This is a genomic window from Rhizobium sp. P1_C7 (genome assembly GCF_056406295.1).
In genome coordinates, this window is record NZ_JBFUAL010000001.1 from 279680 (window position 1) to 334147 (window position 54468).

Here is a 54468-nt window from a genome sequence, read left to right on the forward strand (position 1 = left end):
CCGTACAGCAGCACATACATCAGTCCCGTGTGGACGATGCCCATGGTGGAAAGAATCGACCACGTCCTGCCGTCAGTCGGCAGGCTCGAAAAATCCGTTATCGGCAACAGCATTAGGGCGCCTGTCGAAACCTGGATCAATGCGATCAAGTGCGGCGGCGTTCCTTTGAGGTGTTTCGCGGCAAGAGCCGCCAGCGCGTAGAAGAAGGCGGCGCCCAGCGCCATGGCGATGCCGATAGCGTAGCCGCCTGCCGGTCCCCCGGTTTGCGGCTTGGCCTCGACGATCGCCGCCATGCCGGCAAAGGCGAGCATCATCCAGAACAGCTTCGCTACAGTGATCCTTTCCTGCAGGAACAGCGCGCCGAGTACCAGCAACATGAAGGGCTGCGTGTTGTAGACCGTCGTCGCAATCGAGATCGAGGCCTGGCTATAGGAGGCGAAGAGCAGCAGCCAGTTGAAAACGATGGCAACGCCTCCGAATACGGCGATCACGAACGCCTTCAGGCTCATCACCCCGGGTCGCAGGAAGCCCATCAGGGCGCAAACGGCGAGAAGGCTGAGCGCGCCGAACAGGCAGCGCCAGAAGACGACGCCGCTCACCGGCTGGCCCGACACCACGACGAACCAGCCGATCGTTCCGGAAATCAGCATCGCTGCCGTCATTTGCACTGTGCCGCTGCGGACATCGCTCTGCATCGCCCTTCTCCATTTCGCAAGGGATGGAGAATATTGCGGTCGCCACCGACATTATATAGAATAAGGGAGAGTGTTCAGATTGATTGCCTAATATCGTGAGGATAAATGCCGATCAATCCTAATAATGAAATCGACGACATGGACCAGCGCATCCTTGAGGCGATGGCCGGTGATGCGCGCATGTCTTTGAAGGAACTGGCGCAAGCGGCCGGTCTGTCGTCGCCGAGCGCTGCCGAGCGTCTGCGCCGGCTGGAGGAGCGCGGTGTCATCAAGGCCTTCACGATTGACATCGATCCCGCCGCCATCGGCTACCCGCTGCAGGCGATCGTTCGGGTTCGGCCGCTGCCCGGGCAGCTCCACGTCGTCCAGCGGATCATCGAGGAGACGCCCGAGTTCGTCGAATGCGACAAGGTTACCGGCGACGATTGCTTCGTCGCGCGCCTCGTGGTTCGCTCGATGGCTCAGCTCGACGGCATCCTGGACAAGGTCGCGGAAAAGGCGGAAACGAGTACGTCGATGGTTAAGGCCTCGCCGGTCAAGCGCCGTCTGCCGCCCCTGGCTTAGAAGTCGGCCATCGGCGAAAGAATGGCCGGGACATCAAGCGCTACCGGAAAACCAGCTTTGATAATGAATCGCGTCTCGCTGTCCAGCACCTGCGGCTCGCCGGTCCAGGCGAGCTCGTCTGGACGGTGCACATCTACGACATCAGGTCGAACGCCCGGTCCGCCGAGGAAGGCGGCGAGCGGGGATAGTCTTCGCCACGACATCCAGCCGGATGAGCCGGTCCGCACCGTTTCATCTTCCAGGCGACGCCGCCTTTTCGTCCCCGAGCCAGCCTAGCCGAACGTCAGCCGTCCGAAACCGGCATGCGGCTCTTGAGCGTCCCTTGCAGAAACGCGAGATCGACCGGCTCCCATGGATCGAGAGATCGCGCCGACGCCGGCTTGTCGCTGTAGAGCACGATCGCCTCGAAGCCCTCGCCGTTGCACCGTTCGATAAGCCTTCTGCGTAACATCACGATACATTCCGCGCCCGCGCCAGACCGGCGCCGGATTGGAATGCCGCGGCGCGAACTATCCGCCCGTTGATCATCAGCGGCATGGCAAACGCGGCAAGATTGGCAACCAGGGTGGCGTCCGCGTCGAACCAGCCGAACGGCATGCCGAACGTATCCTCAGCGAACGCTGTCCATGCAGCCCCGTCCACAAAACAGTCCTGCCGGAAGGTCAGTCCGGAATAGTCGATCGTCTTGGGCATCACACCCCGGTAGAGCCGAAGCCGCCGGCTCCGCGCGCCGTGGCACTTGCTTGCGTGATTTCGCTCACCCGGGCCTGGATCACAGGCGCGATCACCATCTGGGCGATCCGCATCCCGCGGGGGATCTCGAACGGCTCCTCACCTAGGTTGACGAGCAGCACCTTCACCTCGCCGCGATAATCGCTGTCGATCGTGCCCGGCGTGTTCAGGCAGGTGATGCCATGCTTGAAGGCGAGACCGGATCGCGGACGGATCTGTCCCTCGAACCCGTCAGGGATTTCGAAGATAAAACCGGTCGGCACCAGTGTGCGCTTGCCGGGTGAAAGAACCATCGGCGCGCCGCCTTCGACGGCAGCGCGCAGGTCCATGGCGGCAGCCCCGTTGGTTTCATAGGCGGGAAGCTCCAGGCCTTCGCCATGCGCCAGGCGGATGAGATTGAGCGTCGGACGAGTATCGGTGTGAATGGTCATCCGCCATTACTTTGCGCCCAGGGAGCCAAGGTCAATTGCAATGGCGGCCTAAAATCGCTAGATACGCGGCAATTCCACAGGATTCACATCATGGCTGAAAGTCTCGCCGAGGCGGTTTCCCGCCGCCGCACATTCGCTATTATCGCACACCCGGACGCCGGTAAGACCACGCTCACCGAAAAGCTGCTGCTGTTCGGCGGCGCCATTCAGCTCGCCGGCGAAGTCAAGGCGAAAAAGGACCGGATCCAGACCCGCTCGGACTGGATGAAGATCGAGCGCGAGCGCGGCATCTCGGTCGTCACCTCGGTCATGACCTTCGAATATGAAGGCAACGTCTTTAACATTCTCGATACGCCGGGCCACGAGGACTTCGCGGACGACACCTATCGCACGCTGACGGCGGTCGATGCTGCGGTCATGGTCATCGACGCTGCCAAGGGTATCGAGCCGCGGACGCTGAAGCTCTTCGAAGTCTGCCGCATGCGTGATATTCCGATCATCACCTTCATCAACAAGATGGACCGTGAAAGCCGCGATCCCTTCGAGATCCTGGATGAGGTCGAGGAAAAGCTGGCTCTCGACACCGCTCCAATCACCTGGCCGATCGGCCGCTCCAAGACCTTCTGCGGATCCTACCATCTGGCCGACAACACCGTTCGCGGCTCCGATACCGAGGTAAGGCCCACCAAGGTCAACGGGCCGCAGAGCGTCGCCGACCGCCTGCCGGAAAACGAGCGAACCGCTTTCGTGGAGGAGACGGAACTGGCCATCGAGGCCTGCCGCCCCTTCGACCGCGAGGCCTTCCTCGAAGGCCACCTGACCCCCGTGTTCTTTGGCTCGGCGCTTCGCAATTTCGGTGTGCGCGATCTCATTAATGCGCTCGGCGAGTTTGCGCCGCCGCCGCGCGACCAGATCGCCGATGTAAGAACCGTCCATGCGACCGATGACAAGATGACGGCCTTCGTCTTCAAGATCCAGGCCAACATGGACCCGAACCACCGCGACCGTATCGCTTTTGCCCGCATCTGCTCCGGCAAGCTGGAGCGTGGCATGAAGGCGCGCCTCGCGCGCACCGGCAAGCAGCTCGGCCTGACTGCGCCGCAGTTCTTCTTCGCCTCGCAGCGCCAGCTTGCCGACACCGCCTATGCCGGCGATGTTGTCGGCATCCCCAACCATGGCACGCTGCGCATCGGCGACACGCTGACCGAAGGCGAGGCGCTGGTGTTCCAGGGCGTGCCGAACTTTTCGCCGGAAATTCTTCGCCGCGTTCGTCTCGAAGATGCAATGAAGGCAAAGAAGCTCAAGGAAGCCCTGCAGCAGATGGCCGAGGAAGGCGTCGTGCAGCTGTTCTCGCCGGAAGACGGTTCGCCGGCTATCGTTGGCGTGGTCGGCGCCCTGCAGCTCGATGTTCTGAAAGAACGGCTGCAGGCGGAATATGGCCTGCCGGTCTCCTTTGAAATGTCACGCTTCTCCGTCTGCCGCTGGATTTCGGCCGATCAGCCAGCTGATCTCGACAAGTTTCTGACCGTCAAGCGCGGCGATATCGCCCGGGATCTCGATGGCGATCCGGTTTTCCTGGCGCAGGACAGCTTCTCTCTGCGCTACGAGTCCGAGCGCCATCCGGCGATCAAGATGGTTGCAATTAAGGAATATCACGTCGCCAAGGCGGCGTGATATTCCATCGAATATACCGCCATGCCATAGTGCCTGCCATCAAAGGGAGCGCATCATGGTTCGTGAAAATGAAATCCGCAAAAACGAACTCGTCGTCGACGCACCCGTACCGACAGACGCGGCATTGGTCTTCATCGGGCGCATCTCGACGCCTTGGACCTCGCGCATGGAGACACCGCGCCAGGGCCGGCATGACGGCCCGATGTGCCGGATTGAAATATTCGAGCCCTGGGTGGCGGCCCTGCAGGGCGTGGATGCATTCGAGCGGCTGGAGGTCCTCTACTGGCTTGATCGCTCGCGGCGCGATCTGGTACTGCAAAGTCCGGCCCACAGCGGCAAGGTACACGGGACTTTTTCCTTGCGCTCACCGGTTCGCCCGAACCCGATCGGCACGTCCATCGTCAAGCTTGAGGCGGTGGAAGGCCCGGTCCTGCTTGTTCGCGGGTTGGATTGCCTTGACGGCACGCCGCTGCTGGATCTGAAGCCGGATCGCACACTCTTCAAGCCGATTGCGCCGCCCCAGCCTGGCGATTTCCAGACCGGTGACGACAGCGCGACGCATTATTGCCAGAAGGCCTGAGGGTTAGTCGACGGCGACTATCACGTCCGATGCCTTGACGACGGCTTAGGCATCGCAACCGACGGCGAGGCCGAGGTCATCGACCGCTTCGTTGGTGATCGACGCCGTCACGATCGAGCCGCCGCTGATATCAATGCGGACATGCACGGTGGTCGCGCCCTTCGTGACCTCGACCACTTTGCCCTTCAGCCGGTTGCGCGCGCTGATTTTTATGAGACACCTCATCGTTGCGATAAACAACGGTCGCGGCTCATCGCCACAGCCGCACTCTCACTCTCACTCTTACTCGCCGCGCGGATAGCGCTGGTTCTCTTCCAGCACGTTGAGATCCATGTGGTTGCGCATGTAGCGTTCGGACGCCTTCTGCAGCGGTTGGTAATCCCAGGGAAAATAGGCACCGTTACGCAGTGCTTCGTAGACCACCCAGCGCCGGGCCTGGCTTTCGCGAACAGCGCCGTCGAAACCTGCGAGGTTCCAACGCTCGGCGGCCTGTTGCGCGAGCTTCGCCAGCGTGTCGCTATAGACGGGATCGCTGGCCAGGTTGGTGAGCTCCTTCGGATCGGCCTTGAGATCGAAGAGCATCGGCGGGTCTTGGTCGCAAAGCGTAAGCTTGAAGCAACCATCGCGCAGGCAGACGAGCGGCGCTTCGGAGCCCTCGGCGGCATATTCCATCGGAACCGGTCCACGGCCGCCCGTTCCCTTCGCCAGCGGCGCAAGATCCTCACCGTCAGTCCACGGCGCAAGCTTTGCAATGTCGATTCCGGCAAGCGCGGCCAGCGTCGGCGTCACGTCGAGCGTCGACACCGGTTGGTCGACGAGCTCGGGGTTCCAGCCGGGTGCTGCAATCATCAGCGGCACGCGGGACGAGCCGTCGAAGAAGCACATCTTGAACCACAGCCCGCGTTCGCCGAGCATGTCGCCGTGGTCCGAAACGAACAGGATGATCGTGTCCTCGGTCATGCGGCCGCGTTCGAGCACGTCGAGAATCTCTCCGACCTTCTCATCGATATAGGAGATATTGGCGAAATAGCCGCGACGCGCCCGGCGAACCTGCTCCGGCGTGATCTCGAAGGCATCGTAGTCGCAGGCCTTCAGCAGACGCTGCGAATGCGGGTCCTGTTCGTCAAACGGGATGGCGCCGACCTCCGGATCGAGGGCCGGGCAATCCTCATACAGATCCCAGAACTTCCGGCGGGCAACATAGGGGTCGTGCGGGTGCGTGAAGCTCACGGTCAGGCACCACGGCCGGTCGTCCTGGCGGCGGGAGAGATCATAGAGCTTGCGGGTTGCGTTGTAGGCGACCTCGTCGTCATATTCCATCTGGTTGGTGATCTCGGCAACGCCGGCACCCGTCACCGAGCCGAGATTGTGATACCACCAGTCGATGCGCTCGCCTGGCTTGGTGTAATCGGGCGTCCAGCCGAAATCGGCCGGATAGATGTCCGTGGTCAACCGCTCCTCGAAGCCATGAAGCTGATCGGGTCCCACGAAATGCATCTTGCCGGAGAGGGCCGCGTGGTAGCCGGCGGCGCGCAGATGGTGAGCGAAGGTCGGAGTATCGGAGGCGAACTCGGCGGCATTGTCGTAGACGCGCGTCCGGCTGGGCAACTGTCCGGACATGAAGGAAGCCCGCGCCGGCGCGCAGAGCGGGCTTGCCGTGTAGGCGTTGGCAAAGCGTACGGAGCGCTTCGCCAACGCCTTCAGGTGCGGCGCGTGAAGAAATTCGGCCGGGCCATCCGGGAAGAGCGTCCCGTTGAACTGGTCGACCATGAGGATGAGGATATTCGGGCGCGCCATGCGTAAATTGTCCTTGAAGTATCAGAGGCCGAGAGAGGCCTTAACTGCGTCCGCTGCGGGCTTGCCGTCAAGCGTGGTGACGCCTGAAAGCCAAGGGCCAACAGCGTTCGGATTGGCCTTCAGCCATGCCGTTGCTGCAGTCTTCGGATCCTCGCCGTCGAGGATTGATCCCATCAGGGCGTTTTCCATGCCGATCTCGAACTTTAGGTTCTTCATCAACGCTGCCGCATTCGGGCATTTTTCCGGCCAGCCGGTGCGCGCCAGCGTGTAGACTTCCGCACCGCCGTAGTCAGGACCGAAATAGGCGTCGCCGCCCGAAAGATACTCGATCGAGAATTTCTCGTTCATCGGATGCGGCGCCCAGGCGAGGAAAACGACGGCGCCCTTGTCCTTGGAGGCGCGGTCAACCTGCGCCAGCATCGCCTGCTCGCCGGATTCGACCAGCTCCCAGTCCTTGAGGCCGAAGTCGTTGGCGTCGATCATCTTCTGGATGCTGGAATTGGCGGGCGCCCCTGGCTCGATGCCGTAGATCTTGTGGTCGAATTCGTCGGCATGCTTCTGCAGGTCTGCGAAGTCCTTGACGCCCTTCTTTGCGACATAGGCGGGCACCGCGAGCGTGAATTTCGCGCCTTGGAGGTTCTTGTTCATCACCTCGATTGCCTTGGCCGCGGTCAGGTCATCGACGAACGCCTTCTGCGCCGGCATCCAGTTGCCGAGGAAGACGTCGATCTCGCCGTTCTTCATCGACTGGTAGCCGATCGGCACGGAGAGCGTCTTCACGTCAGGCTCGTAGCCGAGGGCCGAGAGGAGGACGCTGGTGACGCCGTTGGTGGCGGTGATGTCGGTCCAGCCCGGATCGGACATGTGGATCACCTTGCACGAGGCTTCGTCGGCAGCCGATGCCGTTACCATCGTAAGCGTGCTGAGTACAACGCTGGCCGCAAGGCGGCGGACTACAGAAATTCCTGTCATCGCATTTCCCCTTTTTGCTATTTTATGGATTTATTGAACAAACTATCCTTCGCCCTGTGAAGGATGCTTTTTTCGATGGTTCCCAAAAGGATTTTTTATGGCAGAGCGTCGTGTCGATCTAGGGTGGATGCGCATTTTTGCCGAAATCGGCAGAGCGGGGAGCCTCTCATCGGCGGCCGGTCTGATGGGCATGACCCAGCCCGCCGTCAGCTACCAGATCCGCAGGCTAGAGGAGCAGCTGGGCGTCAGCCTGCTCAAGCGGCAGCATCGCGGCGTCGAACTGACGTCCGAAGGCCAGCGGCTGTTCGATATCGTCGCAAGAAGCGTCGGTGAGATCGATCAGCTTGCACGAAGGTTGAGAAGCGAAGTGGAGCGGCCATCGATCAGGCTGCACACCGACTATGCATTCGCCTCGCTTTGGCTCATCCCGCGCATGCATGCCTTTCGGCTGATCTATCCCGACATGGACATCCAGATTGTAGCAACGCAGCGGATGGAGCGCGGGCTCTCGAACGAGGACGACGTCGCCGTCGTGTTCGGCACTCGGGCCGAGTTCGGACAGCGGGCCAGGCTGTTGCTGCCAGAGAAGGTTGCGCCAGTCTGCAGCCTGCGGTTTCTTGATCGCAACGGCCCCTTCCACACGCCGGCCGACATGGCGAGGGGTCGGCTCATCCATCTCGATACCGCAGCACCTTCCCCATGGTTCGACTGGCGAAGCTATTTTGCCCGGCTCGGTGTCGGACGCGAGGCTTACGCCGGGCAGGGCGATCTCAGCTTCAACACCTACTCGCTGGTCATCCAGGCTGCGCTCGGCGAGCAGGGACTGGCACTCGGCTGGATGGGCCTCGTCGATTCACTCCTGGCATCCGATATTCTGACGGTTGCGGGTCCAGCGATAGAGGCGCCCGATCGCGGCTATTGGCTGGTGCAGCCGAAAACACGCACCCCGCAGAGCGATCAGCTCGCCGCCTGGCTGGTGGCCGAGGCAGATATCGTGTAAGGCCTGACTTCAGGCTGCCAAATCGCCGAGGAAGTCGTCGCACCAGCGTGACACGTCGTGCTCCAGCAGATAGTCCATCATCCGCTTCCAGCGTTCCCGTCGCTCTTCGAGCGGCATGTTCAGGGCGCGGGCCAGCGCGTTGGACGTGCCGACTATATCATAGGGGTTGACGAGCAGCGCACCTTTCAGTTCGCGCGCAGCTCCCGCAAAGCGTGATAGCACCAGCACACCCGGGTCGTCCGGATCCTGGGCGGCGATATATTCTTTCGCCACGAGATTCATGCCGTCGCGGAGCGGCGTGACGAGGCCGACCTTGGCGAGGCGGTAGAGACCGGCCAGGATCGGCCGGCTGAGCGAGCGGTTGATATAGCGGATCGGCACCCAGTCCACCGTCCCGAGCGCACCGTTGACCCGCCCGGCCTGTTCGGCGACGGTCCGTTGCATCTTCTCGTATTCGGGTACTTCGGAGCGCGACTTCGGCGTCACCTGCAGATAGGTCACCTGGCGCTGATGCGCCGGATTGCTCAGCACGAAATGTTCGAAGGCATCGATGCGCTGGGTGAGGCCCTTGGAATAGTCCAGGCGGTCCACACCGATGATCAGGGCTCGGCCCTCGACGCTCTGGGCTGCCTTGCGGACCATGCTGTGGCTGACAGCCTTGCGCGCGAATTGCGCGAAAGCCGTCGTCTCGATGCCGATGCCGTAGGCGCCGCCTTTGAAAACCTTGTCGCCCGAGGTGAAGCGGCCGTCCCCGATGGCGTCCCCCATCTCTTCGCGGCGCAGGCAGCCGGCAAAGTTCTCCAGGTCGTGGTCGGTCTGGAAGCCGACGAGGTCATATGCGGCAAGCCCGCGCATGATCTCTTCGTGAACAGGCATGGCGGCGAGCACATCGGCGGGTGGCCAAGGGATGTGATGGAAGAAGCCGATGCGGTTCTTAATGCCCATCTGCCGAAGCTCGGCGGCCAGCGGTATCAGATGATAGTCATGGATCCAGATCGTGTCGTCGGGTTTCAGCAGCGGCGCCAGCCGATGCGCGAAGAAGCGGTTGACGCGGAAATAGCCCGCCATCTCCTGACGCCCGTATTCCGCAAGATCGAGCCGGTAGTGGCAGATCGGCCAGAGCACGCGGTTGGCGAAGCCGAAGTAATATTCGTCGACGTCCTTGTCGGTAAGATCGGTCAGGGCAAAGGTGATCTTGCCGTCCTCCTGCAGGGACAGCGGCCCCGGCTCGGTGTCGCCGCTGGATTTCCCCGACCAGCCCATCCAGATGCCGCCACGCTGCTGCAGGGCAGCTTGCAGCGCCACGGCAAGTCCGCCGGCGGAAGCTGCAGCGCCCCCCTTTTCGGGAACGGGGACACGGTTGGAAACGACGACTAGACGGCTCACGTGGGATTCCTTTCAACGGCGAGGGCAGCGGAGGCGGTACCGTTCTTCAAACGGCGATCTGTGCGATCAGTTCACGCAACGTGCCGGAGGAGTGCAATGTCAGTGATGCCGCAGTGCCGACCAGCGGCGCGCCAACACGGATCGAATGCCCGTTGCGGCGATTGGCGACATGAAACATCGCCTCGTCGGTAATGTCGTCGCCGATGGCGATCGGGCGCCTGCCGGCAAACGGAGGCTGGGACAGGAATATGTCGATGGCGCGCCCTTTGTCGGCGCGCGCCGGCCTGATTTCCAGAACCATCTTGCCGCGCTGCAGCGTCCAATTTTCTCCGGCCTTTGCGAGAACCGCCTCCATCAGCGGTTCGAGCTCGACCTGTCTTTTCGGTGCTAGGCGATAGTGGGCTGCGACGGCCGCCCCCTTGTCTTCTATCAGGACACCGCCAAGGTCCGCCGTCGCTGCGCGCAGATCGGCTTTCAGTTGCTCGAACTGAGGCGTCGTCTCGGCCTTGGCAATGTTGCCGTCCGGCCGACGCAGCTCGGCGCCGTGAAGCCCGGCGGTCGGAAAGCGGTATGGTGCAAACAGCTCATCCGCGTAGGCAAGAGCCCGCCCCGTGACCAGCGCAAGCGCGCCGCCGAGCCTTTGCGCCAGCGCGTCGAGTTGAGATGGAAGCCGCTCCGGCACAACGATCTCATCAGGCGTGTCTGCGAGGTCGAGCAGAGTTCCGTCGATGTCCAGAAACAGAGCGTAGTCGTCGGACGATGATGAGAGCGTTCGAAACAAAAATTCCTGCCCGGAAGCCTGGTGCGGTCTCTGGGCACTTAAAGGTAGTTTTTGGTATGACATGGAGGACTAACTATGGCGGCAATCGCGCGCGACAACCCCAAAAGCCTGTCAGACATCCATGGCGCCGTGCTGGATGCAGGGCTTGCGCCGCTCAATCTGCCGGTGAAGTGCCATGTGCGGCGTAGAATGCCTTGGCATCTGCCGTGAATGCAGCACGCTGATCGGCCCGCGTATAGAACATATGACCGCCGCGATAGACGTTCAGCGCAACTCGTCCGCCGGCAAGCGATGTGGGCAGGTGATCGACGACATAGCGGCTGACGCCATATGGCGTGACGAGGTCACTGTAGCCATGGGCGATCAGCAGGCGGAACGAAGGGTTGGATGCGAGTTGCTGCCTGAGGTCGTCGGTAATGCTAGCCTGCAGGCGCGAGCCGCCGCCGCGCCCGCCCCACTCCCACTTGCGGTTCACGTCGCTGTCGAGCAGTCCATAGGTCATCTCGGTTTTGAAGCCCAGTTCGTTTCGGGCGTAGCTGGCAAACGCGCCGCCATAGGCACGGGTAAAACCGTCGAGTATGGCGTCGTCTCCACGGGAATCGTTGGATTCGGGGTAGGGATCCGGTGTTGTGAACGCCGCATCATAAGGGCTCGCTACAAGGCCGTCGTGCTTGCCCAGTTGCTTGGTGTAAACACTTCCGAGAAAGCCCCGGTTCTTTTCCACCATGTCCTCGGCAATGCCGGTCATGGAGGCGATTTTGGCATAGAATGCCTTCGCCGCGTCGCCCGTCGGCGGTGCGCCCGCCAGCATCGTCAGATAGTCACCGAGCGCGAAGCGTTCCGCCTCGTGTTGGCGCGTCTCGTCGAAAACATTGCGCCGATCCATTTCGGCGGCGGCCAACGACGGGAATTCCAGTGCCGCACCCAGTGCGAACTGGTCAGCGCCAAACATCAGCTGACCTTCGATCAACGGCGAAAGCATGACCGTGCCGGAAACGATGATGCCTTGGCTCTCCTTCAGCGCGTTTGCAACCTTTGCCGCGCGGAACCCGCCGTAGCTTTCACCGAGCAGGTATTTCGGCGAGGAGGCGCGATCGTTGTGTGCCACGTAGAGCGCGATCGCCTTGGCGATGCTTTCGGCGTCGGAATTGACATTGTAGTACTTGGAGGCGTCGTCTGCCTTGACGGTCCGGCTCCAGCCGGTTCCGATAGGATCGATCAGCACTAGATCGGTGAAATCGAGCCAGCTGTTCGGGTTCTCGACCAGCTTCGCCCCCGCGCCGTCATCGCCCCTTTCTCCGAAATCCATAATCTTCGGCCCGACGAGGCCAAGGTGCAGAAAGGCAGACGCAGCACCCGGTCCGCCGTTGAAGGCAAAGGTCAGCGGCCGGTCTGCGCCGCCATCCTTCTTGACATAGGCGGTGTAGAAAATGGCAGCTGTCTGCGCGCCGTCCTGGCCGAAAAGATTGAGGGTTCCTGCTGTTGCCGTATAGGCAAGCTTCCGTCGGCCGATTGTCATCTCGTGCTGCGTGACGGAATCGGATGGCAGCAGCCTCAAAACCCCTTCGCGGCTGTCGCCGGGTACGGATCCGCTTCCCTCGGCATTCGATAGGGTCGGTGCCAATGCTGCAAGCAGCGCGGCGAGCAGGACAGCGGATCGAAAGCGCACGAGTATTCCTCCGGCAGATGCAGTCGTTTCATTCAGACTAGCATCGGCGCCGGGAAGACTGGATCAACAGATGGTGATGACGGCGGTCAGTCGATCTTCTCGACAGTGCGCGCATCGACGTGAAGGGCGCGGCCGGCGTTCCATCCGTTGATGGCCGCCCCCGTCCCGAGCGCGACGAACAAGACGGCACACCAGGAAAAACTCCCGGTCCAGCCGCGGATCAGCCCGACGATCAGCGGTCCGACAGCGGCAAGCAGATAGCCGACGCATTGTGCCATACCGGAGAGGTGCGCCGCCACATGTGGGTCGCGAGAGCGCAATACGATGGTGGTCATCGCAACCGCAATCAGGCCGCCCTGGCCTATACCCTGGAGGACCGCCCATATCCATACGGTCGACAGGGGCGCGAAAAGCAGCCCGAGAAGCGCCACGACGGCCACCCCGCAGAGCGACGCGTTGATAAGCCGCTGATCCTTGCCCCTGACGGCGATCTGCGGCGCAACGAGGCAGGCGGTGGCCTGCACCATGACGGATACCGAAACGATGGCCCCGGCCGTAACGCCGTCCAGACCGCGATCGCGCAGGATGGGAACAAGCCAGCCGAAGACGCAATAGGCGAGCGCCGATTGCAGTCCCATGAAGAGCGTCACCTGCCACGCAAGTCGGTCGCGCCAAAGTCCTTCGACAGAAAAGCCGCTGCGCTTGACCTCCGACTTCATCGACAGCACCTGGGGCAACCAGATCAGCGCGACGATCAGGGCAGGTAGCGCCCATATTGCGAGCGCTCCTGCCATCGACCCGCCGAGCGCCTTTTCGAGCGGAAGCGTGAAGCCCGCGGCACTCGCGGCCCCGGCGCAAAGCGCCATGGTGTAGCAGCCGGTCATCAGCGCGGCGCGATCGGCAAAGTCGCGCTTGACCAGTCCGGGCAGCAGCACGTTGCCGACGGCGATACAGGCGCCGGCAAGCGCGGTGCCGAGAAACAGCAGCGGAACGGATGACATTCCCCTTAGTGCCGTGCCGAGTGCCAGAAGGAAAAGCACTCCGAGCAGCGTGCGTTCGGAGCCGATGCGCTGCGCGAGCCGCGGCGCCAAAGGGGAAAACGCGCCGAGGCAGACGACCGGCAATGTCGTGAGGAGACTGGCGCCAAGAGCCGAAAGCCCAAGCTCGCTCCGGATTTCCGGAAGCAGCGCCGATGCGCTGGAGAAAACCGGGCGCAGATTGAAGGCGATCAGAACCAGGCTTGCCCCAAGCAGCAAGCGCGCCGCCCGGCTTTTGCCGGAAGGCGGCTGCGGCTGCGGTACGCTGTCGGCTTCGGCATCGATCAGCTGTTCGTCCGCGAGGTCGTAGGCGCGAGCGGGGTCTTGCAAAGGCGAGGTCATGAAAGGATCGTCCGGTCCAGGGCGTTGATGACGGGGGCCATGAAACGGCGTACCGCCGCGTCCGCTTCTTCCGGATCGCCCGTGGCGATCGCCTCGATAATATTGGCATGCGCCTGCATATCGGGTTCAGGAATATCCTCCCCCAGCGTCGCCTCGATGGTCTCGGCAATCGAGGCCGAGAAGAAGGCGTAGATTTCGATCATCGCACGGTTGCCGGAGGCGGCAATGACCGCCTGGTGAAAGGCGAGGTCTTGTGTGACGAAGGCCGCCTTGTCGACGCCCTCGAAATTGCCGCGCTGTGCAAGCAGCATGCGCAGCGTCGCGACGGTCTGGGGCGTTTGCCGCACAGCCGCCAGCCGTGCTGCCTCGACATCCAGTGCGCAACGCGCTTCGAACAGGTCGCGCAGACCGGCCCGCCGCGCCATTGTCAGCGGAAGTGCAGAATCGGTGGTCGACAGGACGTATGTTCCGGAGCCCTGCCGGGTCTCCAGAAGGCCTTGCGAGGCGAGCACGCGAACCGCCTCGCGGATGGTTCCCCGGCTGACGGACAACATCGAGGAAAGAGTCGCCTCATTGGGCAGCTTGTCGCCGACGGCCCAGCGCTTCGAGAATATCTCGCCGCGTATCGCCGTGATTGCCGTGTCCGCAAGATTGGTCTTCGTGAGTGGTTGCATGATACTCATTAAGTCATCAGATGACTTAATGAGTAATTGGGCGGACACCTATTGTCAATCTCGGCCGGGAAACGGAAAAGGGCCGCACGAAGCGACCCTTTCCATGAGTTTTGGCCTGTAATTTGGCCGGACCGCTTTGGCGATCCAAGGAAGGCGGGGTTTTAGAGCGAGGGCTGCCTCGCCTTCATCACCACTTCCATGCCCGTTACGAGGTCCGAAATCTCATTAGACATTGGATCACCTTCCTTTCGTTCTGTTGTCGATGGGTAAAAGGTATGACGATTCGTCCGAGATGCAAGACGGAATCTTGATCTTGCGGAAATTACAACTTTGAGATGCCGTTCGTTTTGTCGTCGAGCCGGCAGGCGGGATCGGGGAAGGCAACCGGCCTCGCCATCTCGCAAGGAGGTGAGCTATGTGGTTTCCACACTTAGCGTCACGTTTGAACCCGGACCCAGCTGGTTGTTCAATTTCTTCAACTAAGTAAGCAGGAGACAGGCAGCAACCTGCCTCCTGCTCCTAAATATAAGCGATCCAGGCCTATCAGAATGCCGGGCAAATCAGTGGGCGGCCTTGATGAATGTCCCGTTCTGCAGCTCTTGCATCGCCTGCATGATCTCTTCGCGCGAGTTCATCACGATGGGGCCGTGCCAGGCCACAGGCTCCTGGATGGGCTTGCCCGACACCAGCAGGAAGCGGATGCCTTCGTCGCCGGCCTGTACGGTGACCTCCTCGCCGCTGTCGAAGACGACAAGCGTCCGGTTCCCCGACATGTCGCGGATGTTCAGCTCCTCGCCGTTGACTTCCTTCTCCACGCGTACGCCGAACGGTTTGGACGCATCGCGGAAAGTCCCAGAGCCGGCGAAGATGTAGGCGAAGGCATTGCGGTCGGTATCGACCGGAAGGCGTTTCTTCTTGCCCGGTGGCACAGATACGTCGAGATAGATCGGCTCCGCGGACACGCCGTCTACCGGCCCGGCCTTGCCCCAGAAGTCGCCACAGATGACGCGGACGGCCGTGCCGTCGTCATTGACGACAACAGGGATATCGGCGGATTTGACGTCCTGATAGCGCGGAGCGGTCATTTTCAGGGAGGAGGGCAGGTTGGCCCAGAGCTGAAAACCGTGCATGCGCCCGGCAAAATCGCCCTTCGGCATCTCCTGGTGCATGATGCCGCTACCGGCGGTCATCCACTGGATGTCGCCCGCGCCAAGCAGGCCGCGATTGCCGAGGCTATCGCCGTGCTCGACGGTACCGGCGAGAACGTAGGTAATCGTCTCGATGCCGCGATGCGGGTGCCAGGGAAAGCCGCGAATGTATTCCGCCGGATTATCGTTGCGGAAATCGTCCATCATCAGGAAGGGGTCGGTCAGCGAAGGGTCGCCGAAACCGAAGACGCGATGCAGCTTCACGCCGGCGCCTTCCATGGTTGGAGTTGCGGTGCTCATATGCTTTACGGGACGGATCGACATGGCATCCTCTCAAGGGTTCTACTTGGCGGCGACTATAGCCGTCCCGGCCAAGCGCGCGAAGTCGGGCGCCGGTGGAACGCACCGTTCACAAAAGACGTATTGCGGAAATTGATGCTCGTGGCGTCGCAAATTTGTCACCTTCCGCTTGCAAGCGGTGACCTTGTTTAGTTTTTGTTAACCATCGGATTCGACAATAGTCGTTGCGTTTCAGCATTCTCCCGCCACAGGCAGGGCGGGTTGCGGAGTGAATGAGCATGTGTCGCTGGGCAGCCTATCGCGGAACCCCTCTCTATCTCGAAGAGCTGGTGTCGTCGCCCGCGCATTCCCTGATCGAACAGTCGCATTGCGCCACCCGGGCCAAGACCGCGACCAACGGTGACGGCTTCGGCATCGCCTGGTATGGCGACCATCCCGAGCCCGGCCGGTATCGCGATACGCTGCCGGCCTGGTCGGACTGTAACCTGAAGAGCCTGGCGCGGCAGATCCGTTCGCCGCTCTTCCTGGCACACGTGCGCGCCGCAACCGGCGGCGGCACCCGGCGCGACAACTGCCACCCTTTCGTCTTCGGCAACTGGTCCTTCATGCACAACGGCCAGATCGCGGGCTTCGAGCGTCTGCGGCGATCGATGGAGGCCATGCTCGACGACGACCTTTTCAACGCCCGCAGCGGCACCACCGATTCCGAGTTGATGTTCCTGCTCGCCCTGCAGTTTGGCCTTCGCCAGACGCCGATGGCGGCCATGGCCGAAATGATCAGGTTTGTTGAAGGGCTTGCCGAAAACATACTCGGATCGGCGCTGCTGCGCTATACGGCCGCTTTCTCGGACGGCAAATTGCTCTATGCGATCCGCTATGCGACGGACCGCAAGGCGCCGACGCTCTACGCCTCGCCTGTCGGCAAAGGCTATTGCCTAGTATCTGAGCCGCTCAATGACGATATCGATGCCTGGGCGGAGATTCCGGATGGCAGCGCCGTGACGCTCGGCGAAAATGGATTGGATATAGCGCCCTTCGGCCTTGAGCCCGTCATGGCAAGACCGGCAGCGATCGTCATCCCTGCCTGAGCCGTTCGGCGATTAATGTCGCAAGCCTTGCCGCGACCTCTTCTTTCGCCAGATCCGGCCATTGCTCGATGCCGCTGCGGCTGACGATCTTCACTCTGTTGCGAACGCCGCCCATGATGCCGGTGGTCGGCGAAACATCGTTCGCGACGATAAGGTCGGCGCCCTTGCGCTCCAGCTTCGCCTTGGCGTTGTTGTCCACGTCCTGGGTTTCCGCCGCAAAGCCGATCACCAGCTTCGGCCGCATCGTGTGGTGGCCGACCGTCTTTAGGATGTCGGGGTTTTCCGTCAGAGCCAGTGTCGGTATGGATTCGCCCGGATGCTTCTTGATTTTCTGATTTGAGGCCGAGGCCACCCGCCAGTCGGCAACGGCTGCGACCATCACGGCGATATCGGCCGGAAGCGCTGCAAGCACCGCGTCGCGCATGTCCTCGGCGCGTTCGACATGCACGACCTTGACGCCGGAAGGATCGGGAATCGTCACGGGACCGGAGACCAGAGTCACCTCGGCACCAAGCCTTGCGAGTGCGGCGGCGATTGCATGGCCCTGCCGGCCCGAGGAACGGTTAGCGATGTAGCGCACCGGGTCGATCGGCTCATGGGTCGGCCCCGAGGTGACGACAGCTTTGCGACCGGCCAGCAGCTTCGGGCGATCATCGAAAATCGCCTCTGCCGCCGCAACGATATCGAGCGGTTCAGCCATCCTGCCGATGCCGGCCTCCCGGCTTTCCGCCATCTCGCCGGCCATTGGTCCGATAAAGCGAATGCCGTCGTGTTTCAGTGTCTGCAGGTTTCGCTTCGTTGCGGCATGCACCCACATATGCGGGTTCATCGCGGGTGCGGCCAGGACAGGCTTGTCCGTTGCCAGCAACACCGTCGAGGCCAGATCGTCTGCAAGTCCGGCTGCCATTTTCGCCAGCAGGTCGGCGGTCGCCGGCGCAATCAGCACGAGGTCGCAATCCCTGGCGAGCCTGATATGGCCGACATCCTGTTCGTCCTGGCGTGAAAACAGATCGGTAAAAACGTGATCGGCGGCAAGCGCGCCGACCGCAAGCGGCGTCACGAATTCCTGTGCGCCATTTGTCATCAGCGGACGCACGGATGCGCCGCGTTCCCGGAGCCGCCTGATCAGGTCGAGGCTCTTATAGGCCGCAATGCCGCCGGAGATGATGAGAAGGATGCGTTTGCCGCTGAGAACCATGGCTCTTGTCCGTCGCACATAAGACTGACGCCGACCCTAAGCGTCTGGCGGATAATAAGCAATCGGCGCCGATCAGGCCGGCTGTCGTTTCCCTACATTGCTGAAGATGGCAATTGCCATGCCGACGCCTGCGAGCTGCAACAGCGAGCCGCCCGCTTCGGCGACGGTCGGTAGACGCTGCTCGAAGACGAAACCGAAGATCAAGCCGAACACGGTTTCTGCGACGATGAGCTGCGCGGCAAGGGCAAGCGGCAGGCGCCTGGAAGCGATCATCCAGAGAAGCGTCGCCAGCCACGCCCCGGCCAGCCCCATGACCAGCGACCACAATGCGAAGCGAAGAAGGTCGACGTTCGTGTAAACGAGCGGTGTGTTGATCGACGTCATGGGAATGAGAACAAGGCTGCCGAGCCCGGCGCCGATACCCTGAAGACCGGTCCATTGGAGAATGTCGGGAGCGTCCGCCGATTGCATCGCCGCCGTGCTCGCAAGGCCGTAGATCACCCATAGAACGAGGCCGATCCCAGCCGAGCCGATGCCGAGTACGAGCATGCTCCGATCGCCGTCGGGGGATGATGCGAAAACGGCGACGTTGACCCACGCAATGCCTGTGGCGATCAGCGCGAGGGGCGCGACAAGCAAATGCCAGGAGACCGAGCGATCGCGCAAATTGGCGATCAGCGCCAGGAGCACCGGCATCGTGCCGATCACCAGCGGCGGAATGGCAGCGCCGGCAAAACGCACTGCATAGGCCACGCTGACGAAATATCCGACATAGCCGATGCCGCCGAGAAGCAGGGCGGTGATGACGAGCCGTGGCTTGATGCCCCTCGGCCGGAAGCGCGGATGCACCATCAGCACCACGCTTGCCAACGCGAACAGGCCGTAACGCGCCACCGTCAGATCCAAGGTCGTGAACGGCGCGATTGCGCGAGGCACCACAAACGTCAACCCCCACAGGGCGCAGGTTGCTATGCCGCAAAGAATGCCGATCAGCATGGGGTTCTCCGGAGGGGGGACGGGCACGACTCGGGACGCCGGATTCCACTATGCAGTAAGGTCCGACAAGGCAAGCGCCTGGCTGCGACATTGAGAGGGCGATCTCGGCGCACCTGTCGATCAAACATCGGTCAGTGGATGACGACGGGCGGAGGCCGACCGGCATGAAAACCGGCGTGACATCACGATAGCGTTGTGCCATGGACGCTCCATGGGGACGATGCGGCGCTTGTTGCAGGATAGGGTGTCTGCCAGCGCTGTTGCGGTGCTGGTCGCCTGCCTACTGTTGATCCAGGGCCTGCTCGTGGGTACGGCGCATGGCGCGATGGCGGCATCCGCTGCCGATCCCTTCCATGTCATCTGCTCCATGTCCAGAGCTGGCCCGGTCGATCAGGCCGGGCACGACAACGCGCCGCTCAAGAAAGTGCCGGAGTGCCCGTGCGGTACTCTTTGCCGCTTGGCCGCGGCTGCCATTCCGGCGATCCTTGGCGGGCAGAGCGGCTTCCTACACGTCGCTGTCGAAACTGCGATCGATAGTGTCTTCCCGGAGGAACATGCCAACGCGCCTGTCTTGCGCGGCCTCATCGCCCAACCGCGCGCCCCGCCCGTTTCTGCCTGACGTCATCTTTGAGCCGACACCGCGAACCCGCGTGTCGGCCCCGGTTCTTCCACGTTAGGAAATACTCATGTCCGATCTCACCAAAGGTCGGGAGAGCACAGGCGCTGCCGTGCGATCCGCGTCCGACCTCTATTGCGCCGTCTGGCGCTGGCATTTCTATGCAGGCCTTATGATCCTGCCTTTCATGATCACGCTCGCGATATCCGGCGCACTCTATCTCTTCAGCGACGAGATCGATGCGGCCATCTATTCCGATCTGAAGCGCGTCGAGGTTCAGGAAAGCGTAGCGAGGGTTGCGCCGTCCGCCATGGTGGCAGCCGCACTTGGCGCACATCCGGGAACCGCGATCAAGTTCACCGACCCGCTTTCCTCGACAGGCTCCGCGGAGATCACGGTCAACACGGAGAGCGAAGGCAAGCTTGCCGTCTACGTGGGTCCCTACACGGGCAAGGTTCTTGGCGCGTTGCCCGATCGTGGATCGATCACGTGGACGATCCGCTATCTGCACAGTTTGAAGTACTTCGGCTCGGTTGCCCGCGCCCTGATCGAGATTGCCGGCGGCTGGTCGATCCTTCTCGTCGGCACCGGCATCTACCTCTGGTGGCCGCGCAGACAGAGAGGCGGCGTCGTCAGCGTTCGCGGAACGCCGAAACGCCGTGTATTCTGGCGCGACGCCCATGCCGTTACAGGCATCTTCGTTGGCTTCTTCATCGTCTTTCTGGCAATCACCGGCATGCCATGGTCCGGTGTATGGGGCGATAAGGTCAACGAATGGGCGAACGGCAGCAACTTCGGCTATCCCGCCGGCATCAGGACCGCCGTGCCGATGTCTGACGAACATCTGGATCACATCGCGAAAACCTCATGGTCTCTGGAACAGGCACAGGTTCCGCAATCGGCGACCCATCAACATGGCGCGGCGCCGATAGGGCTCGATGAAGCAGTCGCCACCTTCGACCGGCTGGGCCTGCATCGCGGCTATGCCGTGAACATTCCCAACGCGCCGACTGGCGTCTACACCGGCTCGGTTTATCCGGACGACCTCTCCATGCAACGCGTGGTGCACCTCGATCAGTATTCCGGAGAGCCGCTGATCGACATGAGCTATGCCGACTACGGCCCGCTCGGCCGATGGCTCGAATGGGGCATCAACGTCCACATGGGCCAGCAATTCGGGCTTGTGAATCAGGTCGTGCTGCTCGTGGCCTGCATCGCGATCATCATGCTCGCCGTCTCGGCATGCGTCATGTGGTGGAAGCGACGCCCGGCCGGATCGCTTGGCGTGCCTCCGATGCCGTCCGACAGGCGCTTGTTCAGAGGCCTGCTCGCAATCCTCGTCATCGGCGGGATTGCCTTCCCGCTCGTCGGCCTGTCCCTCGTTGTCATGCTGGCATTGGACCGGGTGTACGTCAAAACCGCAAAGCTGCGATCGGCCTGAAGGAACAAGGAGGCGCCCAGGTTGGGGCGCTTCAATACCGGCGGCCGCCGAGGTGCCGGCCTTTCGCATGCGTTCTCGCGGGGCGGGTCTCAGAGGTTGCTCATCCCGCCATCGATGACGAGTTCGCTGCCGACAATGTAGGCAGCCTCGTCGGAGGCGAGGAAGACGATGGTCCTGGCGACCTCGCTAACATCGCCGAAGCGGCCGATTGGGATCTGCGACTGGATCTGGGCGGCCATTGCCTTGGAGTCGGTCTCCGACATGCCGAGCTTGCTGTAGAGCGGCGTTGCGATAGGGCCGGGGCTGACCGCATTGACGCGAATGCCGCGGCCGATGAGCTCGCCGGAAAGCGTCTTTGCCAGTGTTAGCAGCGCCCCCTTGGTCAGTGCGTAGACGCTGGAATTCGGCATCCCGATATGGGCGTTGATCGAGGTATTGAGCACGATCGAGGTCTGCTTCGAGAAGATCGGGAGCAGCGCCTGAATGAGGAAGTACGGCCCCTTCACGTTGATCGCGATCGACTTGTCGAAGGCGGCTTCGCTCCACTGTTCGAGCGGACCGAACTCGGCGACCCCGGCATTGACGAAGAGAATATCGAGGTGACCGAAGGCATTCCCGATCGCCTTGGCCACGGCCTTCTGGCCAGCCGCGTTGCCGGCGTCTGCCTCGATCACCAGCGCCTTGTCGCCAAGATCGACGCGAGCGGCCTCGACGCTCTTGACGCTGCTGCCGGTGATCGCGACGCGCGCGCCTTCGGCGATGAATTGACGGGCGGTTTCCAGCCCGATGCCGCTGGTGCCGCCGGTGATCAATGCTGTCTTGTTCTGCAGGCGTGTCATGGTTTGGTTCCTTCGCGAGTTGGAGCTTGGTATCAGGTGCGGGTGATCGACGCGCCGCCATCGACCAGCGAGGCTGTGCCGGTGACGAAGCTGGAATCGTCCGATGCGAGGTAGAGAACCGAGCGGGCGAGTTCATCGGGCGCGGCAACACGCTTCAGCGCATGCAGATTGGTGATGAAGCTCTGCTTGTCGGAGGTGTCGTTCATCTCGCGATACATGTCGGTGTCGACCGCGCCCGGCAGCACGGCGTTGACGCGCACGTTCTGCTGGCCGAATTCGGCGGCAAGCGCCTGCGTCAGCCCGATGATTCCTGATTTGCTGGCGGCGTAGGCAGCGACGCCGGGGAAAGCGAAGCTGTAGCCGACGAAAGTGGATGTGAAGATGATGGACCCGCCGCCGTTCTTTTCCATCTGGCCGATCTGGTGCTTGGCCGCCAGGAACGACGCGGTGAGGTTGATCGTCAGCGCTTCTGCAAAACCGGCTTCGGTAACGCCGGTGCTGGGGCCGGCTTCGCCGAGTGTACCGGCATTGTTGAAGGCGACGTCGAGCTTGCCGTAGCGGTCAATCGCGGTTGCGACCAGTGCCTTGTGGTAGTCTTCCGAGCGAACGTCGCCGGCAACGGCGACGGCGTCACCGCCGGCCGCCTTGATTTCCTCGGCGAGGCTTTCGAGTTCCGCCTTTCGGCGGGCTCCGACGACTACCTTTGCGCCCTCGGCGGCAAAGAGCTTGGCCGTTGCGCGGCCGATTCCGGAGCTTGCGCCGGTGACGATTGCGACTTTTCCATTCAAGCGATTCATTGGTCCATCTCCGTTGTTGGGTCGGGGTGGCGTGTGCCGTCCCGTTCGATGAGAGGAAGATGGCATTTTCCTTTCGTTCGGATTAGTCTCTAAATCGCGGAACTCGAATTCGGATATGCCGAACGATGATCAGAATTGAGGGAATAACGGCTTTCGTGGCCGTCGTGGAATCCGGCTCCGTCAGCGAGGCCGCGCGGCGCATGCGCCTATCGAAATCAGTAGTCAGCGAGCGATTGGCCGAACTCGAGAGATCATTGGGTGGCGTCCTGCTGCACCGGACGACACGAAAGCTCACCCTGACGGAAGATGGCACGGCCTTCCTGGAGCGCGCCGTACGCATCGTGCAGGAAATCGAGGAGGCAACGGCAGAAATGGCCGTGCGTCGCGGCACGCTGTCCGGTCCGCTGCGGATCGCAGCCCCCGTCACCTTCGGCCGCATGCATCTCGGCCCCGCGCTCTATCCCTTCCTCGTTGAACATCCGGATATCGAACTGATCCTCGACATCGACGACCGGCGCGTCGACGTCTCCTCAGAGGGCTACGATGCCGTCATCAGGCATGGTCCGATTGTCGATTCGCGGCTAGTCGCTTGGAAACTCAGCCGCAGCCGCCGGCTGCTGGTTGCCTCGCCGGACTATCTCGATCACCACGGCCTGCCGAAGACGCTGGCCGATCTCGACAGCCACAAAGGTATCTTCTACACCAATCGCGGCTCTGCCGACTGGCGGTTTCAGACGCCTGACGGCGCCATCGTCGTGCGTGCCAAGCTTGCCGTGGGAATGAACAACGGCGACATGATCCGCGACGCCGCCGTGGCGGGTCTCGGTGTTGCATTGCTGCCCGCCTTTATCGCCGGGCCGGCGATCAGCGAAGGGCTGCTTGCGGAGATTAATGTCGGCTACAGGCCGGAGGCCGAATTCATCTATATGGCCCATCCCGAGGGCCGCAATCCGTCCGCCAAGCTGCGCGCCGTGGCCGATCACCTGCGCAGGGCTTTTGGCGATCCGCCCTATTGGGACCGCATGGGCTGACAATCAGACCGATTAGATCAGGCTCATCATATTGACCGCGACGCGTGATCGCTGTGCCTTAAGCATGGCAAGCCCGAGACGCGCCACCAGCGGCGGCCCCTCGATCGGCCGGTAGGCCACGCCGTCGAGCGCCAGATGCGCGATCGATGCAGGCACGATCGACACGCCGAGATCGGCGGCGACAAGGTTTACGACCGATGGAATCTGCGGTGCCTCCTGCGTGACCACGAGTTCGAAGCCCGCATCGCGGCAACCGCGCACTATGTCGTCGTAGAGACTGAGACCCACCGTGCGCGGGAAAAGAATGAAGGGCTGGCCCGCCAGCGCCGAGAGCGGCACCTTCTCGTGCTTGGCAAGCGGATGATGGGCGGGAAGCGCGACCAGCATGGGTTCGTCCGCCAGCCGCTTCAGCCTGACGTCCTTCGGATCTTCCAGACCGGGCCGGATGAAGGCGACGTCGATCTCCTCGCGCATCAGCTTTTCCATCAGCCAGTTGCTGTTCATCTCAGTGAGCGACAGGCTGACCTCGGGCCACTGTCCGCGAAAACGGCGGATCGTGCCGCTGACCGCGGTATTGAAGGCCGAGGAGGCCGTGAAGCCAAGCGCAAGGCGACCGGTCTGGCCGCGGGTTGCGCGCTGGGCCGCGAGCTTCGCCTTCTCAGCCGAAGCCAGCGCCGCACGGGCTTCCGGCAGAAACGCGGTTCCTGCCTCCGTCAGCTCGGCGCCGTGCGGCACGCGGTGAAAGAGCATCGCGCCGATCTCGTTCTCGAGGTCGCGGATCTGCTGGCTGAGCGGCGGCTGGCCGATTCCGAGCTTTGCCGCCGCGCGGGTGAAGTTCTCCTCTTCCGCCACGGCGAGGAAATAACGGATATGACGGAGCTCCATTGGTATCTCCAAAACCTATTAAGAACGGCAGTCCCATATATTGGACAAATAGCATACCCGTGGCTAGATCAAAGGGCGTGAAAGGTTGGTGCCCCATGCCACGCGCCGCAGACAAGCAGCCAGACGTAGTCGAACCCCACTCCCGCCCGAATCTCCAGCTCGTCGGAATAACCGTGGAGCCCGCGGCCGAACGCGTGGAACAGGGGTTCCTGGTGCGCGGCACCGCGACTTATCGGCGCGCCAGCATCGCGCTCTTCCTTTCGGGATTCGCGACCTTCTCGCTGCTCTATTGCGTGCAGCCGCTGATGCCGATCTTCGCCGGGGATTTCGGGGTGAGCCCGGCCGCGAGTTCGCTGTCGTTGTCGCTATCGACCGGCTTTCTTTCCGTCGCGATTTTCTGTGCCGCGGCCGTTTCGGAGAGCTTCGGACGCCGCAGCCTGATGTTTGCCTCGCTGCTGGGTGCAGCGCTCTGCACGATCGCCTGTGCGCTCGTGCCAACTTGGCATGTGCTGCTGGTCATCCGCGCGCTGGAGGGCCTGCTTCTCGGCGGTGTGCCGGCCGTCGCCATGGCCTATCTGTCGGAAGAGATCGACCCGCGCGGCCTCGGCGCCTCCATGGGGCTTTATATCGCCGGCAATGCCTTTGGCGGCATGGCGGGCCGCGTCGTGACAGGTATGCTCGCCGAGTACTTCTCCTGGCGACCGGCACTCGGCGCGATGGGGCTTCTGGGCCTCGCCGCCGCTATCGGCTTTTTCGTCCTGCTTCCCGAATCGCGCAACTTCACACCGCGCCGGGGCGTCGATCCCCGCTTCCATCTGAGGGCCTGGGTCCGGCATGTCAGCAACCCCGCCTTGCTGCTGCTCTTTGCCATCGGCTTCCTGGCCATGGGCACATTCGTCACCGTCTACAACTACATCGGCTTCCGCCTCGTTCAGGCGCCCTATAATCTCAACCAGACCGAACTCGGCTTGATCTTCACGGTCTATCTCTTCGGTATCGCCGCCTCGTGGATCGCCGGCATGCTCGGAGATCGCGTCGGCCACTACATCGTCCTGCAGGCGGGCATTGCGGTCGCAGTCGTCGGTGCCGCGGTCACATTGTCCGCCTCGCTGCCGCTGATCATCCTCGGTATCGTGCTTTTGACATCGGGCTTCTTCATTGCCCACTCCGTCGCAAGTGCGCTCGTCGGTCGCCTTGCGCGAGGCACCAAAGGGCATGCTTCATCGCTCTACCTGCTCGCCTATTATATTGGCTCCAGTGTTGCGGGCTCCGTCGGCGGATATTTCTGGGCGGCAGGCGGCTGGAGCGCGATCGTCGTGTTCGCGCTGAGCATGCTCGGGCTGGGTATGATCGCGGCGCTCGCCGTTGCGCGGGTCGCCAGACAAAAGCCGGCTATGATCCATATCGAACAGCCCGGCGTGCGCGGGTGATCTACTAGGTCGTTTGGTAGAGGGGTGAACCGCCTCTCAGGTCACGTCACGACCCAGGCGATATAGAGAAGCGTCAACGCGATCACCCAGAGCGCAAGACGGCCCGAACGGCCGTGGCGCGCCTCGGACTTGCCAATCGCTTCAGCCGTTTCCGCGTCGAAGCGCAGCCCATTCTCGCTCATGTGCAGCAGCTGGTGATGGAATTTTTCCGTCTTGGCGGCAATATCGGGTGCGGCTTCCGCCAACTTGACAGCGGCTTTGAGGCCATCCTTGATGTCGGTGACTATCCGCTTCGGACCGAGATTGTTGCGGATCCAGTCGCCGACGACGGGTTCGGATGCCTTCCACATGTTGAAGCGCGGGTTGAGAATGCGCGAAACGCCTTCGACGACCACCATCGTTTTCTGCAGCATCACCAGTTCCGGCCGCGTCTCCATGTCGAAGAGTTCGGTCACCTCGAACAGCAGCGTCAGCAGCTTGCCCATCGAGATGGTCTCGGCCGGCTGCCCGTGGATCGGCTCGCCGATCGCCCGGATGGCCTGCGCGAAGCTCTCGACATTGTGGTGTCCGGGTACGTAGCCCGCCTCGAAATGCACCTCCGCCACCCGGATGTAATCACGGGTGATGAAACCGTAGAGGATCTCGGCGAGGAAGCGGCGTTCCTTCTTGCCAAGCCGCCCGACGATGCCCATGTCGACGGCAACGATCATGCCCTTCGGGTCGACAAAAAGATTGCCGGGATGCATGTCGGCATGGAAGAAGCCGTCGCGCAGTGTGTGGCGCAGGAACGATTGGATCAGCGTGTCGGCAAGTGCGTTGAGGTCGTGGCCGGCGGCCCGCAGGCCGTCGACGTCGGACATCTTGACGCCGTCGATCCACTCCATGGTGATGACGTCGCGGCCGGTGCGTTCCCAGTCAACCGTCGGCACGCGGAATCCCGGATCCTTCTGCGTGTTTTCGGCAATCTCCGAAAGGGCTGCGGCCTCCAGCCGAAGGTCCATCTCGACCTTGGTCGTCTGCTCCAGTGTCTTCGTCACCTCGACCGGCCGCAGCCGCCGGCTCGACGGCATGAAGCGCTCCTGCAGACGGGCGACCAGGTACATCGCCTCGATATCATGCGAGAAGCGCTGGCGCACGCCGGGGCGCACCACCTTGACGGCCACCGTCTTGCGGCCGGCGGGGGTCTCCACCTCGGCAGGGTGCACCTGGGCGATCGAGGCGGCGGCGATCGGATCGCCGAAGCTCACATATAGCTCGTCGACCGGCCGGCCGAGCGAGCCCGCGATGCTGGCCTTGGCCGCTTCTGCTGGGAAGAAGGCCATCCGATCCTGCAGTTGCGAGAGATCGTCCGCGAACTCGACGCCGACGACATCCGGGCGGGTGGCAAGGAACTGGCCGATTTTGACATAGGAAGGTCCGAGCCGTTCGACAGCTTGGGCCAGCCTGTCGCTACGTTTCCTGGACCGGGCGCGATTGCGTGCAAATAGGCCTGCAAATGACTTGGCGGCACTGACCGCAGGCGGCAGGTCTTCGGACGGCAGTGCCGAGACGACACCCTCGCGCACAAGAATCCACCCGACCCGAGCGAGCCGGAAATATGCGCCGAGCGTACTCATGCGGTCACATCCATCGGTTGCGTCGAGACGATCTTCGCCCCCATTCCTGTGTTTGTCACAGGAATGCAGCCAAGGCCCGTCTGCGCGTTGAATGAGCTAAGCAGGATAAATAGGTCTTCCGCATTCCCGGACGGGAGCGCGCTGGAGTCCTGTGACAAGCGCAGGAATGACGGAGAAACGATCAGCTCGCCCATTCTTGCTCAGAGCTTCCAGCCGGAGTGGAGCGCCACGATGCCGCCGGTGTAATTCGTGAAGCTGACGCGCGAGAAGCCGGCATTGCGGATCATATCTGCGAAGTTCGCCTGGTTGGGAAACTTGCGGATGGACTCGACGAGATACTGATAAGGCTCGGCGTCGCCGGTGATCGCTTTACCGAATTTCGGAATGGCGTTGAACGACCAGCTTTCGTAGACGCGGTCAAGCAGCGGCATGTCGACTTCAGAGAATTCGAGCACCAGCAGCCGCCCGCCGCGCTTCAGCACGCGGTAGGCCTCGCTTAGCGCCACGTCGATGCGCGGCACGTTGCGGATGCCGAACGCGATCGTATAGGCGTCGAAGCTGTTGGGTTCGAACGGCAGCTCCTCGGCATTCGCCTCGATAAAGGTCAGGTTGTCGGAAAGCTTCTTCTTGGCGGCCCGCGCGGCACCGACGCCAAGCATCGAGCCGTTGATGTCGAGCACGGTCGCATGCGCCTGCCGGCCGGATGCCTCGACGATGCGGAAGGCGATGTCACCGGTGCCGCCGGCAACGTCCAGAACCTTGTAACCGGGCTCCTTGAGCGGGTTAAGCGCGGAAATCATCGCGTCCTTCCAGACGCGGTGCATGCCCACGGACATGACGTCGTTCATGATGTCGTAGCGCTTGGCGACTTTGTGAAAGACGTCGTTGACGAGCCCCTGCTTTTCACCATCCGCCACGTCGCGGAAGCCGTAGGATGTTTCCATGCCGCCTTCGGCGGAGGTACGGCTTTCTGACATCGAACACTCCATTCTCTGAAATCGACACCGTGACCATAGCGAATTGAGGTCGGCGGCGCTATTTGTGGGCCACGGTCCGATCCGCGGCACCTTGGCCCTATAGCGCACATCGTCTGCGGTTGAAACATGTTAGATATAGATGGGTTAAGATGCCGGAATTACCAGAAGTCGAAACCGTGAGACGCGGGCTCGCCCCGACCATGGAGGGTGCCCGGATTGCCCGACTCGAGCTCAGGCGGAAGGATCTGCGCTTCCCGTTTCCCGACGCTTTTGAGGCGAAGGCCTCGGGCCGCACGATCGTTGGGCTTGGCCGGCGCGCCAAGTACCTGCTGATCGATCTCGATGACGGGACGACGATCATTTCCCACCTCGGCATGTCGGGTTCCTTCCGCATCGAGGCAGGGCCGGGCTCGGACACGCCGGGCGAGTTTCACCTTCCCCGGTCGAAGGACACAAAGCACGATCACGCCATCTTCCACTTGGAGGGGCCAGCCGGCACCACCCGTGTCATCTACAATGACCCACGGCGTTTCGGCTTCATGGATATCGCCGAACGGACCGCCCTCGACATCAACCCTTTCCTCTTCGGCCTTGGGCCGGAACCGACGGGGAATGCGCTGAGCGCCGCCTATCTCGCAGAACGGTTCGCCGGCAAGACGCAGCCGCTGAAGAGCGCTCTGCTCGACCAGAAGAACATCGCCGGTCTGGGCAATATATATGTCTGCGAGGCGTTGTGGCGCGCGCACCTGCGCCCGATGCGTGCCTCGGCGACCCTGGTGACCAAGGCGGGCAAGCCGACCAAGCAGATGGAAATGCTGGTCGTTTCGATTAGGGACGTGATTTCCGATGCTATAAAGGCCGGGGGCTCGTCGTTGCGCGATCACATCCAGACGGACGGTTCGCTCGGCTATTTCCAACATTCCTTCTCGGTCTATGATCGCGAAAGTCTACCTTGCCGCACGCCGGCCTGCGGCGGTACGGTCACCCGTATCGTCCAGGCGGGGCGCTCGACCTTCTACTGCCCCACATGCCAGAAATAGTGAGCCGACTGGGAGGAATCCATGGCCTATGAAACGCTGATCGTCGAAACCCGCAGCGCCGTCGGGCTCATCACGCTGAACCGCCCGCAGGCGCTCAATGCCCTGAATTCAACCGTGCTGAAGGAACTGCTGCAGGCGCATGCCGGTTTTCAGGACGACGACGCCATCGGTGCGATCGTGCTGACGGGCTCCGAGCGCGCCTTTGCCGCCGGCGCCGACATCAAGGAAATGCAGCCGCTGGAATTTGCCGACGTCTACAGCCGCGATCTCATGAGCGGGTGGGACGATGTCGCCAAGGTTCGCAAGCCGGTGATTGCGGCCGTCAGCGGGTTTGCACTCGGCGGCGGCTGCGAACTCGCCATGATGTGCGATTTCATCATTGCCTCGCACACGGCCAAGTTCGGCCAGCCCGAGATCACCCTCGGCGTCATTCCCGGTATGGGCGGGTCGCAGCGGCTGACACGGGCCGTCGGCAAGTCGAAAGCTATGGACCTGATCCTGACTGGCCGGATGATGGATGCGGCGGAAGCGGAGCGTGCGGGACTCGTTTCGCGGGTGGTGGCGCCCGACCGGCTGCTGGATGAAGCATTGGAAGCAGCGGCCAAGATCGCCTCGCTGTCGCGCCCTTCGGTGCTTATGGCCAAGGAAGCCGTCAATCGGGCATTGGAGACGACGTTGGAAGAAGGGCTGCGTTTCGAGCGCCGGCTTTTCCATAGTCTCTTCTCCACTGAGGATCAAAAGGAAGGAATGACCGCCTTCATCGAAAAGCGGAAACCGGCCTTCAAGAACCGCTGATCCCCGGAGCAAAGGCGGCTTTTCCTTGAAAATGCGCGTTGACGCCGCTCGGCTTTAGGGTTATATGCCCGCCCAAGGTTCGGGAAGCCACTCCGGTTTTCCGATTATGCTCCCGCATTGCTGTATGAAGTGGCCGCAGGGCCCGCGGTGATAGCGGAGTTTGTTCGAATTCTTGAGAGAGGCATCCATGGCCAATACAACTTCGGCGAAAAAAGCGACCCGCAAGATCGCCCGCCGTACCGACGTCAACAAGGCTCGTCGCTCGCGCGTTCGCACTTTCGTTCGCCAGGTCGAAGAGGCAATCGCATCCGGTGATGCTGCCAAGGCAAAGGAAGCTTTCCTCGCCGCGCAGCCGGAACTGGCTCGCGCCGCAAGCAAGGGCGTTCTTCACTCCAACACGGCTTCCCGCAAGGTTTCGCGCCTGGCAGCTCGTGTGAAGGCTCTTTCGGTCGCTGCGACCGCATAATCTTTCATTAATAAACCGATCGTTATCATTAGCCCGGCAACTTTGTCGGGCTTTTTCGATTCCACCGTACGGTTGTCCTGATGGTTAATTCGATGACTCCTTCGTGTCGGGTGGATGACACAAAAAATACTGCAAAAACAATAGCTTGCGTCAGGATGCTTCCAGCTTTAGCGACTCGCACCTTCCGTTGCGGGGTCTGAAACGAGTCAAGAAGCTTTTTTCTTTTTTTCTTTTTATGCGTGTCAAAATTGCCAGTTTGAGGAATCTCCTTGATTCAAAAGCGATTCTTTTTTGACAGCGGTGTGACGCCCTAAAAGTGCCCCCGGAGTCAACGGGGCCATCTTAATTTTGCGTAAAATTCATCGTTGATCTCCGTACCCGATCCTGCCTAAATGCCGGTCAACAAGGGGCTCGGACATCACCTGTTTAAGGCTTGGTTCTGAAACTGCCACGTCGGCAGGCTGATTGCTTTGTGTCTTTTGTTACGGAGAGCCTAGGCCTCCGGATTCTCACGCACTGGTGCAGTTTGGACCGCGGCTGTGGCTGCCGCGGAACGGAATGTCGTGTGCGTTTTCAGACGGCTTGGCGTTTAGCGTTAAGCCCAAGAAGAAGGGAAATCATACGCAGGCTGCTGATGCCCGTAAGGATGAGGGACGGGGACCAGCATGGGAGGTGGATCGGACGCCGTATGATGCGAGCGCCGTAAGCCTCCTGATAGTCGTCTCGTGTTTTGAGGCAGGCGTTTGAGTGAACCGGTTGGTGGGTGGCGCATGAGGGTGCCATTTTCTGGCCACAGCGGGGAAATAATCGGGCGACGGAAAAAGCCGCCCGGTGGAATTGGAAGGCGGCAATATGCACATGAATTCAATGGCGGTGGATGTTTTGGACAACAGTGACAGGACATCTCTGGCGTTTGGCTCTATTTGCCCAGAAGCGGCGGGGGAAAAGGGAGACATGAAGAATGGCATACTTTTTGAGCGCGTTAGCGCACGCCTGAAGGCGCAAGTCGGTCCTGATGTCTACGCGAGCTGGTTTGCCCGGCTGAAGCTGCATTCGGTCTCCAAGAGTGTCGTGCGGCTCACCGTGCCGACGACGTTTCTGAAATCCTGGATTAACAATCGATACCTTGACATGATCACCGGCATCTTCCAGGCGGAGGACGCTGAAATTCTCAAGGTCGAGATTCTTGTCCGCACCGCAACGCGCGCTGCCAAGCCCGCCGAGGAGGCCGTTCCCCAAGAACCGGCATCTTTGGTGTCGCAGGTGCGCCGTCCGGTCGCCCAACAGGCAGGGCATATCGCACAGCAGGCGGTTTCGGCTGCTGCCGCAGCTCGTCCGGCAACGGCAGGCTGGGGGCAGCCCCTTTTCGGCTCTCCACTCGACAATCGCTTCACCTTCGATACTTTCGTCGAGGGAAGTTCCAACCGCGTTGCGCTTGCAGCGGCAAAGACGATTGCCGAAGCAGGCCAGGGCGCCGTGCGCTTCAATCCGCTTTTCGTTCATTCGACCGTCGGTCTCGGCAAGACGCATCTGTTGCAGGCGATTGCCAACGCAGCCGTGCAGAACCCGCGGGCGCTGCGCGTCGTCTATCTGACGGCGGAATACTTCATGTGGCGCTTCGCGACTGCGATCCGCGACAACGATGCTCTGACGCTGAAGGACTCGCTGCGCAATATCGATCTCCTGATCATCGACGACATGCAGTTCCTTCAGGGCAAGATGATCCAGCACGAGTTCTGCCATCTCCTGAACATGCTGCTCGACAGCGCCAAGCAGGTCGTGGTTGCGGCCGACCGCGCGCCGTGGGAGCTGGAATCGCTTGATCCCCGCGTCCGTTCGCGTCTGCAGGGCGGCGTCGCGATCGAACTCGACGGGCCGGACTACGAGATGCGTCTCGAAATCCTCAAGCGCCGTCTCGCGGTCGCTCGTACCGAGGATCCGTCGCTGGAAATCTCGACCGAACTCCTGAACCATGTCGCTCGCAGCATCACGGCAAGTGGCCGTGAACTGGAAGGCGCCTTCAACCAGTTGCTCTTTCGCCGCTCCTTCGAGCCGAACCTGTCGATCGAGCGTGTGGACGAACTGCTCGCTCATCTGGTTGGCTCCGGCGAGCCGCGTCGCGTACGGATCGAAGACATTCAGCGTATCGTCGCACGGCACTACAATGTCTCGCGTCAGGAACTGGTATCGAACCGCCGTACCCGTGTCATTGTCAAGCCGCGCCAGATCGCCATGTATCTGGCCAAGACCCTTACCCCGCGCTCCTTCCCGGAAATCGGCCGTCGCTTCGGCGGACGTGATCACACGACGGTCCTGCATGCTGTGCGCAAGATCGAGGAACTGATTTCGGGTGACACCAAGCTGTCGCATGAGATCGAGCTCCTGAAGCGCCTGATCAACGAATAGTCTGCGACGTTTCAAATATTCAGCGGCCGGAAGCTATTCCGGCCGTTTTGCTTTGCATGGATCACCGCCGCCGCTTCTGTTGGCGGCTTGTCCAAATGCGCGCCCTCGAACGGCACGGCGCCAAAGCACTCGCCGATTGGCAAGGAGGTTGCGCGCGGCGTTGGAGGGAAGGCCGCGTGATCGAGCAGTTCAGTGTTGGTTTCTCTGGCTCGGCAGTGCGCAACGCTTGCCGCAGCTTGGTACGCCGGGAAGCATAAAGCGCAGACAGCAGATCTTGCGGCGGGCGACGCGCTCGCCGCCTTCGTCGATGTGTTGCACACAACCGCAAAATGGGTTCACGCCGCCGTCCGGCAGGCAGCCGCGAATGAAGAGCGGCAGGTCGGCGGCGGCCGCGCCCGCTTCGCCATCTGCCAGGCGGAGTGCGTAGTCGATGTACACAGCCGCATTGTTCCAGCAAAGCTTGGCCGAGATGCCGCAAGCCGTCAGCTGTGAGACAGCGTGGCCGAGGTGTGCTTCCAGCATTGGTCCGATCGCTTCGAAACCGTCCGCGCCAATGTGAGTGTCGATGCGTCCCGCATGCGACACGCCGAAGGCCCGCGGCAGGCCGGTGTCCGAGAGTGCAATCGTCATCTCACCGAATGCGACAGGAAGCGCCTGGGCGGAAAGCCGACGGGCGAGGAGGTAAGGAATGATCAGGCAAGAAAAGTAGTAGAGAGACCACATTGAGACGACGGCGCGCCGGTCGTTGCCGCCTGAGGCTTCCGCATAGCGGTCGATTGCTCGCTGAAATCCACTATTGCTGAAGAAGTCGGCCAGAGGAACGCCGCCGGCAAGGTTCGTCGCCAGCATCATCTTCTCACAGCACCAGGCGTGCTCGCCGGAAAATGCCGGCGAGAGTCGGCCCTGGAGCCCGTCGCCCCAATCGACATCCTGACGCTGGGCGCTAGCCATGTGGTTGCCTACCGTCCTGCTGCTTGCCGGTCGATGCTTGCCAGGCGGCGGCAGCCGCCGGGAGATGGGCCGCCGTCGCCCGCCTCGGTGCGGATACGCGCGGCGCCATGGTTGCGACGGTGCGGATGCTCATCAAATTGGCGGTCCCGGCAGGTTCACATCTGAAATCTGATGTGTCTCATAGCCAACAAAAAGGCCGGAGGGAAACAAATTTTGAATGTATTACTCCACTTTTATTGAGCCGCGTCCGCAACAGTGACCTCAGCGCTGGGCCTCCGAAAGCAGCCAGCGACGGAACGTTGCCGTTGCTGGTCGCTCCAGCGCCGGGCCGGGGTAGACCAGGTGGAAGGCGAGGCGGCTTGCGACGCCCTGCGGGAAGGGCGCGACGACGGCCCCCTCCTGAAGTTCACCCGCCAGAAACGATCGGCGCATCAAGGCGAAGCCCAGGCCGGCCTTCATCGCCTCGTAGGCGCCGTTGCCATGCATGAAGATCGGCCCGCGCGAAGCGTCCACCTTCGTTGCACCGGCCGCCTGCAGCCAAAGCTGCCAATCGTGGCGGTAGACATCGTGGATGAGCTGGAAGTCGGCAAGCGCATCCGGCGAGGGCGCATCGCCAAGCTCGCCCGCGACCTTCGGCGTGCAGACCGGCACGAGTTCGTCGTCCACCAGTCGCTCGCTGACCAGTCCGTCATATCCACCGAGCCCATGCCGGATCGCCAGGTCGATACCGTCGCGCTGAAAGTCCAAGACACGGTGCGAGGCGCTGATGCGCACGTCTATCTCGGGGTGGATCGCCTCGAAGCGACTAAGGCGCGGCACAAGCCAGTAGGTTGCGAAACCGGCGGTGCAGGTGACGTTCAGCACCGCGCCGCGTGCTCGAGCGGTGATCGCCGCGGTCGCTTCCCGCACCAGGCGGAATGCCGCCCTCAGCGTCGTGAAGTAATCGGCGCCTTCGACGGTCAGAGCCAGCGCCCGGGTCTTGCGCTCGAATAGCTTGACCCCGAGCGCCGCCTCGAGATCGCGGATCTGAAGGCTAACCGCTCCGGGCGTCACGTTGAGCTCCTTCGCCGCCAACGTCATGCTGAGATGTCGGGCCGCCGCTTCGAAGGCACGTAATGCGGAAAGAGAAGGAAGATAATCGCTCATGATTTAGCTCAGCTAAAGCGTAGTTCGAGAAAGACTCGTTTGTCAGTATCCGCTTATCGAAATAATATCAGCATGAAAGCGATCCTCAAAGGGGTTCGCGAATAGTGATGCGGCGAGAATAATTCGGAAAATGCGTTCAATGTCGCGCAACGATCGGGTGGCGCTGGCTGTTGCCGCGACGTAAACCGGTTGGGGCTTCAACAGGAGAAGGTCATGCAACAGAAACAGATGGGTCTTGGCGAGTGGGGAATGTTGCTGGTGCTCTCCCTGCTGTGGGGCGGTTCGTTCCTCTTCAACGGCATTCTGGTGAAGAGCCTGCCGCCGTTCACGATCGTGACCGGCCGGGTGCTGATCGCAGCGATTGCTCTCAACCTCATCGTCCGCGCAACGGGCCACGTCATGCCGCGCGACGGCAAGGCCTGGGCCGCCTTTTTCGGCATGGGCATCCTCAACAACATGATCCCCTTCTGCCTGATCGTTTGGGGCCAGACGCATATCGCCAGCGGCCTGGCGTCGATCCTCAACGCGACCACGCCGCTCTTTGCCGTGGTCGTCGCGCATCTGCTGACGGCCGATGAAAAGATGACCGGCAACCGCCTGCTCGGCGTGTTGGTCGGCTTTGCAGGCGTGGCCTATATGATCGGTTTCGATGCCTTGAGGGATCTAGGCGCCAACGTTCTGGCGCAGCTCGCCGTACTGGGTGCTGCGCTCACTTATTCTTTCGCCGGCATCTTCGGTCGCCGCTTCCGCCAGATGGGGATGGCGCCGCTCATTCCGGCTGCCGGGCAGGTGACCGCGTCCACCATCTTGATGCTGCCGGTCGCCCTGCTGATTGATCGCCCCTGGACACTGGCGGCACCCTCTGCCGAGACCTGGATGGCTCTCCTCGGTCTCGCGCTGCTGTCCACGGCAATCGCCTACGTGCTGTTCTTCCGCATCCTGGCCACGGCTGGCGCGACGAACCTCATGCTCGTCACCTTCCTCATCCCTGTCAGCGCCATCCTGCTCGGCGCCGCCATTCTTGGCGAGCAATTGCAGGCCAAGCATCTGATAGGTATGGCGATGATCGCGATCGGCCTTGCGGGCATCGACGGACGCTTGCTCTCCCTAGGAAAGAGGCGAACGGTCTGATGTGGAGCAATTCCAGCGGAAGTTCATATCGGCTTTGCGTTCGGAATTGCGAGAAAATAAAAGGTTAGAGTGTCTCCGCGTTTCGGAAAAAAATGGGGAATGCGCTAGCAGGCGAGGTCGGCAACCACGGAATCGAGGATTAGCATGCCGGAAGGCGTGCAGCGAAGCCGCGAGTTGCCGATCCGCTCGATAAAGCCGTGTTCCAGCAGGAATTCCTCACGCTTCGGGTCGGGGTCACGACCCGAAAGCTGCTGCCAGCGGGCAAGATCCACACCCTCCGTTAGGCGAAGCCCCATCAGCAGCAGTTCGTCGGCTTGTTCGTCATAGCCGAGCTGTTCCTGATCGAGAACGCCGTGGCCGTCCCGTTCCACGAGGTCCAGCCACGTTTCCGGCTTGCGCTCGGTGGCGGTCGCGATCTTCGCGGATCCGCGCGTCAGCCGCCCATGCGCACCGGGGCCGATGCCTGCGTAGTCGCCGTAACGCCAGTAGGTGAGATTGTGACGGCTCTCGGCGCCCGGGCGGGCGTGGTTTGACACCTCGTAAGCCGGCATTCCCTCGCTGGCGGTGATCTCCTGTGTCGCCTCGTAGAGCAGCGCCGACTGATCGTCATCGGGGACGATCAGCTTGCCCGCCTTGTGCAGACCGAAGAAGGGCGTGCCCTCCTCGATCGTGAGCTGGTAGAGCGACAGGTGATCGACGGCGTAGGAGATCGCTTCCCTAAGCTCGCGCTCCCATTCCTCCACCGTCTGGTTCGGGCGGGCATAGATCAGGTCGAAAGACATGCGCGGGAAGATGTCGCGCGCCAGCTTGATCGCCTTCAGCGCATCGGCAACATCGTGCAGCCGTCCGAGAAACTTCAGGTCGCGATCGTTCAGCGCCTGCACACCGAGCGATACACGGTTGACGCCGGCGGCCCGATAGCCGCGGAAACGCTCCGCCTCGACGCTGGAAGGGTTCGCCTCCATGGTGATCTCGATGCCGTCGGGCATGTGCCACTCTTTGGCAATGCCGTCGAGGATGGCGGAAACGGTAGACGGGTGCATCAGCGATGGCGTCCCACCGCCAAGAAAGACGCTGGTCACCGTTTTCGGTCCGCTCAGTTGCCGCATGCTCGCCATCTCCTTCAGGAAGGCGGCGGTGAAGCGCTCCTGGTCGACAGGCTTGTGGCGGACATGGCTGTTGAAGTCGCAGTAAGGGCATTTGGCCGCGCAGAACGGCCAATGCACGTAAACGCCGAAGCCGGGCTCCCCGGTGTCGGGCAGAAGTAGGGCATCGCGCGTCAGGTTGGGCTGTTCCAAAGTGTCACCGATCGATCTTAAGCGTCCAGGCAGGTTTCGACAAAGAGTTTGAAGGCGCGTGCACGGTGCGAAAGCGCTTTCGGCTTGCCGATGTTCCAGCCGTGCTTCTCCTCGCCGCTCATCTCGCCGAAGGTGATGTCATAACCTTCGGGCTGAAAAACCGGATCGTATCCGAACCCTTGTGTGCCGCGCGGCGGCCAGACGACGGTGCCTTCGACCTCGCCGCGGAAGAGCGCGATATGCCCGTCCGGCCACGCAAGGCACAGCACGCTGATGAAGCGTGCGCTCCGCTGTTCCGGCTTGGTGGCACCTGCATCCTGCAATGCCTTCTCTACCTTCTCCATCGCCATTGCGAAATCGCGTGTGCCATCCGCGGTTTCCGCCCAGTTGGCGGTGTAGACACCAGGATCGCCACCCAGCGCATCGACCACGAGCCCGGAATCGTCGGAGAGCGCCGGCATGCCGGAGGCATTGGCCGAAGCGATCGCCTTGATCGTCGCGTTTTCCTCGAAGGTGGTCCCCGTCTCGTCCGGCTCGATGAAATTCAGATCGGCCGCGGACCTGGCGGTAAAACCGAAGGGGCCGATCAGATCCTGGATTTCCTTGATCTTGCCGGCGTTGTGGCTGGCGACGACGATGGTCTTGGTCTCAAGCTTGCGCATTGGGTGTCCTATTCAATGCCCCAGATTCTAGCTTCTGCACATTCCAGGCTGTTGCCTGCCGGATCGCGAAAATAGATCGACCGGCCACCCTGGGGCCAGCTTACCTCGGATTCGATCTCGATGTTTGCTGCCTTGAGTTGCCGGGCAATCACGTCGAGGTTCTCAGACGAGACACGGAAGCAGGCATGGCCCGCGCCCATCGTTCCGTGCGGAGGAACCTGCAGCGCCTGCGCCTCAGGTGGCTTGGTGGTTTCCCGGGGATTGAAGATCAGCAGCACACCCGGCCCGCAGCGGAAGAAAACATGCCTGTTCGCCGCCCGCGTGATCTTGGCAAGTCCGAGAATGCCTTCATAGAAAGCCTCGGCCTTGTCGAGATCGTCCGCATAGAGCGCCGTCTCCAGAATGCCTTCCAGCATGTCGTTCATTAGCCGATGGCCTGCTTCTGCATCCCGACTAGTTCAGCAATACCGGTCTTGGCAAGTCCCATCAGGGAGGCGAATTCCTCATCGGTGAAAGGCGTGCCTTCCGCCGTGCCCTGGATTTCGACGATGCCGCCGCCGCCCGTGATGACGAAGTTGGCGTCCGTTTCGGCGGAGGAATCCTCGATATAGTCGAGGTCGATCACCGGCTGGCTGGCGAAGATGCCGCAGGAGATAGCCGCAACGTGATCCTTCAGAACGCGCTCGACCTTGATCATGTTGCGGCTTTCCATCCACTTCAGGCAATCGTAGAGCGCGATCCAGGCACCGGTAATTGACGCCGTGCGGGTCCCGCCGTCAGCCTGGATGACGTCGCAGTCCAGCGTAATCTGGCGCTCGCCGAGTTCCTTGAGGTCGACAACGGCGCGGAGCGACCGGCCGATCAGCCGCTGGATCTCCTGCGTGCGGCCGCCCTGCTTGCCGGCGGCGGCCTCGCGCTTCATGCGCTCGCCGGTGGCGCGCGGCAGCATGCCGTATTCGGCGGTGACCCAGCCCTTACCGGTGTTGCGCAGCCACGGCGGGGTCTTTTCTTCAAGGCTTGCCGTGCACAGCACATGCGTATCTCCGAACTTCACCAGGCAGGAGCCTTCGGCATGCTTGGAAAAATTGCGCTCGAAGGAAACCTTGCGCATCTGGTCGGTTTTTCTGCCTGAAGGCCGCATTCTATTCTCCTGAGGCATAGTGCTGAAAACGGGAAACCTGTCCGGTCAACATCATGCGTGCTTTATGTTGTTGACCGCTTCTACGATTGGCAGCGTTCATTTGCAATTTCCCTTTTGCCACGGCGGGGAGAATGGCTATATTTTGGGGGATCATCATCAGCACAGGTGCGCAAGACTTAATGGAATTCAGGTCGACGTCGATTTCGGATGCCGTGGCTGCGCTGGATGAACGCTCGAAGGAAATCTTTCGCCGCATCGTTGAAGGCTATCTTGAGACCGGCGAACCGCTCGGTTCCCGCAATTTGTCGCGCATTCTTCCCATGTCGCTGTCCCCGGCGTCCGTACGCAACGTCATGAGCGATCTGGAGGAGCTCGGTCTCATCTATTCGCCCCATGTCAGCGCCGGTCGGCTGCCGACGCAGATTGGTCTGCGCTTCTTCGTGGACGCGTTCATGCAGGTCGGCGATCTTTCGGCCGAGGACCGCGCAAATATCGATCGTCAGGTGCGCGCCGAAAGCCGCGACAATCCGATGGAATTGATGATGAACGAGGCAAGCCGGATGCTGTCGGGCATTTCGCGCGGTGCCGGGCTCGTCATTACTGCCAAGAGCGACCCTGTGCTGAAGCATGTCGAGTTCATCCGCCTGGAGCCGACCAAGGCGCTGGCCGTCCTCGTCGGCGATCACGATCAGGTCGAGAACCGCATCATCGAACTGCCGGCCGGCGTCACATCCTCGCAGCTGACGGAGGCCGCGAATTTTCTCAACGCTCACATGAGCGGCCAGACCCTGCCGGAACTGCGCAACCAGCTCGGTCGCCTGAAGGAAAACGTTCGCCACGAGCTCGATGCGCTGTCGCGGGATCTTGTCGAGCGCGGTATCGCAGTCTGGTCCGGGAGCGCCGACGAAGGCAAGCCGGCGCAGCTCATCATCCGCGGTCGCGCCAATCTGCTCGAGGGGCTTGCCGGCGCGGACGATCTTGATCGCCTGCGCATGCTGTTTGACGATCTGGAGAAGAAGGACAGTCTGATCGAGCTCTTGAACCTGGCCGAAAGCGGCCCCGGCGTGCGCATCTTCATCGGTTCGGAAAACAAGCTCTTCTCACTGTCCGGCTCCTCGCTGATCGTGGCGCCTTACCGCGACGAAGACGACCGTATCGTCGGCGCCGTCGGCGTCATCGGGCCGACGCGCCTTAACTACTCGCGCATCGTACCTATGGTTGACTACACGGCGCAGCTGATGTCGAGGCTATCCCGTCCCGCAAAGTAATGCCGCCGAGCGCCACTCCTGTAGCAGACGCTACTCCGGCAGCAGGTCGCCGGAGCCGCCCGTCTCCACAGGCATGTCCTTGTATTTCGGCAGGCCGTCCTTCATGCGGAGCACCGTCTCTGCATAATTGACGTGCAACGACGGCTTATAGCGAAAACTCGGAATGATGGCAGCATAGACATCCGTGACGCCCCACTGGTGATGCTCGGTATAGAGGTGCCCGCCGCAGAGCTCGCAGAATTTGCGGACGCTCGTATCCGACTTCTGGTAGCCCTCGACGTGCTCCCCGCCCTTGGTGACGCGCACGCTTTGCGGAGGCCACCGGGTAAAGGCGTTGACCGGGCCGGCCGACCAGCGTCGGCAGGAATCGCAATGACAATAGCCCATCGCGACCGGCTCGCCCGTTACGATGATTTCAACGGCGCCGCAAAAGCACTTTCCAGCATAGCTAGTCTGGTCGGCCATTGTGGTGTCTCCCTGAGCTGTTCGGGATCAATTCGCCACATATTAGGAGACTCGAAAGTAGAGGGCTTTGTCGTGACGAAGTCAAGCTGCAGTCGTTGTGCTGCGGCGTCAGGCGTTTGGCCGATACCCGCAATTCATAGCTTCTTCGTAACGCAGACTTGATTTTTGGCGGTCAAAGTTCGATATCGGGCACATCCAAAAGACACCAATCACCGGAGAACGTCATGACCGACGAGACGACGAAGAACGGACCTGACGCAGCCGCGGCTGAAGCCGCAGTGGACGCCGCTGCAGAGGTCGAGAACGAAGCAGCAGCCGAAGCCGCGCAGCAGCCCAATCCGCTGGAGTTGCTGAAGGCAGAAAACGGCGAGCTGCGCGATCGTTATCTGCGCCTTGCAGCCGACATGGACAATCTGCGCCGCCGTACCGAGCGCGAAGTCAAGGACGCCAAGTCTTATTCGGTCGCAGGCTTTGCCCGTGACATGCTTGCCGTTTCGGATAATCTGCGCCGCGCCATCGATGCCATTCCCGATGAAGTGCGCGCGTCCGCGGATGCGGGCCTTGCCACGTTGATCGAGGGCGTTGAGATGACCGAGCGCTCGATGCTGTCCGCTCTCGAGCGCCACGGCGTTCGCAAGCTGGAGCCGGTCGGCCAGAAGTTCGATCCTAACTTCCATCAGGCGATGTTCGAGGTTCCGAACCCTGACGTGCCGAACAATACGGTCGTCCAGGTCGTGCAGGCGGGCTTCACCATCGGTGAGCGGGTTCTGCGCCCTGCCATGGTCGGCGTCGCCAAGGGCGGCCCGAAGATCGTCGAAACCGAAACCAATTCGTTTTTCGACCAGAAGGACGCCTGATTTCTCAGGCGTCTTCGGAGACGTTGTAAGCAATTCCAGGAAAAGTGCGCAGCGGTTTTGCGTCCGGAAGTGCGTAAAAGCATAGACCAGATCATATCAGGCCCAGGCCGATATGATCTGTTCAGATGCGGGCGAAGCGCTCGATCAGCAGATCGAAGAAGCCGTCCGCATCGACGTCGCGCATGACCTTCGCATTGCGCTTGCGATCAGTCACATGCCACCAGTCAACGACGGTCATGCCGACCGTGAGTTCAGACTTCACCTCGATCTCGACATTGCAGTCCCGACCCTTGAAGAGTTCGGGTTTTAGCAGATAGGCAACGACCGTAGGATCGTGCAGCGGACCGCCGTCCGACCCGTATTTCTCGATATCGAAGCGTTCGAAGAACTCCAGCATCTCCACCATCGCACCGGCCGGGCGCGTGCCAAGGACTGCCATGCGCTTGACGCGGTCCTTGCGAGTCAGAAGCTTGTGCGTGACGTCGAGCGGCATCATCACGATCGGCACGCCTGAGCGGAAAACGATGTCAGCTGCCTCGGGATCGACATAGATGTTGAATTCTGCCGCCGGCGTGATGTTGCCGCCTTCGAAGAAGCCGCCACCCATCATCACCAGTTCGCGGATGCGGGCGATGATGTCAGGCGCCTTGCGGAAGGCCATGCCGATATTTGTCAGCGGTCCGAGCGTGCAGAGCGTCACGGTGCCTTCCGGTTCGCTGCGCAGCGTCTCGATGATGAAATCGACGGAGTGCTGCGGCTGAAGCGGCATGGTCGGCTCGTCCAGGACTGGGCCGTCGAGGCCGGTCTTGCCGTGCACGTGTTCCGCCGTTACCAGCTTGCGGGCGATCGGCTTGTCGGCGCCCGCAAAGACCTTGGCATCCGTCTTGCCGCAGAGTTCGCAGACGATGCGGGCATTTCGGCTGGTGTAGGGGAGAGGCACGTTGCCAGCGACGGTAGTGATGCCGAGCACCTCCAGTTCTTCCGGACTGCCGAATGCCAGCATGATTGCGGCTGCGTCGTCCTGACCTGGATCGGTGTCGATAATAATCTTTCTCGGGTCTGCCATTCCGCTCGTTCCATCCTCGTGGTGCGCGACATCGTGGCATGCACCGTTTTGTTCATGATCCCGTCGCAAATCGGCACAGCCGGCTCGGGCACGTTTTGATGCGAGGCCACGCCCTTTGTCAAGGCAGGCGGTGTGGGGCGATCGAAGCCGTGCGCCTTGCGCAGGGCTCTCGCAATTCCCATATTATGATCAACCGGGTGCTGCAATTCAGGTCCGGCAAGGTCGCTTGTATCGAGGACTTGAAAAACGATGAGCCGCATTACGCCTTTCGCCAGCCCGCTTCTTCTGGGCTTCGACGCCATGGAGAAGACCCTGGAGCGGATCTCCAAGGCGAGCGACGGATATCCCCCCTATAATATCGAACGCATTGCTGCCGACAGCCTCTCGGGTGATCCTGAACGGTTACGCATCACGCTGGCGGTCGCCGGTTTCGGCGAAGACGAACTCGACGTCTCGATCGAAGAGAACCAGCTGGTCATTCGTGGCCGGCAGGTCGATCAGGGGGACCGTGAGTATCTCTATCGCGGGATCGCCGCACGGCAGTTCCAGCGAACCTTTGTTTTGGCCGATGGCATGCAGGTCTTAGGCGCCGGATTGAAGAACGGTTTGTTGTCCGTCGATCTCATTCGGCCCGAGCCGGCGCGCATGGTGAAGAAAATTAACATTTCGGTCTCACAGTAGGACAACAACTCACGTTGAGCTGTTGGTCCCTTCTCTTGGAGGTACAGGAATGTTGATGAAAGAAGCCAATTCTCACCTGACCAAAACCGAACTTGCCGGCATCGGCAACGGTGAGGTCGCATACATCAGAAAAATACGGTCAGAAGAGGTGTCCAAGTGCTTCCCCGAAGCACCGGATATCGATCCGAGCGTCGACCTCTGGGCGCTGTTCGGCGCCGATGGCACGCCGATCCTTCTGACGGACAATCGCTCCAGCACCTTCTTCAAGGCTGCCGAGGATGAGTTGAAGACAGTGAGCCTGCACTAGGCAAGCACTCCGAGCAGATACCTTTGCCTACCGTGCCCGATGCTGGCCCCATTGCAGTCGCTGTACGGCGACCGCAATGGCGATGGAGCTGAAGGGAGGGCGCGCGTTTCTCCCGGATATCGGCCTACCGCAGCGGCGGGTCAGGCTATGCGCGCTTGAATGTCAGATAGGCCGAGGAACGTCCCTCGCGCCGGGCCTTCGCCTCGTAGCGCGTGCTAGGCCAGCCCTCGTACGGTGTCAGCCAGTCGGCAGAGTCGGTCGCCATCCAGTCGAAGCGCCCGTGATCCCGACACTTGAGAAGCGTCCAGTTGACATAGGTGTCGATGTCGGAAGCGAAGCAGAACAGGCCGCCCGGCTTCAGCACGCGATGGAATCGGTCGAGATTGGTCTTGGAAACGAAGCGGCGCTTCCAGTGCTTCCGCTTCGGCCAAGGATCGGGATAGAGCAGGTCGATCTGGTCGATCGAGCCGTCCGGCAGCCAATCCAGCAATTGCGTCGCATCGTCATTGTAGACGCGAATATTCCTGGCGCCGGCATTGTCGACACTCGACAGCAGCTTCTGCATCGAGTTTACGAAGGGTTCCACGCCAATGAAGCCGGCTGTGGGGGTTTCCACCGCGCGGTGGATCAGATGCTCGCCGCCACCAAAGCCGATTTCCAGGCGCAGACGGTTCGTCGAGGCCGGAAACAGTGCGCTCAGCGGCTCCGGCGGAGCTGCTGAGAGATCGATGAGGAACGCCGGCAGCAGGGTGTTGAGCTTTTCCGCCTGTTGTCCGCGCAGAGCTTTGCCCTTGCGACGACCGAAGAAGGCTTCGGTCGCCCGGCTGCGTCGTTCCATATCCGTCATCGTTGTGCCCTTAAGCCTTTACGGCTTCCTTGAGCGCCTTCCCGAGATCCGTGCGCTCCCACGAGAATGAGCCGTCGCGGCCTGCCTTGCGGCCAAAATGGCCGTAGGCTGACGTCTTCGCGTAGATTGGCTTGTTCAGGTCCAGGTGGCGGCGGATGCCGGTTGGCGACAGATCCATCGTCTTGCGGATGGCCGCTTCGACCTGATCCTCGGTCACCTTGCCGGTGCCGTGCAGGTCGACATAGATCGACAGCGGCTGGGCAACGCCGATCGCGTAGGAGATCTGGATCGTGCAGCGGTCGGCCAGGCCGGCAGCCACGACGTTCTTGGCGAGGTAACGGGCAGCATAAGCAGCCGAACGGTCGACCTTGGTCGTGTCCTTGCCGGAGAACGCGCCGCCGCCATGGGGCGCGGCGCCGCCGTAGGTGTCGACGATGATCTTGCGGCCGGTGAGGCCGGCATCGCCGTCCGGGCCGCCGATGACGAACTTGCCAGTCGGGTTGATGTACCACTTGCAGTCGTCAGCGATCGGCAGCTCGCCGAGGGCTTCGCGGATATAAGGTTCTACGACGGCGCGAACCTTGCTCGAATCCCAGCTGTCATCAAGATGCTGGGTCGAGAGAACGATCGAGGTGACTTCTGCCGGCTTGCCATCGACGTAGCGCACGGTGACCTGGCTCTTTGCATCCGGGCCCAGCTTGGCAACGTCGCCGTCACCTTTCTTGCGGGCGGTGGCCAACAGCTGCAAAATTTTGTGGGAGTAGTAGATCGGCGCCGGCATGAGGTCTGGTGTTTCCGTGCAGGCATAGCCGAACATGATGCCCTGGTCGCCCGCACCTTCGTCACCCTGCTGGTCGGAAGCGCTATCGACGCCCTGCGCGATGTCGGCAGACTGCGAGTGCAGCAGCACGTCGATCTTGGCGGTCTTCCAGTGGAAGCCGTCCTGCTCGTAGCCGATGTCCTTGATGGCGCGGCGGGCGGCAGCCTTGAACTTCGAAGGGTTGATGACGTCTTGGCCATCCTTGTCCTTCTTCATCAGACTAGGCGGCAGGCGGACTTCGCCGGCGATCACCACGCGGTTGGTGGTGGCCAGGGTCTCGCAGGCAATGCGAACGCCCCATGGGTTCACACCGGTCTTTGCCGCTTCGCGATAGACCAGATCCACGATCTCGTCGGAGATACGGTCACACACCTTGTCCGGGTGACCTTCGGCAACTGACTCGCTGGTGAAGAGGTAATTGGCGCGCATGTCGGGATTCCCCTCAAAGAACAAAAGCTGCGTAGTTGGTACCCAGTTCGCACCGGAAAAACAAGCGCAGAAGGACATAAATATATCTTTATATCTGTCGTAGGGTGGCAAATTATGCCCAAAAAACGCAAAAAAGCGGCCGTTCCGACCGCTTTCCCGTAGAGGCAGGTTTTTAGGGGTTCTTACTCGCTGTCGGCTTCGGCAGCCAGCGCCTTCACGAGTTCGACCACCTTGCGGCGAACCTTCGGATCCGTGATCTTGACGAAGGCCCGGTTCAGCTGAAGGCCTTCGGAGGAGGAAAGGAAATCCACCACGTAGTTGGAACTCGAAGCCTCGGCCATGCCGGACACGCCCCCGGACTGATCGCCCGGCGCATCCTCGAAAAAGAAGGAAACGGGCACGTTCAGAATGCTCGAGATATTCTGGAGTCGGCTGGCGCCCACGCGGTTGGTGCCCTTTTCATATTTCTGGATCTGCTGGAATGTAATCCCCAGGCTTTCCCCAAGCTTTTCCTGACTCATTCCAAGCATGGTCCGTCGAAGGCGAATGCGACTGCCAACGTGGATGTCGATCGGGTTAGGCTTTTTCTTGTTTTCAATCATGGTGCTGCCCTAACTATAATTTCAACCCAGTTCAAACCGGCATGCCCGAACCCATCCCCAAAACGCCACGTTGCAAGGTTTCTATCATTCACCTTGGAACATACGTTAAGAGCGCCAATCCTAACCACTATGCAATTTTAGGGGTTTTGGGTCAATTCTGCTTGAAAACAAAACCAGCGCGCGAACCGGCTGCAATTGCAAACAGAAGCATTTCGATCAACCAGAAGTACGCCTGGCGCGAATGAGCGGGATTGCCGCCAATGGAAAATCCATCAAGGGTTGCGTCGACAAAGCCGGTTTCATTGAGTGCCAGACCCGCAATAATTTCGCCCCGCGCGTTTACCAGCGCGGAAATGCCGCTGTTGCCGTCGCGAATCAGCGGCAGACCGGTTTCGACGGCGCGAACACGCGCCTGGAGGAAATGTTGGTAAGGGCCGGGTGTTGCGCCGAACCAGGCATCGTTGGTGACATTCAATATCGCCGAGGCAGCGCCGATCTCGCCGGTCATCTCGTCAGGGAAGATAATCTCGTAGCAGACGAGGGGATAGAGCTTGAGTCCGCTCGGAAGCGTCAGCAACTGGCGCGTGGCGGCGGCGGAAAAGCCGCCCGGCATCTCGACCACATTCTGTATGCCGAACTGGTCCAGCAGGCTCTCGAACGGCATGTATTCGCCAAACGGCACGAGATGCACCTTGTCGGAAGCGGCAATGATCTGCCCATGGCCGTCGATGACATAGATCGAATTGTAGTAGCGGGGTGGATTGCCGGGCCCCATGTCCTCCGCCCGGACGGCGCCGGCTATCAGGACCTGGTTGTCGTCCAGCGTATCGGCGATCCGGGTGAGCGCGTCCTGATTGTCCGTCAGGATGAAGGGGATCGCGGTCTCCGGCCAGACAATGATGTCGGGTTTCCGGCCGCCATCCCTGGGCGCCTCTGCAGATAGCTTCAGGTGCTTCTCGAAAATCGTCGTTCGGTCGCCGTCGGTGTCCATCTTGGCCGCCTGGTCGATCATCGGCTGAACCAGACGAACGACCGGGCTTTTGTCGGTGGTCGGCACGGTAGAATTGGGGCTGACGTAAAGCACGTAGACGCCATAGCCGAGATGGGTAGCAAAGAGCAGCAGGGCGAGTGGAACCCCGACCCTTGCCCCTTGCTTGGTGCCGAGCAGGGCAGGGGCTGCAAAAATGAAGACGGAGAGCGCTGTGATCCCCATGATGCCGATGACATGTGCTGACTGCATCATAACAGGCACCGGCGTCATCCCGTAGCCTATGGCGTTCCAGGGGAAACCGGTAAAGAGGACGCTCCTTGCCCATTCCAAAAGGCCGAAGCTCGCCGCCAGCGCCGCAATTCGTCCGACGCCCTCTGACCAGAGTATGCGGGCAAATGCGGTCGCCACTCCGTAGAAGGTAGCAAGAACGGCCGGAAGACCAAAGAGTGCCAGCGGCAATGCCCAGGCAAACTCCTCGGCATCGATCATCAGGGCATGGCCCAGCCACCAGAGACCGGCAACGAAGTAGCCGAAGCCGAAGAGCCAACCGGTGACGAAGGAGGGCCAGAGACGCCCGACAAGGCTGCTGTTTGGCGCGGCGGCGGCTCCGTCGATAAGCCACACAAGCAGCGTGAACGAAACGAACATCGCGGCGAAGAAACCGATCGGCGGCAGGGCCAGAACGCCGAAGGCCCCCGCAAGCACACCCAGCGCCACCCTCTTGAAACCCCAGGCCAGGATGATCCTGTCCGCAAGCCGCTCCATGCCCACTCCATCAAGCCGCGAATCAACTGAGGTCGCAGTCTTTCAAAAAAGCCGCCGCTTGTCGTGGTTTGCGGCGATCAGTTTGTCGTGGGAACTTCGGCTTGCCGGTCGTCGCCATGGTCGGCGCCTGAGGCGCCGTCACCATCCGACTTGACGCGGCGGCGGATTGCCTGGCGCTTGCGGGTAATGCGAACACGCTTGATGCGCCGTGGGTCGGCGTCGAGAATATGGAATTCGAAACCTGGCAGCGCCTGAACCACCTCGCCTCGCACCGGAATGCGGCCGAGCTCGGAGAAGATCAGTCCGCCCAGCGTATCGACTTCGTCGACCTGCTCGGCGATGTCGAAATCCGGCCCGATGGCTTCCGCGATCTCCTCGAGCTCGACGCGAGCATCGGCGACGAACATATCCTCGGAGATCCGCTTGAACATCACTTCTTCGTCATCATGCTCGTCATCGATGTCGCCGACGACCATCTCGACGATGTCCTCGTGCGACGCAAGACCGTCGGTGCCGCCGTATTCATCGATGACGAGCGCCATCTGCGTCCGGTTCACCTGCATGCGACGCAGCAGGTCCGAGGCGAGCATCGAGGGCGGTACGAACAGGATCTTCCGGATAATGCCGGCCTCGGCCACCGTCTTCTGTAGGTCGACACGGGCAAGATCGAAGTTCGGCTTGGCCGACCGCGGCATCTTCTGAAGGTGCTCCGGTGAAACTTCGACGATCGGCTGCGCCGCCTTGGCGGCCTTCGTGCTGCCTCGGCGTTTGTTGCGCGCCTGCTTGGCGACATAGGAGAGAAGATCGCGGATATGCACCATGCCACGCGGGTCGTCCAGCGTCTCGGCATATACCGGCATGCGCGAGCGGCCGGATTCCTCGAACAGGATCATCAGTTCGCCGATGGTGATGTGGTGATCCACGGCCTCGATATCGGCGCGGGGCACCATGACGTCGGCGACGCGAACTTCGCGAAAGCGCAGGATGTTGTGCAGCATCGCCCTCTCGTCGGGCGAAAAGACGTCGCCTTCGGCGGCGTCGGTCATCAGCGCATCGGCGAGATCCTCGCGAAGGCGCGAGCCTTGCTGCGGCCTCAGGATGCGTGCTGCGCGCGACCAGAAGGATTGGGGTCGTCCGGACTGCCTGCTACTACTGCCACCCTCGTCGGAGGAGGATTGGTCGGCGGCGTCCTTGGCCTCGGTGGCCGGTCTCGTCGTAAAGTCGCTCATGGTTCCATTTTAAGGTCTTGACCCTCGTATGGGTCAGATAGGCCGAGTATTGCCAGAATGCGAGTCTCCAGCCCCTCCATTCTCTCGGCGTCGGCATCATTATTATGATCGTAGCCGAATAGATGCAAGAATCCATGCACCATCAGGTGCGTCAGGTGGTCATCGATGCTTTTTTCAAGCTCGGCAGCCTCCTGCTCCACAGTCTCCCTGGCAATGATGATATCGCCAAGCATCGGCCCCGGCACCTTGCCCGGTTGAACCGGAAAGGCCGGAAACGAAAGCACATTGGTCGGCTTGTCCTTGCCACGCCATTCCGCGTTGATGTCCTGGATCGAAGCATCGTCGGTGAAAACAAGCGAGACTTCGGGCACCATTTTCGGAAACGGTTGCTTCTCGGCCTCCCGAAGATAGGTCGCCGCCGTCTCCAGCACGCGGTCCGCCAATGCGTGCAAGGCATCTTCGGAGGGCCAGTTGCCCTCCTCGATGGTGATCTGGATATCGAGTCCCGCCATCAGTCCTGCCGGATGACCTCTGCCGTTTCCGTCGCATAGGTGGCGTCGTAAGCCCTGACGATGCGACCGACGAGCGGATGGCGCACGACGTCCGTATCCTTGAAGCGGACGATCGAAATGCCCTCGACGCCGTTCAACAGCTGCAGCGCCTCGACGAGGCCGGATTTGACACCGCGCGGCAGGTCGATCTGGCTTGGGTCGCCGGTCACGATCATGCGCGAGTTCTCGCCAAGACGCGTCAGAAACATCTTCATCTGCATCGACGTGGTGTTCTGTGCCTCATCGAGAATGATCGCGGCGTTTGCCAGCGTACGACCGCGCATGAAGGCGAGCGGCGCGATTTCGATGACGCCGGCGGTGATGGCACGGTCGACCTTGTCGGCCGGCATCATGTCGTAGAGCGCGTCATAAAGCGGACGGAGGTAGGGATCGACCTTCTCCTTCATGTCGCCCGGCAGGAAGCCGAGGCGCTCGCCGGCTTCGACGGCCGGACGCGAAAGGATGATTTTCTCCACCACGCCACGTTCCAGGAGCTGGGCAGCATGGGCGACGGCGAGATAGGTCTTCCCGGTACCCGCCGGGCCGACGCCAAACACGAGTTCGGCACGCTCGAGCGCCCTGAGATAGGCATCCTGGGTCGGCGTGCGGGCGATGATGGTCTTCTTGCGCGTCGAAACCTGCGCCATCGTCAGCTTGGCCTTCTTCTCCATCGTCGGCAGGCTCAGCTGATCGTCGGCGGCGACCGCCATGCGAATTGCGCCTTCGACGTCGGAACGTTCCACGCTACCGCCCTTCTGGAGTTTCTCGTAGAGATAGTCGAGGGTACGACGCGCCTGATTGGTGCTGACGATGTCCCCGGAGATGACAACGGAGTTGCCACGCGCTCGTGCATCGATGTTCAGGCGCTCCTCGAGCAGCTTGAGGTTCTGGTCGAATTGACCAAACAGCTCGCTGGCGAACCGATTGTTCTCGAACGTCAGAATAAAGTGATTGGCGTCGCTCGCGATGCGTGGGTGGCGCGGTGAAGAAGAAACCAATTCTTGTCCGTTCAAGCGGTCGAGCTCCTTGGGTTTAGACCTCAGCCTCTGCAATCTCGGCAAACAGGCTGTTGGTTCCGGTTCCGGTGATTCGCACTTTAATAATGTCACCGATTTGCGATGCTTTTGCATCAACATTCACGGACTGAAGCCAGGGAGAACGGCCGATAAGTTGTTCTGGCATCCGACCGGGCTTTTCAAGCAACAGTTCGATCGTCTTTCCGACACAGGATTCAGCAAATTCCTGCTGCTGCTTCAGAAGAAGCGCCTGCAGGCGTTCGAGCCGTTCTGCCTTGATCTCTTCCGGCACCTGATCCTTCAGTTCCGCACCGGGCGTACCCGGTCGAGTCGAGTATTTGAACGAGAAGGCTTGTGCATAGCGCACCTCTTCTACCAGACGGAGTGTATCCTCAAAATCCTGCTCTGTCTCCCCCGGAAAGCCGACGATGAAATCGCCAGACAGCGCAATATCCGGACGGGCGGTGCGGATGCGCTCGATCAAGGTCAGGTATTCGGCTGCCGTATGGCGCCTGTTCATCGCTTTCAGGATCCGGTCGGACCCCGCCTGCACCGGCAGGTGCAGGTAGGGCATCAGAGCGCGCAGGTCGCGATGCGCCTCGATCAGGCGGTCGTCCATGTCGCGCGGATGACTGGTCGTATAGCGCAGACGCGCAAGTCCGGGGATCTCGGCCAGCCGATAGAGCATATCGCCAAGGGTCCACTCCTGGTCGTTGGAACCAACGCCATGCCAGGCGTTGACGTTCTGGCCGAGCAACGTGATCTCGCGCACGCCGCCTTCGACCAGCCTCTCGGCTTCCTCCACGATCTGGTTGACGGGGCGCGACACTTCCGAACCGCGCGTATAGGGCACGACGCAGAAGGTGCAGAATTTGTCGCAGCCTTCCTGCACCGTCAGGAACGCGGTGACGCCGCGCGAGCGGATCCTGGTCTTCTCCGCGATCGGCAGATGCTCGAACTTGTCTTCGAGCGCATATTCGGTATCGACGATGCGCTGGCCTTCCTTGGCACGGCGCAGTGCTTCTGGCAGCCGGTGATAGGTCTGCGGCCCGATGACGACATCGACCGCCGGCGCACGACGGAGGATTTCCTCGCCTTCGGCCTGCGCAACGCAACCGGCAACGCCGATCATGAATTCACGACCCTCGCTGGCGCGCTTCTTCTTCATGTCGCGCAGGCGACCAAGTGCCGAGTAGACCTTCTCGGCCGCCTTCTCGCGGATATGACAGGTGTTGAGCAGGACGAGGTCGGCCTCTTCCATATCCTCGGTCGGTTCGTAGCCGTCGCGGGCAAGAGCATCGCTCATGCGCGTCGAGTCGTAGACGTTCATCTGACAGCCGTAAGTCTTGATGAAAACCTTGCGGCTGTTGCTGCCATCGCGGAGATCGGTCTCCGGGGCCGGAAGAAGGGCGCTGTCGTGGGTCATGGCGCGCTATTTAGTGGTTTTTGACGCGCGAGAAAAGGAAATCCTTGCCTCAGGTGGTTTTGCGCCCGCGCAAGGCGTCGGCGAGCAGGACGCGAATGCGTCTTGCGATGGTTGCGCTCGCCTGCTTGCGGTTGGTATCGGGACCGTATTCGACCGCCTCGCCAAAGCATACGTCCACTTCGAATGCGCCATATCGCAGCACATCCTTCAGGTGCGGCAATATCTCGACATCGCCGGGCCATGATGTCAGAGGGCGATGATACCGCCCCATCGGCAGGCCATGGACGCCGGTATAGGCAACTGCAACCGGCTGAACGATGACGATGCCGGTCGGTGATGCCGGCACGGCCATTGCCGCTGCGCCTAAGAGCGACGATTTGACGTCGAGCAGGCGGTTGCCGTCAGACGTCGTGCCTTCCGGAAACAGCACCACGATTTCGCCATCCGCCATCCGGGCGGCGATCTCGTTTGCCTGGTGGCCGGTCTTGCGCTTTTCTTCGCGCACGACGAAAACGCTCTTCTGCAGCTTGGCAAGCGTCCCAAAGATCGGCCAGTCGCGGACCTCGATCTTGGCGATGAAGGCGACGTCGGCGACCGCCGAGAGCACCATGATGTCCATCCAGGACGAGTGGTTGGCGCACAGCATCAGGGGCCTGTGCGTTTCGATCCTGCCGTGGACACGGATGCGGATTCCGAGACAGTAGCAGACGATGCGGTGCCATACGCGCGGCAGCCGGCGCCGGAGCTTCCAGTCGAAGCGCAGCGCCAGCAGCTGCCAGGGCATGAGCAGGATGCTGGCGAAAAGGATGACGATTCCTTCAAAGGCGATGCGCAGCCTGGCGATCAACTCGAACACTCCGTGGCGGCGGTCATGACCTCAGTGTTCGTCCTTCTTGAGCGGAATGCCGTAGAGCTCCAGCCGGTGGTCGACCAGCTTGAAGCCATGTTCTCGGGCGATCCTCTCCTGCAGCGCTTCGATCTCGGGCGAGCGGAACTCGATGACGACACCGGTCTTCAGATCGATCAGATGGTCGTGGTGTTCTTCCGGCACAGTCTCGTAGCGCGAACGGCCGTCACGGAAGTCGTGGCGGGCGATGATGCCGGCATCCTCGAACAGCTTGACGGTGCGGTAGACCGTGGAGATCGAAATCTTGGCATCAACCTTCACGGAGCGGCGATAAAGCTCTTCCACATCAGGGTGATCTTCGGATTCTTCGAGAATGCGCGCAATCACGCGGCGCTGCTCGGTCATGCGCATGCCCCGTTCAGCGCAAAGCTCCTCAAGGGTTTTGGCCACGTCAGTCATGAGCCGCCTTCCGATCGTCAACGTTCCGCAACGGAACTAGCGAAGAACGCGCTTCATGACAAGCGCCGTGGAAACGGCGCCCCTCGCGTCCTTGTAGTATCCACGACGTT

Annotated in this window: 57 protein-coding genes and 1 pseudogene (2 of these 58 only partly in view); 18 read left to right on the top strand and 40 right to left on the bottom strand. The window is 61.5% G+C overall.

Annotated features, from left to right (window positions below):
- Positions 1 to 695, bottom strand: partial view of a DMT family transporter gene (locus AC1D2R_RS01405; protein WP_477964023.1) — the 5' portion only. It extends 202 nt beyond the left edge of the window; 695 of the gene's 897 nt are visible here — the first part of the coding sequence; it begins with the start codon at positions 693 to 695; the stop codon falls past the left edge of the window.
- A gap of 105 nt (positions 696 to 800) precedes the next feature.
- Here AC1D2R_RS01405 and AC1D2R_RS01410 point away from each other — a divergent pair, with 105 nt between their 5' ends.
- Positions 801 to 1259, top strand: a complete 459-nt coding sequence (locus tag AC1D2R_RS01410) for an Lrp/AsnC family transcriptional regulator (protein ID WP_477964025.1) — start codon at positions 801 to 803, stop codon at positions 1257 to 1259.
- Here AC1D2R_RS01410 and AC1D2R_RS01415 read toward each other — a convergent pair.
- Together AC1D2R_RS01415 and dut are read right to left on the bottom strand one after the other, a co-directional pair.
- Positions 1256 to 1952, bottom strand: a pseudogene (locus AC1D2R_RS01415) (GNAT family N-acetyltransferase). The gene AC1D2R_RS01410 and the pseudogene AC1D2R_RS01415 sit on opposite strands and share 4 nt — an antisense overlap.
- A complete protein-coding gene (gene dut / locus AC1D2R_RS01420) occupies positions 1952 to 2422 on the bottom strand; it encodes a dUTP diphosphatase (RefSeq protein ID WP_477964027.1) in 471 nt (156 codons plus the stop codon). The pseudogene AC1D2R_RS01415 and the gene dut overlap by 1 nt, the downstream one beginning before the upstream one ends.
- Before the next feature lie 90 nt (positions 2423 to 2512).
- On the opposite strand from dut, the gene AC1D2R_RS01425 reads away from it, so the two are divergent.
- Together AC1D2R_RS01425 and tsaA are read left to right on the top strand one after the other, a co-directional pair.
- Entirely contained in the window at positions 2513 to 4096 is a 1584-nt protein-coding gene (locus AC1D2R_RS01425; protein WP_477964029.1) for a peptide chain release factor 3, read from the top strand.
- 55 nt (positions 4097 to 4151) lie between these two features.
- Positions 4152 to 4676, top strand: coding sequence for a tRNA (N6-threonylcarbamoyladenosine(37)-N6)-methyltransferase TrmO (gene tsaA / locus AC1D2R_RS01430; RefSeq protein WP_477964031.1), 525 nt, complete (start codon positions 4152 to 4154; stop codon positions 4674 to 4676).
- A gap of 45 nt (positions 4677 to 4721) precedes the next feature.
- Here the strand turns inward: tsaA and AC1D2R_RS01435 are convergent, their stop codons facing one another.
- The 3 genes from AC1D2R_RS01435 to AC1D2R_RS01445 all read right to left on the bottom strand — a co-directional run bounded on the left by AC1D2R_RS01435 (position 4722) and on the right by AC1D2R_RS01445 (position 7445).
- Positions 4722 to 4889, bottom strand: coding sequence for a TOBE domain-containing protein (locus AC1D2R_RS01435; RefSeq protein ID WP_477964623.1), 168 nt, complete (start codon positions 4887 to 4889; stop codon positions 4722 to 4724).
- Positions 4890 to 4958: 69 nt separating this feature from the next.
- Positions 4959 to 6473, bottom strand: coding sequence for a choline-sulfatase (gene betC, locus AC1D2R_RS01440; protein ID WP_477964033.1), 1515 nt, complete (start codon positions 6471 to 6473; stop codon positions 4959 to 4961).
- A gap of 21 nt (positions 6474 to 6494) precedes the next feature.
- Positions 6495 to 7445, bottom strand: coding sequence for a choline ABC transporter substrate-binding protein (locus AC1D2R_RS01445; protein WP_477964035.1), 951 nt, complete (start codon positions 7443 to 7445; stop codon positions 6495 to 6497).
- Positions 7446 to 7542: 97 nt separating this feature from the next.
- Here AC1D2R_RS01445 and AC1D2R_RS01450 point away from each other — a divergent pair, with 97 nt between their 5' ends.
- A complete protein-coding gene (locus AC1D2R_RS01450) occupies positions 7543 to 8445 on the top strand; it encodes a choline sulfate utilization transcriptional regulator (RefSeq protein WP_477964037.1) in 903 nt (300 codons plus the stop codon).
- Between the two features lie 9 nt (positions 8446 to 8454).
- Here the strand turns inward: AC1D2R_RS01450 and otsA are convergent, their stop codons facing one another.
- The 6 genes from otsA to AC1D2R_RS01480 form a co-directional block, all read right to left on the bottom strand.
- Positions 8455 to 9831, bottom strand: a complete 1377-nt coding sequence (gene otsA, locus AC1D2R_RS01455) for an alpha,alpha-trehalose-phosphate synthase (UDP-forming) (RefSeq protein ID WP_477964039.1) — start codon at positions 9829 to 9831, stop codon at positions 8455 to 8457.
- Between the two features lie 46 nt (positions 9832 to 9877).
- A complete protein-coding gene (gene otsB, locus AC1D2R_RS01460) occupies positions 9878 to 10675 on the bottom strand; it encodes a trehalose-phosphatase (RefSeq protein WP_477964041.1) in 798 nt (265 codons plus the stop codon).
- Between the two features lie 91 nt (positions 10676 to 10766).
- Positions 10767 to 12281 (bottom strand): S10 family peptidase, encoded by a 1515-nt coding sequence (locus tag AC1D2R_RS01465; RefSeq protein ID WP_477964043.1) that lies wholly within the window; start codon positions 12279 to 12281, stop codon positions 10767 to 10769.
- 86 nt (positions 12282 to 12367) lie between these two features.
- The gene (locus AC1D2R_RS01470; protein ID WP_477964045.1) at positions 12368 to 13660 is read right to left on the bottom strand and encodes a CynX/NimT family MFS transporter; all 1293 of its coding nucleotides are present in this window, start codon (positions 13658 to 13660) and stop codon (positions 12368 to 12370) included.
- The gene (locus AC1D2R_RS01475; protein ID WP_477964047.1) at positions 13657 to 14334 is read right to left on the bottom strand and encodes a FadR/GntR family transcriptional regulator; all 678 of its coding nucleotides are present in this window, start codon (positions 14332 to 14334) and stop codon (positions 13657 to 13659) included. The genes AC1D2R_RS01470 and AC1D2R_RS01475 overlap by 4 nt, the downstream gene beginning before the upstream one ends.
- A gap of 560 nt (positions 14335 to 14894) precedes the next feature.
- On the bottom strand, positions 14895 to 15806 hold the full coding sequence (locus AC1D2R_RS01480; protein ID WP_477964049.1) for a pirin family protein: 912 nt from the start codon (positions 15804 to 15806) through the stop codon (positions 14895 to 14897).
- A 254-nt stretch (positions 15807 to 16060) separates the two neighbouring features.
- Here AC1D2R_RS01480 and AC1D2R_RS01485 point away from each other — a divergent pair, with 254 nt between their 5' ends.
- Positions 16061 to 16870, top strand: coding sequence for a class II glutamine amidotransferase (locus AC1D2R_RS01485; RefSeq protein WP_477964625.1), 810 nt, complete (start codon positions 16061 to 16063; stop codon positions 16868 to 16870).
- Here AC1D2R_RS01485 and coaBC read toward each other — a convergent pair.
- Positions 16857 to 18068, bottom strand: coding sequence for a bifunctional phosphopantothenoylcysteine decarboxylase/phosphopantothenate--cysteine ligase CoaBC (gene coaBC / locus AC1D2R_RS01490; RefSeq protein ID WP_477964051.1), 1212 nt, complete (start codon positions 18066 to 18068; stop codon positions 16857 to 16859). The genes AC1D2R_RS01485 and coaBC overlap by 14 nt on opposite strands.
- Positions 18069 to 18140: 72 nt before the next feature.
- Positions 18141 to 19064 carry a DMT family transporter gene (locus AC1D2R_RS01495; RefSeq protein ID WP_477964053.1) on the bottom strand — a complete coding sequence of 308 codons (924 nt, stop codon included), beginning with the start codon at positions 19062 to 19064 and terminating at the stop codon, positions 18141 to 18143.
- Between the two features lie 211 nt (positions 19065 to 19275).
- On the opposite strand from AC1D2R_RS01495, the gene AC1D2R_RS01500 reads away from it, so the two are divergent.
- Together AC1D2R_RS01500 and AC1D2R_RS01505 are read left to right on the top strand one after the other, a co-directional pair.
- On the top strand, positions 19276 to 19683 hold the full coding sequence (locus AC1D2R_RS01500; RefSeq protein ID WP_477964055.1) for a hypothetical protein: 408 nt from the start codon (positions 19276 to 19278) through the stop codon (positions 19681 to 19683).
- Between the two features lie 67 nt (positions 19684 to 19750).
- On the top strand, positions 19751 to 21121 hold the full coding sequence (locus tag AC1D2R_RS01505) for a PepSY-associated TM helix domain-containing protein (protein ID WP_477964057.1): 1371 nt from the start codon (positions 19751 to 19753) through the stop codon (positions 21119 to 21121).
- A gap of 89 nt (positions 21122 to 21210) precedes the next feature.
- On the opposite strand, the gene AC1D2R_RS01510 is transcribed toward AC1D2R_RS01505, so the two are convergent.
- Together AC1D2R_RS01510 and AC1D2R_RS01515 are read right to left on the bottom strand one after the other, a co-directional pair.
- Positions 21211 to 21960 (bottom strand): SDR family oxidoreductase, encoded by a 750-nt coding sequence (locus tag AC1D2R_RS01510; protein ID WP_477964059.1) that lies wholly within the window; start codon positions 21958 to 21960, stop codon positions 21211 to 21213.
- A 32-nt stretch (positions 21961 to 21992) separates the two neighbouring features.
- Entirely contained in the window at positions 21993 to 22757 is a 765-nt protein-coding gene (locus tag AC1D2R_RS01515; protein WP_477964061.1) for an SDR family oxidoreductase, read from the bottom strand.
- Positions 22758 to 22882: 125 nt separating this feature from the next.
- On the opposite strand from AC1D2R_RS01515, the gene AC1D2R_RS01520 reads away from it, so the two are divergent.
- Entirely contained in the window at positions 22883 to 23788 is a 906-nt protein-coding gene (locus AC1D2R_RS01520; RefSeq protein WP_477964063.1) for a LysR family transcriptional regulator, read from the top strand.
- Positions 23789 to 23800: 12 nt separating this feature from the next.
- Here the strand turns inward: AC1D2R_RS01520 and AC1D2R_RS01525 are convergent, their stop codons facing one another.
- Positions 23801 to 24673: a LysR family transcriptional regulator gene (locus tag AC1D2R_RS01525; protein WP_477964065.1), complete on the bottom strand. Its 873-nt coding sequence runs from the start codon at positions 24671 to 24673 to the stop codon at positions 23801 to 23803.
- A 95-nt stretch (positions 24674 to 24768) separates the two neighbouring features.
- On the opposite strand from AC1D2R_RS01525, the gene AC1D2R_RS01530 reads away from it, so the two are divergent.
- Entirely contained in the window at positions 24769 to 26103 is a 1335-nt protein-coding gene (locus AC1D2R_RS01530) for an MFS transporter (RefSeq protein ID WP_477964067.1), read from the top strand.
- A 41-nt stretch (positions 26104 to 26144) separates the two neighbouring features.
- Here the strand turns inward: AC1D2R_RS01530 and ubiB are convergent, their stop codons facing one another.
- From ubiB to ubiE, 3 genes are read right to left on the bottom strand one after another with little or no spacing between them, the layout of a single operon-like run.
- Positions 26145 to 27719: a 2-polyprenylphenol 6-hydroxylase gene (ubiB, locus tag AC1D2R_RS01535; protein ID WP_477964069.1), complete on the bottom strand. Its 1575-nt coding sequence runs from the start codon at positions 27717 to 27719 to the stop codon at positions 26145 to 26147.
- Entirely contained in the window at positions 27716 to 27913 is a 198-nt protein-coding gene (locus AC1D2R_RS01540) for a hypothetical protein (protein ID WP_477964071.1), read from the bottom strand. The genes ubiB and AC1D2R_RS01540 overlap by 4 nt, the downstream gene beginning before the upstream one ends.
- 6 nt (positions 27914 to 27919) lie before the next feature.
- Positions 27920 to 28696 carry a bifunctional demethylmenaquinone methyltransferase/2-methoxy-6-polyprenyl-1,4-benzoquinol methylase UbiE gene (ubiE, locus tag AC1D2R_RS01545; RefSeq protein ID WP_477964073.1) on the bottom strand — a complete coding sequence of 259 codons (777 nt, stop codon included), beginning with the start codon at positions 28694 to 28696 and terminating at the stop codon, positions 27920 to 27922.
- Between the two features lie 149 nt (positions 28697 to 28845).
- Here ubiE and mutM point away from each other — a divergent pair, with 149 nt between their 5' ends.
- From mutM to dnaA, 4 genes are all read left to right on the top strand, one after another.
- On the top strand, positions 28846 to 29736 hold the full coding sequence (mutM, locus tag AC1D2R_RS01550; protein WP_477964075.1) for a bifunctional DNA-formamidopyrimidine glycosylase/DNA-(apurinic or apyrimidinic site) lyase: 891 nt from the start codon (positions 28846 to 28848) through the stop codon (positions 29734 to 29736).
- Positions 29737 to 29757: 21 nt separating this feature from the next.
- Entirely contained in the window at positions 29758 to 30531 is a 774-nt protein-coding gene (locus tag AC1D2R_RS01555) for an enoyl-CoA hydratase (protein WP_477964077.1), read from the top strand.
- A 187-nt stretch (positions 30532 to 30718) separates the two neighbouring features.
- A complete protein-coding gene (rpsT, locus tag AC1D2R_RS01560) occupies positions 30719 to 30997 on the top strand; it encodes a 30S ribosomal protein S20 (protein WP_037065626.1) in 279 nt (92 codons plus the stop codon).
- A gap of 852 nt (positions 30998 to 31849) precedes the next feature.
- Positions 31850 to 33403, top strand: a complete 1554-nt coding sequence (dnaA, locus tag AC1D2R_RS01565; RefSeq protein ID WP_477964079.1) for a chromosomal replication initiator protein DnaA — start codon at positions 31850 to 31852, stop codon at positions 33401 to 33403.
- Positions 33404 to 33592: 189 nt separating this feature from the next.
- Here dnaA and fhuF read toward each other — a convergent pair whose 3' ends face one another.
- The 3 genes from fhuF to gcvA form a co-directional block, all read right to left on the bottom strand.
- Complete coding sequence (fhuF, locus tag AC1D2R_RS01570; protein WP_477964081.1) at positions 33593 to 34354, bottom strand: siderophore-iron reductase FhuF; 762 nt, start codon at positions 34352 to 34354, stop codon at positions 33593 to 33595.
- Positions 34347 to 34487, bottom strand: coding sequence for a hypothetical protein (locus AC1D2R_RS01575; RefSeq protein ID WP_477964083.1), 141 nt, complete (start codon positions 34485 to 34487; stop codon positions 34347 to 34349). The genes fhuF and AC1D2R_RS01575 overlap by 8 nt, the downstream gene beginning before the upstream one ends.
- Before the next feature lie 128 nt (positions 34488 to 34615).
- A complete protein-coding gene (gene gcvA / locus AC1D2R_RS01580) occupies positions 34616 to 35500 on the bottom strand; it encodes a transcriptional regulator GcvA (protein ID WP_477964085.1) in 885 nt (294 codons plus the stop codon).
- Between the two features lie 213 nt (positions 35501 to 35713).
- Between gcvA and AC1D2R_RS01585 the strand changes: the two genes are divergently transcribed.
- Positions 35714 to 36631, top strand: coding sequence for a DMT family transporter (locus tag AC1D2R_RS01585; protein WP_477964087.1), 918 nt, complete (start codon positions 35714 to 35716; stop codon positions 36629 to 36631).
- A 104-nt stretch (positions 36632 to 36735) separates the two neighbouring features.
- Here AC1D2R_RS01585 and hemW read toward each other — a convergent pair whose 3' ends face one another.
- The 4 genes from hemW to rph are packed head-to-tail and all read right to left on the bottom strand — an operon-like array spanning position 36736 to position 39732.
- Complete coding sequence (gene hemW, locus AC1D2R_RS01590) at positions 36736 to 37929, bottom strand: radical SAM family heme chaperone HemW (RefSeq protein ID WP_477964089.1); 1194 nt, start codon at positions 37927 to 37929, stop codon at positions 36736 to 36738.
- A gap of 17 nt (positions 37930 to 37946) precedes the next feature.
- Entirely contained in the window at positions 37947 to 38591 is a 645-nt protein-coding gene (rdgB, locus tag AC1D2R_RS01595) for an RdgB/HAM1 family non-canonical purine NTP pyrophosphatase (RefSeq protein ID WP_477964091.1), read from the bottom strand.
- Between the two features lie 8 nt (positions 38592 to 38599).
- Entirely contained in the window at positions 38600 to 39016 is a 417-nt protein-coding gene (locus AC1D2R_RS01600; protein WP_477964093.1) for a VOC family protein, read from the bottom strand.
- The gene (gene rph / locus AC1D2R_RS01605; protein ID WP_477964095.1) at positions 39016 to 39732 is read right to left on the bottom strand and encodes a ribonuclease PH; all 717 of its coding nucleotides are present in this window, start codon (positions 39730 to 39732) and stop codon (positions 39016 to 39018) included. The genes AC1D2R_RS01600 and rph overlap by 1 nt, the downstream gene beginning before the upstream one ends.
- A 179-nt stretch (positions 39733 to 39911) precedes the next feature.
- Here rph and hrcA point away from each other — a divergent pair, with 179 nt between their 5' ends.
- The gene (gene hrcA / locus AC1D2R_RS01610) at positions 39912 to 41000 is read left to right on the top strand and encodes a heat-inducible transcriptional repressor HrcA (protein ID WP_477964627.1); all 1089 of its coding nucleotides are present in this window, start codon (positions 39912 to 39914) and stop codon (positions 40998 to 41000) included.
- A gap of 30 nt (positions 41001 to 41030) precedes the next feature.
- Here the strand turns inward: hrcA and AC1D2R_RS01615 are convergent, their stop codons facing one another.
- Positions 41031 to 41465 carry a GFA family protein gene (locus AC1D2R_RS01615; RefSeq protein WP_477964097.1) on the bottom strand — a complete coding sequence of 145 codons (435 nt, stop codon included), beginning with the start codon at positions 41463 to 41465 and terminating at the stop codon, positions 41031 to 41033.
- 224 nt (positions 41466 to 41689) lie between these two features.
- Between AC1D2R_RS01615 and grpE the strand changes: the two genes are divergently transcribed.
- Entirely contained in the window at positions 41690 to 42322 is a 633-nt protein-coding gene (gene grpE, locus AC1D2R_RS01620; RefSeq protein ID WP_477964099.1) for a nucleotide exchange factor GrpE, read from the top strand.
- A 121-nt stretch (positions 42323 to 42443) separates the two neighbouring features.
- On the opposite strand, the gene AC1D2R_RS01625 is transcribed toward grpE, so the two are convergent.
- A complete protein-coding gene (locus tag AC1D2R_RS01625) occupies positions 42444 to 43388 on the bottom strand; it encodes a nucleoside hydrolase (RefSeq protein ID WP_477964101.1) in 945 nt (314 codons plus the stop codon).
- Positions 43389 to 43637: 249 nt separating this feature from the next.
- On the opposite strand from AC1D2R_RS01625, the gene AC1D2R_RS01630 reads away from it, so the two are divergent.
- Together AC1D2R_RS01630 and AC1D2R_RS01635 are read left to right on the top strand one after the other, a co-directional pair.
- Positions 43638 to 44069: an Hsp20 family protein gene (locus AC1D2R_RS01630; RefSeq protein ID WP_477964103.1), complete on the top strand. Its 432-nt coding sequence runs from the start codon at positions 43638 to 43640 to the stop codon at positions 44067 to 44069.
- 49 nt (positions 44070 to 44118) lie between these two features.
- On the top strand, positions 44119 to 44376 hold the full coding sequence (locus tag AC1D2R_RS01635; protein ID WP_037065650.1) for a BQ00720 family protein: 258 nt from the start codon (positions 44119 to 44121) through the stop codon (positions 44374 to 44376).
- Positions 44377 to 44521: 145 nt separating this feature from the next.
- Here AC1D2R_RS01635 and trmB read toward each other — a convergent pair whose 3' ends face one another.
- The 11 genes from trmB to AC1D2R_RS01690 all read right to left on the bottom strand — a co-directional run.
- A complete protein-coding gene (trmB, locus tag AC1D2R_RS01640) occupies positions 44522 to 45223 on the bottom strand; it encodes a tRNA (guanine(46)-N(7))-methyltransferase TrmB (protein ID WP_477964105.1) in 702 nt (233 codons plus the stop codon).
- Positions 45224 to 45233: 10 nt separating this feature from the next.
- Positions 45234 to 46472: a methionine adenosyltransferase gene (gene metK, locus AC1D2R_RS01645; protein ID WP_477964107.1), complete on the bottom strand. Its 1239-nt coding sequence runs from the start codon at positions 46470 to 46472 to the stop codon at positions 45234 to 45236.
- Positions 46473 to 46654: 182 nt separating this feature from the next.
- On the bottom strand, positions 46655 to 47074 hold the full coding sequence (locus AC1D2R_RS01650) for a helix-turn-helix domain-containing protein (protein ID WP_037065654.1): 420 nt from the start codon (positions 47072 to 47074) through the stop codon (positions 46655 to 46657).
- A 151-nt stretch (positions 47075 to 47225) separates the two neighbouring features.
- Entirely contained in the window at positions 47226 to 48830 is a 1605-nt protein-coding gene (gene lnt, locus AC1D2R_RS01655) for an apolipoprotein N-acyltransferase (RefSeq protein WP_477964109.1), read from the bottom strand.
- A gap of 77 nt (positions 48831 to 48907) precedes the next feature.
- Positions 48908 to 50059, bottom strand: coding sequence for a hemolysin family protein (locus tag AC1D2R_RS01660; RefSeq protein ID WP_477964111.1), 1152 nt, complete (start codon positions 50057 to 50059; stop codon positions 48908 to 48910).
- A complete protein-coding gene (ybeY, locus tag AC1D2R_RS01665; protein ID WP_477964114.1) occupies positions 50056 to 50571 on the bottom strand; it encodes an rRNA maturation RNase YbeY in 516 nt (171 codons plus the stop codon). Before ybeY ends, AC1D2R_RS01660 begins: the two co-directional genes overlap by 4 nt.
- On the bottom strand, positions 50571 to 51623 hold the full coding sequence (locus AC1D2R_RS01670; protein ID WP_477964116.1) for a PhoH family protein: 1053 nt from the start codon (positions 51621 to 51623) through the stop codon (positions 50571 to 50573). The genes ybeY and AC1D2R_RS01670 overlap by 1 nt, the downstream gene beginning before the upstream one ends.
- Before the next feature lie 19 nt (positions 51624 to 51642).
- A complete protein-coding gene (miaB, locus tag AC1D2R_RS01675; RefSeq protein ID WP_477964118.1) occupies positions 51643 to 53052 on the bottom strand; it encodes a tRNA (N6-isopentenyl adenosine(37)-C2)-methylthiotransferase MiaB in 1410 nt (469 codons plus the stop codon).
- A gap of 49 nt (positions 53053 to 53101) precedes the next feature.
- Positions 53102 to 53899: a lyso-ornithine lipid O-acyltransferase gene (gene olsA / locus AC1D2R_RS01680; protein WP_477964120.1), complete on the bottom strand. Its 798-nt coding sequence runs from the start codon at positions 53897 to 53899 to the stop codon at positions 53102 to 53104.
- A 30-nt stretch (positions 53900 to 53929) separates the two neighbouring features.
- Entirely contained in the window at positions 53930 to 54358 is a 429-nt protein-coding gene (locus tag AC1D2R_RS01685) for a Fur family transcriptional regulator (RefSeq protein WP_057472319.1), read from the bottom strand.
- A 36-nt stretch (positions 54359 to 54394) separates the two neighbouring features.
- Positions 54395 to 54468, bottom strand: the 3' end of a protein-coding gene (locus tag AC1D2R_RS01690; protein ID WP_477964123.1) for a GNAT family N-acetyltransferase. The gene runs 427 nt beyond the window's last position; only the last 74 of its 501 coding nucleotides appear in the window; its start codon lies off the right edge, out of view; it ends in the stop codon at positions 54395 to 54397.

Excerpts from the sequence above, each read along its gene's own strand:
- AC1D2R_RS01410 (WP_477964025.1), top strand. The coding sequence starts at position 801 with ATGCCGATCAATCCTAATAATGAAATCGACGACATGGACCAGCGCATC.
- dut (WP_477964027.1), bottom strand. The coding sequence starts at position 2,422 with ATGACCATTCACACCGATACTCGTCCGACGCTCAATCTCATCCGCCTG.
- AC1D2R_RS01425 (WP_477964029.1), top strand. The coding sequence starts at position 2,513 with ATGGCTGAAAGTCTCGCCGAGGCGGTTTCCCGCCGCCGCACATTCGCT.
- tsaA (WP_477964031.1), top strand. The coding sequence starts at position 4,152 with ATGGTTCGTGAAAATGAAATCCGCAAAAACGAACTCGTCGTCGACGCA.
- betC (WP_477964033.1), bottom strand. The coding sequence starts at position 6,473 with ATGGCGCGCCCGAATATCCTCATCCTCATGGTCGACCAGTTCAACGGG.
- AC1D2R_RS01445 (WP_477964035.1), bottom strand. The coding sequence starts at position 7,445 with ATGACAGGAATTTCTGTAGTCCGCCGCCTTGCGGCCAGCGTTGTACTC.
- AC1D2R_RS01450 (WP_477964037.1), top strand. The coding sequence starts at position 7,543 with ATGGCAGAGCGTCGTGTCGATCTAGGGTGGATGCGCATTTTTGCCGAA.
- otsB (WP_477964041.1), bottom strand. The coding sequence starts at position 10,675 with ATGTCATACCAAAAACTACCTTTAAGTGCCCAGAGACCGCACCAGGCT.
- AC1D2R_RS01470 (WP_477964045.1), bottom strand. The coding sequence starts at position 13,660 with ATGACCTCGCCTTTGCAAGACCCCGCTCGCGCCTACGACCTCGCGGAC.
- AC1D2R_RS01475 (WP_477964047.1), bottom strand. The coding sequence starts at position 14,334 with ATGCAACCACTCACGAAGACCAATCTTGCGGACACGGCAATCACGGCG.
- AC1D2R_RS01480 (WP_477964049.1), bottom strand. The coding sequence starts at position 15,806 with ATGTCGATCCGTCCCGTAAAGCATATGAGCACCGCAACTCCAACCATG.
- AC1D2R_RS01485 (WP_477964625.1), top strand. The coding sequence starts at position 16,061 with ATGTGTCGCTGGGCAGCCTATCGCGGAACCCCTCTCTATCTCGAAGAG.
- coaBC (WP_477964051.1), bottom strand. The coding sequence starts at position 18,068 with ATGGTTCTCAGCGGCAAACGCATCCTTCTCATCATCTCCGGCGGCATT.
- AC1D2R_RS01495 (WP_477964053.1), bottom strand. The coding sequence starts at position 19,064 with ATGCTGATCGGCATTCTTTGCGGCATAGCAACCTGCGCCCTGTGGGGG.
- AC1D2R_RS01500 (WP_477964055.1), top strand. The coding sequence starts at position 19,276 with ATGGGGACGATGCGGCGCTTGTTGCAGGATAGGGTGTCTGCCAGCGCT.
- AC1D2R_RS01505 (WP_477964057.1), top strand. The coding sequence starts at position 19,751 with ATGTCCGATCTCACCAAAGGTCGGGAGAGCACAGGCGCTGCCGTGCGA.
- AC1D2R_RS01510 (WP_477964059.1), bottom strand. The coding sequence starts at position 21,960 with ATGACACGCCTGCAGAACAAGACAGCATTGATCACCGGCGGCACCAGC.
- AC1D2R_RS01515 (WP_477964061.1), bottom strand. The coding sequence starts at position 22,757 with ATGAATCGCTTGAATGGAAAAGTCGCAATCGTCACCGGCGCAAGCTCC.
- AC1D2R_RS01520 (WP_477964063.1), top strand. The coding sequence starts at position 22,883 with ATGATCAGAATTGAGGGAATAACGGCTTTCGTGGCCGTCGTGGAATCC.
- AC1D2R_RS01525 (WP_477964065.1), bottom strand. The coding sequence starts at position 24,673 with ATGGAGCTCCGTCATATCCGTTATTTCCTCGCCGTGGCGGAAGAGGAG.
- AC1D2R_RS01530 (WP_477964067.1), top strand. The coding sequence starts at position 24,769 with ATGCCACGCGCCGCAGACAAGCAGCCAGACGTAGTCGAACCCCACTCC.
- ubiB (WP_477964069.1), bottom strand. The coding sequence starts at position 27,719 with ATGAGTACGCTCGGCGCATATTTCCGGCTCGCTCGGGTCGGGTGGATT.
- AC1D2R_RS01540 (WP_477964071.1), bottom strand. The coding sequence starts at position 27,913 with ATGGGCGAGCTGATCGTTTCTCCGTCATTCCTGCGCTTGTCACAGGAC.
- ubiE (WP_477964073.1), bottom strand. The coding sequence starts at position 28,696 with ATGTCAGAAAGCCGTACCTCCGCCGAAGGCGGCATGGAAACATCCTAC.
- mutM (WP_477964075.1), top strand. The coding sequence starts at position 28,846 with ATGCCGGAATTACCAGAAGTCGAAACCGTGAGACGCGGGCTCGCCCCG.
- AC1D2R_RS01555 (WP_477964077.1), top strand. The coding sequence starts at position 29,758 with ATGGCCTATGAAACGCTGATCGTCGAAACCCGCAGCGCCGTCGGGCTC.
- rpsT (WP_037065626.1), top strand. The coding sequence starts at position 30,719 with ATGGCCAATACAACTTCGGCGAAAAAAGCGACCCGCAAGATCGCCCGC.
- dnaA (WP_477964079.1), top strand. The coding sequence starts at position 31,850 with ATGCACATGAATTCAATGGCGGTGGATGTTTTGGACAACAGTGACAGG.
- fhuF (WP_477964081.1), bottom strand. The coding sequence starts at position 34,354 with ATGGCTAGCGCCCAGCGTCAGGATGTCGATTGGGGCGACGGGCTCCAG.
- AC1D2R_RS01575 (WP_477964083.1), bottom strand. The coding sequence starts at position 34,487 with ATGAGCATCCGCACCGTCGCAACCATGGCGCCGCGCGTATCCGCACCG.
- gcvA (WP_477964085.1), bottom strand. The coding sequence starts at position 35,500 with ATGAGCGATTATCTTCCTTCTCTTTCCGCATTACGTGCCTTCGAAGCG.
- AC1D2R_RS01585 (WP_477964087.1), top strand. The coding sequence starts at position 35,714 with ATGCAACAGAAACAGATGGGTCTTGGCGAGTGGGGAATGTTGCTGGTG.
- rdgB (WP_477964091.1), bottom strand. The coding sequence starts at position 38,591 with ATGCGCAAGCTTGAGACCAAGACCATCGTCGTCGCCAGCCACAACGCC.
- AC1D2R_RS01600 (WP_477964093.1), bottom strand. The coding sequence starts at position 39,016 with ATGAACGACATGCTGGAAGGCATTCTGGAGACGGCGCTCTATGCGGAC.
- rph (WP_477964095.1), bottom strand. The coding sequence starts at position 39,732 with ATGCGGCCTTCAGGCAGAAAAACCGACCAGATGCGCAAGGTTTCCTTC.
- hrcA (WP_477964627.1), top strand. The coding sequence starts at position 39,912 with ATGGAATTCAGGTCGACGTCGATTTCGGATGCCGTGGCTGCGCTGGAT.
- AC1D2R_RS01615 (WP_477964097.1), bottom strand. The coding sequence starts at position 41,465 with ATGGCCGACCAGACTAGCTATGCTGGAAAGTGCTTTTGCGGCGCCGTT.
- grpE (WP_477964099.1), top strand. The coding sequence starts at position 41,690 with ATGACCGACGAGACGACGAAGAACGGACCTGACGCAGCCGCGGCTGAA.
- AC1D2R_RS01625 (WP_477964101.1), bottom strand. The coding sequence starts at position 43,388 with ATGGCAGACCCGAGAAAGATTATTATCGACACCGATCCAGGTCAGGAC.
- AC1D2R_RS01630 (WP_477964103.1), top strand. The coding sequence starts at position 43,638 with ATGAGCCGCATTACGCCTTTCGCCAGCCCGCTTCTTCTGGGCTTCGAC.
- AC1D2R_RS01635 (WP_037065650.1), top strand. The coding sequence starts at position 44,119 with ATGTTGATGAAAGAAGCCAATTCTCACCTGACCAAAACCGAACTTGCC.
- trmB (WP_477964105.1), bottom strand. The coding sequence starts at position 45,223 with ATGACGGATATGGAACGACGCAGCCGGGCGACCGAAGCCTTCTTCGGT.
- metK (WP_477964107.1), bottom strand. The coding sequence starts at position 46,472 with ATGCGCGCCAATTACCTCTTCACCAGCGAGTCAGTTGCCGAAGGTCAC.
- AC1D2R_RS01650 (WP_037065654.1), bottom strand. The coding sequence starts at position 47,074 with ATGATTGAAAACAAGAAAAAGCCTAACCCGATCGACATCCACGTTGGC.
- lnt (WP_477964109.1), bottom strand. The coding sequence starts at position 48,830 with ATGGAGCGGCTTGCGGACAGGATCATCCTGGCCTGGGGTTTCAAGAGG.
- AC1D2R_RS01660 (WP_477964111.1), bottom strand. The coding sequence starts at position 50,059 with ATGAGCGACTTTACGACGAGACCGGCCACCGAGGCCAAGGACGCCGCC.
- ybeY (WP_477964114.1), bottom strand. The coding sequence starts at position 50,571 with ATGGCGGGACTCGATATCCAGATCACCATCGAGGAGGGCAACTGGCCC.
- miaB (WP_477964118.1), bottom strand. The coding sequence starts at position 53,052 with ATGACCCACGACAGCGCCCTTCTTCCGGCCCCGGAGACCGATCTCCGC.
- AC1D2R_RS01685 (WP_057472319.1), bottom strand. The coding sequence starts at position 54,358 with ATGACTGACGTGGCCAAAACCCTTGAGGAGCTTTGCGCTGAACGGGGC.